Origin of the sequence: Streptomyces sp. NPDC047453 (assembly GCF_040643155.1) — a bacterium.
Taxonomy (GTDB): Bacteria; Actinomycetota; Actinomycetes; order Streptomycetales; family Streptomycetaceae; genus Streptomyces.
On sequence record NZ_JBEYTS010000048.1, the window covers coordinates 1 to 54,627 of the forward strand.

Below are 54,627 nucleotides of genomic sequence, written 5' to 3' on the forward strand. Positions count from 1 at the left end.
AGGGCCTCGCGGAGGACGGTCACGGAAGCCGCCCCGACCTCACCACCGGGGCCGGCTACTCGATCAATGTCGACTCGTTCGTGAACAGCGGCGTCGAGGCGGGCTGTTAGAGCGGCGACCAGGGATGACCACTGACGGCAGTGGTCAGCCGGCTATGGCAGCGACAGCTGTCGGGTTATAGCCATGCGCCCCGATCGCGCTCATCATGAGCGGCATGCAGAGTGTCCGGGTGGGAGCAAAAACCGGCAAGACACGGGATCGCTTGGTAGAAGCTCGGTCCTCTTGTTCGCGGCGGGGAGCCTTTACGCGGGGATCTACCTCGCCGAGTTGATCACGGATGGTGACCGCTGGGTCCAGATGCTCGAGTCCGCTTCTGCCCTGCTGTTCCTGAGCTGGATTGCTGGAGCCGTGCACTTTCTCCGGATCAGGAAGGCAGAGAGGCAGAACAGGACCGGGGAACGACGGGCGCTCACGGAGAGGATTTGAACCCGCGGTGACTCGCGCCACGACGGTTTTCAAGGTTGGGCGTGGCACGCGGCTCTGCGACGCAACCCCCACGCCCTGAACCGACCGCTCACGAAGATACCGACGCCGATGGACAGCGCGATCGGCACGATGTCGAGGGTCACGTGGCGGCCCCCGGCTGCCAACGACACCAGAAACGCGATCGCCGTGAGGGTCGCGGCGGCCGCGGTGAGGAAGACGGCTATCTCGGCCCACCATATCGCCCGCGTCGGTTGAGTCGTCATGCCGATGTTGTACCTCGCGCATCTGGCCGCTGTACAGCAGGGAAGTACAGCACCCCCCGTGGCCGACCGGCAGCCCCGGGTCACCGGATTTGATCTGCGACACTGGTACAGCCATGCCTAAGCCCGGAGAACTGGCAATGTTAGGGCAGCGACAAGCCCCCCACCAGCGCGTTCGGCGCGGATAGGGGGCCTGGTTCGGGTCACTGGGCCGTCTCTGGGCCGTCAGGCTCGCGCGGGGCCGGCAGGAGCACTCGATCCACGGCCTTCCTCGTACGCTCCTGGCTCGACGGCATGAGGTGCGCGTACACCCGCAGCGTCAACCCAGGGTCGGAGTGTCCCAAGTACTCACTCACGGCCTTGATGCTCTCGCCAGCGTCCAGCAGCACCGAGGCGTAGAAGTGCCTCAGGGCATGCATGCCGTGCTCACGAGCGGACTCGTACTTACCGTCCTCCCCGGCTTCCGCGATCAATCCAGCCGACGCGAGGGCGGGCTTCCAGTCCTGGATGTTGAAGTTGCTGCGCCAGACGAGTCCGCTCGCGGTGTTCGTGAACAGGAGGCGGGCCGACACCTTCGGGCCGTCCGGCTTACGCCACGGCAAGGTGATCTCAACCGGCTTGAAGGCGTCCATGTGGTCCCGCAGGGCCTCAGCGACCGAGGGCGGCAACGGTACGTCCCGCTCCTTGTTGCACTTCGGCGGAGCGAACACGGCCTTGCCCCGGATCAGCTTCACCTGCCGGACCACGCGAATGATGCCGCCATCGAAGTCGAGGGCATCTTCCGCCAGTCCCACGATCTCGCCCTGACGGAGCCCGCACCCAGCACCCACGTCCACCACGGGGCGGTAGCGCTGGGGGAGTGCTGCACGGACCGCATGAACCTGAGCAGGCAGCCACGGCACAACACGGCGCTGCTCGGCGGCCGGCGGGCGGACGGACTTTGCGGAGCACGGATTTCGGGGCAGTAGCCCGTCGTCAACCGCCGCGCTGAGCACGGCCCGTATGTCGCCGTAGATGTTCCGTGCATAGCCGCCACTCACGGCCGGGTCGTTCTCCAGCGCGCTCACCAGGCCCCGGATGTGCTCCGGACGGAATGAGTCCAACGGCCGAGAGCCGATCAGCCGGAACGCGTGCAGGCGTAACCGCTGCTCAACCACGACCTGACTGGCCGGGTCGATGCCGTGCGTCTTGAGCCACTTCTCGGCGTAGCTCTTGAAGGTGATCCGAGCTGCGCGCGGGTCGATGTACCGACCGCGCGACATGTCCGAGGCGATCTCGGTCAGCCACTGCTCAGCGAGGCGCTTTTGTCGGTCCGGGAAGCTCTTGGACTTCTCGGTGCCGTCGGGGCCGACGTACCGGGCCCGGTAGCGCATGCCCGAACCGTGGCGGTCGGTGTTGACCTTGCGGGTCTTGCCGTCCGGGCCGACCTCGGTCCGGCACCAGCGGTCTTGAATGTGGCCGGCCATCAGGCAGCCTCCCCGATCTGGGAGTCGACCCAGGCCCGCACGTCGTTCGGGTCGAAGCGAAGGTGCCGGCCGACGCGGAAGCCGCGGGGCCCGGTGCGCTTGCGGCGCCACTGGTAGACCGTCTCGACGCTGGGAAGCTCGAACATCTCGACCAGGTCCTCAGGGGTCAGGAAACGGTTCGGTAGCTCTGAGGCCATGGTCAGCAATCCCTTTCGTCGGCGAGTTGGTCGCGTAGGGCTTCGCGGGCGGTTTCGCGGTTGAGCTGGAGGTCGCGTGCGATGGTGGCGGCGAGGACGGATTCGCCGGGGGTGTGGCCGTGTCCGGCGTACTGCCAGTCGGCCAGGACCAGGACGGTGTCCGGCTCGCGGTCGTCGAGGCCGAGGGCGGCGTGTTCCTGGGCGGCGCGGTAGTCGGCACGGGCCTGGCGCAGTTCGCCGAGGGTGGTGGAGTAGCGGCGGGACTTGGAGGAGAAGTGGCCGCGGAAGCCGAGCATGTGCGCCCAGGCCCACAGCCGCCGGTCCGGATACAGCGGGTCGAGCCGCTTGCAGGCTTCGATCAGGCGGCGGGTGTGGTCCGGGACGCAGTGGCGGTCGAGTTCGGACAGCTCACCGATGCGCCGGTCCAGGGTGCCGGTGTTCTCGGCCGCCTTGGTCGCGTACTTGGCGACGTAGGAAGCGACGGCCTGTTCGGTGATGTCGGAGCCGTCGCCGAACGCCTTGACCGGCCGGACGTCGAGCTGGGTGCCCCACCGGAAGGCCCGGACCGGTTGGTCCTCGGCGGCCGGGACGGAGACCGAGGTGTAGGAGTGCGCGGCGGCGGCCCGGATCGCGTCGGCGAGCAGCTGCACGGTGGCCCAGGACGGCGAAGCGGTGTCCGGCCCGTCCGGTCCGTCAACGCGGATCACGGCATGGAAGTGCACGGCGCCGCGTTTTTGGAACTCTGCGACCTTGCCGTAGGAGAGCCGGGCGCACTCCTTCAGTTCCCGTTGGGTGAGGCCGGCGCGGGCGGCGATCTCGCGGCGGAGCCGGTTGGTGAAGCGCTGCCAGAGCTGCCCGGCGTGGTTGTTGAACAGCACGGCGCCCGCATAGTCGTAGGTGGCCGGGTCCAGGGCGGTGCCGAGGGCGGGGTCATCGGCAGCGTGGCGGGTGCCGCAGCGGCAGGTGCCATGGTCGGGCCGGTTGTGCACGCGGCCGAACGAGGGCGCGGTGAGGGTGGCGAACACGCGCGGGTGGTCGCGGACAGTGACGGGGATGTCCCGTCGGTCGTCCCCGGCCAAGCCCGCACGGATCAGGTGATACGTGTCGCCCGCGTAGGTCCAGGCGCAGGCGGGGCAGCGGGAGGCGCGGCGGTTGCCGCACGCGACGCGGAGCCGTCCGCCCGGCTCGCCGTCGGTGGTGTAGTGGTGCAGGGTCTGGCCGGTGGTCTTGTCCTTGGTCAGGGTCCAGCCGGTCAGGTGGATGGGGTCGGCGCAGCCGCCGGTGCGGCGGATCTGGTCTTGCCAGCGGTCGAAGCCGGGGGACCCGGCCACCCGCAGCAGATCGCCGAGGGTGACCGGGTCCAGGCCCGCCGGGGTGGCGGTGTCGCTCACGCTGTTACCTCCCGGCCCGCACGACGGCGGCGGTAGGGAGGGCGTGGCCAGTGCCCTGGCAGGTCGGGCAGGTGACACGGAGGGTGGCGCGGGTGCCGTCGGGGTGGCGGGTGCCGGTGGTGATGGCGACGGTGGCGAAGCCGTCGCAGGCGCGGCAGATCCGCGAGGTCGGGGTGTGCTGGGCCATGATGGGCGTTGCCTTTCGGGTCCGGTGGATCGGGAAGGTGGGAAGGCGCCCGGGGCGGCGGTTCTTTGGCGAGAGAGCCGCCCCGGGGGCCGTCAGCGACGCTTGGGGTCCGTGACGATCAGGGAGCGGATCACCAGGGCGCAGATGGCGAGCGAGGCGCCGGTGATGGCGACCGCGAGGAGCATGGAGACCAGGACTGCGCCGACGACCAGGACGACGGCGGTGCCGCCGCCGACGAGGGCGAGCGCGGTACCCGGGGTGAACTGCACGACCGGGCGGGACGGCGCCGGGGCTACCGTCGGCGGGGCGGGGGTCGGGGTGCCGGGGGTGATGGTGGTCGGCTCGACGACGGCGGGCGGGGTGACCAGGCCGGTGGGCTGGGGCATGATCGGGAGCTTGGGCCGGAACATGATCGGCTCTCCTTACTTGACGGCGGTGTCGATGACCGGGGATAGGAGGCTGTCGGCGAGGAGGTAGCCACCGAGCAGCAGCACCAGGACCAGCCACAGCGGCGGGCGGATGAGCTTGACGCCGAGCCAGCCGACGACGATCAGGGCGAACCAGAGCGGGACGTCCATGGCGTTGGCCTCCTAGCGGACCTTGCAGCGGTGGGTGCGGGCGGCAAGCTGAGCGGCGGACTGGGAGGAGTAGTCGGCGGACCAGCCGCAGCCGTCGGAGCTGCACACGGCGGCGTGCTTGGTGGTGCCGTGGCAGTCGCGGTGGGTGCCGATCTGCACCGGGCCGATCCGCATCACGGAGTGGAAGAAGTCGCGGGCGGGCATGTCAGTCGGTCTCCTCTCGGGTCGTGGCCGGGTCGGGGAAGGCGGCGCGGATACCGGCGGCGGTCGCGAGGTCGGCGGTGCGCTGGGCGGCTTCCTCGGCGAGCAGGTGGGCGAGGTAGGGCCGGTTGGCGGCGGTCATCTCGCGGGCGCCGTCGAGGTAGTCGGCAGCGGTCAGGTCGGCCGGGTCACGGGTCACGGGTGCTTCTCCTTCCTGGTCAGGCGAGTTGGGCGGCGATGGCGTCGGCCAGGTGAGGCGGGACGCCGAGGCGGGCGCGCAGGGTGTCGGTGTCGATGCGGGCGCCGGTGCGGGCGTGGTGGTCGTCGGCGACCTTGCGGGCGTGGTCGACCAGCGCGGCCGGGACCGGCACCGCCGGAGGCGGGGTGGGAGCCGGGTCGGCCGGAGCCGGTTCGGCGGTGGGCAGGGCCGGGGTTTCCTCGGGCGCCGGGACCGCGGCAGGTTCGGGCGCCGGGTCCGGCTCAGTGGTGGCGGCCGGTTCGCCTTCCACTTCGGGCACGGGGTCCGGGTCCAGGGCGGCGGGTGCCGGCCGATCCGAGGAGGGGCCCGCGGGTGAGTGGGCGAGGAGGGTGCCGCCCATGAAGGCCAGGGCGGGCCAGGCGGCGACGAGGATGCGCAGCCAGGCGGGGACGTCGTTCAGGTCGAGCAGTCCGGCGGTGGCGACGTTGGCGCCGAGCGAGGCGACCAAGGCGATGACGAACCAGCACCAGGCCAGCCGGGACGGCCCGTTGGTGCGCAGCCGACGCCAGGCGGCGACCAGGAGCAGGTCCACCGAGACCGGATAGGCCCAGGCCTTCCAGCCGTCCTGTCCAGCGGCGGCGGCCAGGTCGTGCAGGTGGGCGAAGGACAGGGCACCGGCGATGACGGCCTGAACAAGCACGGCATCCACACGGAGGGCGGGGCGGGCCATCACGGCTCCTTCCTGTGATCAGGCATGGCAGGGGTAGGGACCCGGCGCGAAGACGGTCGCGCCGGCCGTGGAGGGGAATGGGTCAGGCAGTGGCGGGGGCTGTCTTGGACAGCGGCACGCGGGCCGAGGGCAGCGGGGCGACCGCGGGCCGGTAAGCCGCCAGGGCGGACAGCTCGGGGGTGAGGTCGGCGTGCCGGTTGCAGGTGTTCACGGCTTGGCGCAGCGAGGTGTGCGGGGCGCGGATGCGGGCCCATCCGCCGGTGGAGTCACCGGTGACGGCGACGCCGGGGGTGTCGGTGGGGATCTGGATCGCGGCCAGCACAGCATCCGGGGCGATGTCGCCGAAGGCCATGTTCGCCGAGGCTTCGTCGTTGACCCGGTGTGCGGTGCGGCCGGTGAGCTGGGCGCGGAGCATGGTGATGCCCTTGCCGAGTTCGGAGCCGAAGCGCTGCCCGCAGACCTCCAGGTAGATGCCGGCGGCGCGGCCGAGCTGGGCGAGCCGGGCCAGGGCGGTGATGATCCGGTCCCGGCGCTTCTCCTCCTCCTTGGTGGCGAAGAGGGCGAGTTCGGCGACCTCGTCGACCAGGACCACGATCGGCACCGGCCGCACATCTTCGGGCAGGTCCCAGATGTCGGCGGCGATCTCCGCATCCGGCACATCCGCGGTGATCCGCTGCTCGGCCCGGATGAGCTGATACACCTCCTCCATGTGCGTGACGAGCGCTTCCAGCAGCTCCAGCGCGGTGTCCGGGTTGTCGGCCAGCGCGGAGAACCGGCGGGCCAGCGGGAACAGCTCCACCCCCTGCTTGCAGTCGATGCCCACCAGAGCCACCTTCTGCGGAGCGAGCGCGGCGACTAGGTTGCGCTGATAGACCGACTTGCCGGACTCCGTGGCGCCGAGGGTCAGGCCATGCGGGACGGCCCGGTAATCGCGGTAGTGCACCGAACCGTCCTCGCGCAGGGCGACCGGGACCCGCATCGGGCGGGCGTCGTCCCGGGCGGGCATCTGCACCCGCTTGAGCACGTCGTAGCCAGTCATCCGCAGCTCGACCACGCCGGAGCGCAGCTCACGGGAGGTGACGCCGTACAGGGCGAAGGAGTGCCGCAGCCGGTCACACGAGGCGGCCACGTCGAAGGCGTCCTGACCTGGCCGGAGCTTGAGCCGCAGCACCAGGCCGGTCCGGGTCACCTTCACGCGCAGGATGCGCGGGGCACGCGGAGCGGGAACTGGCCGGTTGGTCACCCGCGCCACGGTGAGGCGCCAGCGGGGGGCCGGGACCGTCAGGCCGCAGGCGTCCATGACCGTGCCGTAGCGGACCAGGACCCGCAGGGCGGCGAGGGTGGCCCCGAGGGTCAGCCAGTACCAGGCGGGGTGCCGCCACCGCAGGAGACCCGCAGCGGCGACGACCAGCACCAGGGCGACGATCAGCCAGGTCATGGCTCAGGCCGCCTTCGAGGCCGAGCCCGCAGCGGCCAGCGAGGTGACGGCGACCGCGCGGAAGGCGATGCCGTGCCGCTTCTGGCCGTTGAACTCGTTCTCCCACGCCGAGGCGACCAGGCCGGTCAGCGCGACGGGGGTGCCCATGGTCAGGTCCTCGGAGACGCCGGGCTGCGGGACGGTGAGCTTGAGGATCTCGACCTCGTCGGGCGTGGAGAACATGACCTCCACGACCATCAGGGTGACGCCGTCCTTGTCAAGGGCGATCTCACCGGTACGGCGGTCCTTCACCTTCGGCTGCGGGGCCTTGGCAACCATCACGGTGGCGTTGGAGGTGTCGACGGGAATCTGACGCATGATGGAACTCCCTTTCGGAGGGGTGGGAGCGGCGTACTTGCTTGGCGATGGGTCGCCGCTCCTGTGCGTTGGCGGAAGCCCGCAGCGCAGCCGCAGGCTTTGCGCGCTCTCATCTGGTGCGCACCAGTAGGTTGCATCTGGTGCGCACCAGATGTCAAGCGCTGTCGCAGCTCGGGCGCCTCAACTGCCCTTGCGGCGACAGTTCCAGGGAAGCGCCCACGCCAACGCTCCGGTAGCCAACAGGGGTTAACAGGAGTCTGGTTAACCCCTGACGACCTGCGTTGATGTGAGGCATGCTGCTGTTACGGCTCAACACCCATACGCAGGACGGCACTAGGCGATGAGCGGGCTCAAGTCAGCAAGGAACGCGCGTGAGTGGTCACAGGAGCGCCTAGTTCGAGAGATCGAACGCCATGCGCGCCAACACATGCTCACCGTGGCATCGACGGCGAGTCTGCGGGTGTACGTCTCGGAGTGGGAGAACGGCCGGCGCCCCATCTCCGCGCGGTACGCGAAGATCCTTCGTGTCCTGCTCGGTGTCACGGACGACGAGCTGACCGGCAAGCCGGAGGCGTCGCCTGCCGTCCCCGCGGCTGACGGTTACGACGAACTCATGAGCCGTATCGATGCGGCCCGCAGCGTCAGTCTGACGATGGTCGAGACGTTCATGGACCAAACGGAGCTACTCCGGACCATGGACCGGCAGCTGGGTGCCGCGAGTCTGGTCGACCAGATGACCGCGCATCTGTCGACCCTTGAAGACGCTCTCACGTTCGCCGTGCTTCCCGAGGCTCGACGCCCGGTCGCCCGAGCGTTGGCCGGGGCGGCGACCCTGGCCGCCTGGCAGGCGCTCGACGTCGGCGCGGTTGAACGAGCCTGGCGGCACTACGAGCTGGGCAAGCGAGCGGCTCAGGAAGCCGAAGAACCGATGTACCTGGCCCACGCCACGGCAGAGCAGGCGTACGTACTTTGCGACGCCGGACGCCCATCCATGGCGATCGGGCTGATACGGGACGCGCAGCGACTCGGCGGCAAGGCCATGTCCCCACGTCTCAGGGCCTGGCTGTATGCCGCCGAAGCCGAGATCTGTGCCCGGTCCGGGCTCCAGGACGAGTGCCGACGGGCGCTTGACAACGCAGTGCGGTGCCTGCCGCCGGGAGAAGAGGCCCGGGACCCAGACATGCTGAGCATTTTCCTGAACGCGGGGCACCTTGCCAGGTGGCGCGGTAACGCGCTGGCGCTGATAGGTGATGACGACGCGGTGAGCAACCTCTACTCCGCGCTGGAGACGGCCGACCCGACGTTCATACGGGCATCGGCCGGACTGCGCTGCGATCTCGCGCAGGCACACCTTGCCCGCGGCGAGTACGACCAGGCGCACGAGCATCTGCGGCAGGCCCGATTGGTGGCGAGCCGGACCGGGTCAGTGCGCCATCGACGGCGGATCGAGCAGCTCACCCAGCGGTTGTAGGCGAAGCGCCGGCGCCCCGGGAGGCGAGCACGTGCAGCAGGGCGACGAGGGTGCCCGAACCCATGAGTTCGCCGCGTGCCATCAGGCCGGGAATGTCGGCGAGGGGTACCCAAGCAATGTGCCCAGCTTCCTCAAGATCGGTCGGTTCGCCTACCAGCTTCGCGCCCTGGCCCACGTAGATCTCATGCGGTGAGTCGACCATGCCGACCATGGGCTGATAGGTGACCACGCGCTCCAGGGAGTTGGGCCGCCAGCCGGTCTCTTCCTCGAACTCACGCATGGCCGTCTGCAAGGGATCTTCTCCCTCGTCGACGATCCCCCCGGGGAGCTCCCAGCCGAAGGACTGCGGGACGAAGCGGTAGCGCCACATCATCAGGACGCGGTCCTGGTCGTCGATGACGGCGGCGATGGCCACGTGGTGCAGGCGTACGACGTGATGTTCGAAGCGCTTCACGCCGGGCGGCTCGACGTCGACGAGGGCGAGCTTCACCCAACGGTTGTCGTACAGCGTCCGCTCACCATGGATCTGCCAGGGCTCGACATCTGTCGGCGCCTCGGTCGTCACGGACCGATCAGGGACACGGTAGGAACTGCGGCCGTGCACCTCGACGACGTGCTCAGCCACGAGCTTGGCCAACACCTGGCGCAGTGCCGTACGGCCGATGCTCAACTCTTCTGACAGGGTCCGCTCGGACGGGAGCCTGGAACCTGGCGAGTACTTGCCCGTCGCGATCCACTCGCGAATCGTGCGGTACACCCGCTCCGACTTGGGTCCCATCCGCTGAGCACGCTCCCGTTGCCTAGTTGTCCTGGTCGATCCCAGCGTAGCCACCTACTCACGTGAGTAGGTAGTCCCGATGGAGACGGCCAACAGCCAGGAGCGCGGTAAGACTTTCTCTACTTCATCAAGGCCCGCGCACGGCGCGGGCGCGCGCCGCCTCTGCGGCGCGGCCTGCCTCCTGTCTTCGCCCCGGCTGGCCGCGCCCGGCGGCGCGCTCGGCGGCTGCGGGCATGAAGTGGGGAGATACCCTCTGTGGCTGGGGCGGTCGGCTCCACGGCTTTAGGCAGCCACTTTGGGGCGAGCCTCTAAGATCATGGCCCCAACGTCGTGCTTTAACGGGCAGGTCCACAGACCGCCCGACTCGCCATGAGCTTACGGGGCCATGATCACTCGCCCCAAAGCAGCTCCAGCCCAAAGCCGCTCCGCCAACCTCAGAATGGGTCCGTAAGGTCGTCAATGAGGGAATCGATAACGGCGTTAGCGTTCCGCGCACTGTTCATCGCGACGCGAAATAGCTCTGCGATACCATCGGCCACTAGACCACCGCCAGCGGAGCGAATTTCCTCGACTACCTGCCCTTGATCGCCGCGAATTTGCAGCATAAAAGGGAAGGTGCCATCGCCGTCCTGGCTCCAAATAATGACAGTCCCTCGCGTCAAGGACAGGGAATAGGTGTCCTCCGTGGGAGCAGACTGCGTGCTCGTACTGGTCCACTCGACCTTCTCAGCCTCTGTGGCGCTGATCAGCGAGTTAATGAGCGTCAGCAGTTTCTCCTGATCAACTGCCATTTCCGACCCCTCCTGCCTGCATCCCCAGCGCGGATGTCATTGCACCCAAGGCGCTGATTACCTTACCCACGGACTGCCGCGCGGTTTTAGTAATGGCCACAATATCTGGCGAATCGACCTCAATAAGCTTTGATTTCGCAGACGCCGCAGCAGAGATCGACGCTTGCAGCGAAATGATCATTTCCCTCTGGGAAGGATCAGCGTCATCGAGCAACCCTCTGACTTGACCAGCTTGCCAACGCCACGTCGAAAGCCAAGAAATCGTAAGGTCTAGCGATCGATCCCTCACAGATCGTTCCAGCTGCTCTTCCGCCCTATGGAGTTGCGGAAGAAGCACCAGGAGCGAAGCCTTGCTTATACTTTCGCGAACATTCTCGGCTGCTAACTGCGCAGACTCTGCGGCATTTTTCGCCTTGTAGGTTTGATAAATGGTAATGCCGAACCCGATGGATGCAAAAGGAATTGCAGTCCATGTGGACGCGGCGTCGACTACGGAGTAAAAAGACATGTCCTCGCGCCCTATTTGGTCACCCTCCCACAGCACGACGCGCTGATCGTACCGTCAGGACTGCGATCGCGCCCCTCTAGTGCAAGAGGGGGCCACGGGGACAGTGTCGGGGCCATCTGATAGCGCGGCAGCCGATACACGCTGCGGCGCCCATCGCGGGGGCCAGGTCGATGCCAGGACCGTTCATCGATCTCCGCATGCGCATGCTCACTGAAGCGCCCTCCCGGGCCGTCCCGGGGCTGTGGAAGGGCGCTCGTTGGTGACCAACGCCGACAGCAGTTCAGAGCGGTGATCGAGTGGGCGGCCGCAGGTCACGGCCGCACGTGATCAGTTGTGGCTGTTCTGAGGAACGAGTATCTGCGGCTGCGCCCTGGCCGGATCGCCCCCTTGTGCACCCTTCGTGTGCGTGTCACACAGTAGAGAGGCGCGGTGATCGGGCGGAGGGGGACGCTGCATGTCTGTGTCGGGTGACCAACCGGCAGTGCCGTCGGCCTGGGCAATCGAGCGGTTCGGGCAGCAGGCCGGCCCGCTTGCCGCGGCGGTTCCGGTGCAACTGGCCAAGGCGCACGCGAAGGCTCATGCCGCGCACCTCGCCGCTGGGCTGAAGAAACGGAGTCCGTACGGTGTCGCCCTCGCAGGGGTCGTACGCGAAAACCTGGCCGAGACGGCACGGGAGCTTGGGGAGTCCGTGCGAGACGTGCGTGGGTACGAGTATGCGGTGATCAATGATCACGCACTCTTTCCCTTTAGGTACGCAGACAAGCCGAGGCCCCCTGACCGCGCCCGGTTGCCCTCCAACGCGTCGCCCACTCGCCGTCGACTGTTCCGGGCCCACGGGCCGCAGTCTCCGGACGGGCTGTTCGAGATCGACGGCGGCCTGACCACGGAGGAGTACCTGGGGCTGCACGAAGCGTTCGAGGAACTGGGGGCCTCCACGAGGCTCGTCTGCGTGTTCTTCACGGCCGACGCCGAGAACGGCATCCACGTCATCCACTGGGGGGAGGCTCACCTCGAACCGGACCGCACCTTCACGTGGCCCTACAGGGAACAGCTCCCGGTCGCCCCCGTGCCGCTTGAGTGACGGGCAGCGTCGTCGCTGCCTGACGGACGCCGGAAACGAGTCGTCTGATTCCTGGGCCGTCCCTGGGCCGTCCGAGGCCTCCCGAGGTCGACCAACGGCGACCGACAGTGACAGACGAGCCACCGCCGCCAGCAGTGAAACCCCAGGTCAGCGCCCTCAGGCCTGACGGGTTTCCGCGTAGGGGTGGCGGTACGGCAAGATGGGGCGTTTCTTTCCGCGAAAGTGGGCGCCGCTCCGAGCCTGAGTTCACGCCTGGTCTCTTCACATGCCGCCTTCTGTGCGACGATCACGCTGCACGGGAAGGGAGCGGTGCATGTCTCAGGACCGGAAACAATCCCTGGTTGAACGCCCCGGTTACATGGTGCTGAGCCTCGTCTGGTTCGGGTGGACGGCCGCCAGTACAGCTAGTCCGCTGTGGGTCCGCCTTGGAGGGCTGGTGGGCTTCGTTGCCTGGGCTGCGCTCCTGCTGCGTCATGTTGTCAGACACCGCCAGACACGCAAGTCCCGCCCATCCTGACATCCACGGCTGACATCAACGCGGCCGGACGGTGGCATACGCCGGCGTTACTGCCCGGCCATCACACTGGGCGACGACGCCCCCAGGGGCAGGTGTGGATCGAACTCCTAAAGCGGGTGTCGTGCGGCTCATTGGCCGCGGTGGTGACGCCCGCAGCGCGCAGCCCCGTGCTATTCGGCCAGGTAGCCAAGTCCATGATCCGTCGGCCGGGTAGTCACAGATCCACCCCTCACCTGCCACTCGACCTGTTGAGCCACCTCGCTGCTGGCTACAAAGAGTCCGCGAACCCGGTCCCCGTCCTCGTCGGAAGCAGGGATCGCGGCTATGGACCGCAGTTGCTCCATGAACCAGTCCACAGCCGACTCACGAACATCGCCGCCGTAGAACACGTAGTAGGTCCAGTTGAAGTGGCGGGCCGGAAAGCCCCAGCCGCCGCTGTAGTGCCCGTCAGAATGCCCCGCGATCACTTGACGGACGGCGGCGAGCTGCTGCTCGTCGCACTCCAGCCAGCCCCTGATGGAGACGAAAACGCCCATCTTGTCGCCCTCCCATTGGACCAGCATCACCGTGCCTGCCAAGAGCCGATCTTCCGTGGGAATCGTAGGCGCACCCCCACGCGGGCCGGGCCGACAGCAACGCTGACGGCAACGAGGGCGAACGACGGCGGCTCCCACTAGCCCGCCGCGGCGGTGGCGCAAGCCTGTCGGCCTGAGGTACGAGGGGTCCGCCCGCATCTTCTAAGCACCGGTCCCAGGGCGTCATGATCTGCCGATGGATGAGTACGCCTGGCCCGCGGTCCCTGAAGTGCCGGCCGCGGACTTGGTGCGGGAGAGCTGGGAGGCAACCGTCGCGGCTCTGCCCGTCGAGGCCCGGATCACCGGGGAGGTCATCGGTCGCCAGCGCTTCGGGGTCTTCATACGTATAGACGGCGTGCCGTACGCCATAGCGCTGGCGGAGATCACGGCCATGCCGCTCGGGATGGACCTCCCAGCCCTCAGGGCCTTCGTCAGTGGGGAGGTCATCTGGCACGCCGCCCACAACCACCAGGTCAAGGTCCAGCTCGATGAGTGGCGGGCCGCCGACGAGTGATCTTCGCTGGGCCGTCTCTGGGCCGTCCGAGGCTGCTCAGGGGCGACCGGTGACGACCACTAACGACAGTCGTAGCGACCGGCAGCCGCAGGTCACCGGATTTGATCTGCGACACTGGTACAGCCATGCCTAAGCCCGGAGAACTCACTTTCGTCGCCCCGCGCGGTGCCAAGAAGCCGCCGCGGCACCTTGCCGATCTGTCGCCTGCCGAGCGCAAGGAGGCCGTCGCCGCGATCGGCGAGAAGCCGTTCCGTGCCAAGCAGCTCGCGCAGCACTACTTCGCGCGGTACGCGCACGACCCGGAGCAGTGGACCGACATCCCCGCCGGATCCCGCGCCAAGCTCCAGGAGGCGCTGCTTCCCGAGCTGATGACGGTCGTACGGCATCTGTCGACCGACCAGGGGACCACCCGCAAGACGCTGTGGCGCCTGTTCGACGGCACGCTCGTGGAGTCGGTGCTCATGCGCTACCCGGACCGGGTGACCATGTGCATCAGCTCGCAGGCGGGCTGCGGCATGAACTGCCCGTTCTGCGCCACGGGACAGGCCGGGCTCGACCGGAACCTGTCCACCGCCGAGATCGTGCACCAGATCGTGGACGGGATGCGCGCCCTGCGGGACGGAGAGGTCCCCGGTGGTCCCGCTCGCCTGTCGAACATCGTTTTCATGGGCATGGGCGAGCCGCTCGCCAACTACAACCGCGTCGTCGGCGCCATCCGCGCCCTGACCGACCCCGAGCCGGACGGGCTCGGCCTGTCCCAGCGCGGGATCACCGTCTCGACGGTGGGCCTGGTCCCGGCCATCCACCGGTTCTCCGACGAGGGCTTCAAGTGCCGGCTCGCCATCTCCCTGCACGCACCGGACGACGAACTGCGCGACACGCTCGTCCCGGTCAACACGCGGTGGAAGGTACGCGAGGTGCTCGACGCCGGATTCGAGTACACCGCCAGGTCCGGGCGCCGGCTGTCCATCGAGTACGCGCTGATCCGGGACATCAACGACCAGGCGTGGCGCGGCGACCGGCTCGGCCGGCTGCTCAAGGGCAGGCCGGTGCACGTCAACCTCATCCCGCTGAACCCGACGCCCGGCTCCAAGTGGACCGCGTCCCGCCCCGAGGACGAGAAGGCGTTCGTCGAGGCGATCGCCGCCCACGGTGTGCCGGTGACCATCCGGGACACCCGCGGTCAGGAGATCGACGGCGCCTGCGGTCAGCTGGCTGCCACCGAAAGGTAGCCGGACGGTAGGCTGATACCGCACACATCTTCATATTCCGACAGGGGAGCGCCACAGCGCTGAGAGTGCGGCACCGGCCGCAGACCCTCTGAACCTCGCCCAGGTCATTCTGGGTAGGAAGTTCGGTCATCACTCAAGCTGTTGTGCCCTGCCCGGGTGTCCCTCGCGGATCCCGGGCAGGGCCGCGTCTCTTCCTGGCCAACCCCCAGGAGGACTTCAGTGCACACCAAGACGTTCGCTGTCGTGGCGGTCGGGCTCGGCCTGGTCACGCTGTCGGCGTGCGGTTCGTCGCCGGGCGACAAGAGTTCGGCCGGCTCCAGGACGGTGACCCTGGTCAGCCACAACTCGTGGGCCGCCTCCAAGAGCGTCATCGCGGACTTCGAGAAGAGCTCCGGCTACAAGGTCAAGGTCCTCGAGGACGGCGACGCCGGCCAGGCGGTCAACAAGGCCATCCTCACCAAGGACAACCCGCAGGGTGACGTCTTCTTCGGCGTCGACAACACGCTGCTGTCGCGCGCCCTGGACAACGGGCTGTTCCAGTCGTACGAGCCGAAGGGTTCGGACCTGATCCTGCCGCAGTACCGCGTCGACGAGGCGAAGCACCGGGTCACGCCCATCGACACCGGCGACATCTGCGTCAACTACGACAAGAAGTACTTCGCCGACCACAAGCTGACCCCGCCCGCCTCGTTCGACGACCTGGTCAAGCCGGAGTACAAGAACTTCCTCGTCACCGAGAACGCCGCCACCTCCTCACCCGGCCTCGGCTTCCTGCTCGGCACCGCCGCCCAGTACGGGGACAAGGGCTGGCAGGACTACTGGAAGAAGCTCAAGGCCAACGGCGTCAAGGTCGTCGACGGCTGGGAGCAGGCCTACAACCAGGAGTTCTCCGGCTCCGCCGGCGGCCGGAAGGCCAAGGGCGACCGTCCCCTCGTCGTCTCCTACGCCTCCTCGCCGCCCGCCGAGGTCATCTACGCCGACCGGCGGCCGAAGACCGCGCCGACCGGCGTCGCGCAGGGCACCTGCTTCCGTCAGGTCGAGTACGCCGGACTGCTGAGCAACGCCCGGAACACCGAGGGCGGCAAGGCCTTCCTGGACTTTCTGGTCACCAAGAAGTTCCAGGACGACATGCCGCTGAACATGTTCGTCTACCCGGTGCGCGAAGGCGCCCAGGTGCCCCCGGAGTTCGTGCAGTACGGCCCCCAGGCCAAGGACCCCGAGACCATGGCCCCCGCCGAGATCGCCGCCAACCGTGACCAGTGGGTCAAGTCGTGGACCTCGCTCGTCCTCAGGTAGGCCGCGGACGCGGCCGCCGGACGGGGAACGCGGCGCGGCTCGGTCTCATGGCCGTGCCCGTCGCGTTCTTCGCGGTGTTCTTCGCCTACCCCGTGGCCGCGATCGTCCGGCGCGGCCTGGAGGCCGACGGGGCCTGGCAGTTGGGGCGGATCGCCGATGTGCTCGGACAGTCCGACATCCGGCACGTCCTGTGGTTCACCACTTGGCAGGCGCTCGCCTCCACCGTGCTCACCCTGCTCGTCGCCCTGCCCGGCGCCTATGTCTTCGCGCGCCTCGACTTCCCCGGCCGGCAGGTTCTGCGGGCCGTCGTGACCGTGCCGTTCGTGCTGCCCACGGTCGTGGTCGGCACCGCGTTCCTCGCGCTGGTCGGGCGCGGCGGCCTGCTCGACGAACTGTGGGGCGTACGGCTGGACACCACGGTCTGGGCGATCCTGCTCGCCCACGTCTTCTTCAACTACGCCGTCGTCGTACGGACCGTGGGCGGTCTGTGGGCGGGGCTCGACCCGCGCCAGGAGGAGGCGGCCGGGATGCTCGGCGCCTCGCCACTCGCAGCCTGGCGCAAGGTCACCCTGCCCGCGCTGGCGCCCGCGGTCGCCGCCGCCGCACTCATGGTCTTCCTGTTCACGTTCACCTCCTTCGGTGTGGTGCAGATCCTCGGCGGCCCCACCTTCTCCACCCTCGAGGTGGAGATCTACCGACAGACGTCCGAGATCTTCGACCTGGCCACCGCCGCGGTCCTGACGATCCTCCAGTTCGCCGCGGTGGGCGCGATCCTCGCCGTGCACGCCTGGACCGTACGGCGACGCGAGACCGCGCTGAAGCTGGTGGACGCCTCGCTGACCGCCCGCCGCCCGCGCGGCGCCGGGCAGTGGACGCTGCTGGCCGGGGTCCTCGCCACCATCGCCGTCCTCGTCGTGCTGCCGCTCGCCGTGCTGGTGCAGCGGTCGCTCACCGCGCCCGGGTTCGGCTACTACAGGGCGCTGACGAACGCGGACGGCGGCACCTTCCTGGTCGCGCCGATCGACGCCCTCGGCACCTCCCTGAGCTATGCCGCCGCGGCGACCGCCATCGCCGTGGTGATCGGCGCGCTCGCCGCCGCGGCCCTCACCCGCCTCCCCCATTCTCGCCTTCGCTCCCACGGGGGGACCCCCATCGCGGGCCGGCTCGTACGCGGCTTCGACGCGCTGCTGATGCTGCCGCTCGGGGTCTCCGCGGTGACCGTCGGCTTCGGCTTCCTGATCGCCCTCGACCGCCCGCCGCTGGACCTCAGGCAGTCCTGGATCCTGGTCCCGCTGGCACAGGCCCTGGTCGGCGTGCCCTTCGTCGTACGGACCATGCTGCCCGTGCTGCGCGCGGTGGACGTACGGCTGCGGGAGGCGGCGGCCGTGCTCGGGGCCTCGCCGTGGCGGGTGTGGCGTGAGGTCGACCTGCCCCTGGTACGGCGGGCACTGCTGATCGCCGCCGGGTTCGCCTTCGCGGTGTCACTGGGGGAGTTCGGGGCGACCGTGTTCATCGCGCGGCCCGACCGTCCGACGCTGCCGGTTGCCGTGGCGCGGTTGATCGGCCGGCCCGGCGACCTCAACTACGGCCAGGCGATGGCCCTTTCGACGATTCTGATGGTGGTGTGCGCGGTGGCGCTGCTGGTGCTGGAACGCCTGCGCACCGACCGGAGCGGGGAGTTCTGAGATGCTGCTGAGCCTTGAGGCCGCGACCGTGCGCTTCGGTGGGCGCGCCGCACTGGACGCGGTCGACCTGTCGGTCGCCGAGCACGAGATCGTGTGCGTGCTCGGACCCAGCGGCAGCGGCAAGTCGACCCTGCTGCGCGCGGTGGCCGGGCTTCAGCCGCTGGAGTCCGGGCGGGTACTGCTGGACGGGCGGGACCAGGCGGGGGTGCCGGTGCACCGGCGCGAGGTGGGGCTGATGTTCCAGGACCACCAGCTGTTCCCGCAGCGGGACGTGGCCGGCAACGTCGGCTTCGGGCTGCGGATGCACGGCGCGGCGAGGAGCGAACGGGACGCCCGAGTCGGGGAGTTGCTGGAGCTGGTCGGGCTGCCCGGTGCCGGGCGGCGGGCCGTGGCCGCGCTCTCCGGCGGGGAGCAGCAGCGGGTGGCCCTCGCCCGGGCGCTCGCCCCCCGGCCGCGGCTGCTGATGCTGGACGAGCCGCTCGGCCAGCTCGACCGCTCGCTGCGGGAGCGTCTCGTCGTCGAACTGCGGGAGCTCTTCGGGCGGTTGGGCACCACCGTGCTCGCCGTCACGCACGACCAGGGCGAGGCCTTCGCGCTCGCCGACCGGGTCGTGGTGATGCGGGACGGCCGGATCGCCCAGTGGGGCACGCCACTCGAGGTGTGGCAGCGGCCGGCCGACGCCTTCGTGGCCCGTTTCCTCGGCTTCGAGAACGTGGTGGAGGCGAACGTGGAGGGCGAGGTGGCGGTCACCCCGTGGGGCAAGGTGCCGGTCCCCGGCGGCTCGGCCCAGGGCACCCGCACCCTCCTCGTCCGGCCCGCCGGAGTCCGCCTCGTCCCCACCGCCGAGGGACTGCCCTGCGCGGTGACCGCCCGCACCTTCAAGGGCACCCACGTCACCGTCCACCTCCAGCCCGACAACGCCCCCCGCCTGGAAGCGGCCTGCGCCCTGCGCGCGGCACCGGAGGTCGGGGACGAGGTGGCCGTGGAGTTCGACACGACCGAAATCGTGGTGCTTGATCGACCGCAGGACACTTAGTAGTGCTTCGTTACGTTGGGTGATCTCGCCTGGTGGTGGGCACCTTCCCGGTATGAGGCTGGGGGAGGTGGAACGGCGCTGGAGGTGCTCGGCGAGCGGGAGCTGCTGGAGTTCTGGCTGGCGCGGGCGACCTTCGAGTGAACGACCGTGGCCCGCCCCCGAGTTCGGGGGCAGGCCACGGGTGGTGCGCTGGTGGGGCGTCAGCTGTTGCTGTTCGCTCCACGGCGGCGCATGCCGAAGAAGACCGCGCCACCGCCGACGACGACCAGGGCGGCCGCGATGCCGGCGATCATGCCGGTGTTGGAGTCGGCACCGGTCTCGGCCAGGTTGGAGTCACCGACGGCGGGCGACGGAGCGTTGTTCTCGGCGCCGGCGGGAGCGGTGGTGCTCTCCGAGGCGGACGCGGTCGGGGCCGCGGACTCCGACCCCGACTCCGACGGCGACTCCGACTCCGACTCCGTTGCCGACGGGGCCGGCGTCTCGGGGGCGGACGGCGTGGCCGGAGTGCTCGGGGTCTCCGTCTTGCAGGCCGTGGACGGAGTGGTCAGGTTCGGCTTGATGTCCTCGTTGACCAGCTTTCCGTCCTTGCCGGCCTTGACGTGGATGCGGTAGGTGGCGTTCGGCTGCCAGTCCTCGGCGAAGGCGATCGTGGTGCCCTCACGGGAACCCTTCACCGTGAGCTCACCGACCTCACGGGCGTCGGCGCCGTTGTTCTGGAGGAACACGGAGACGACGGCCTCGGTGCGAGAGGGGTCCTTGTCGGTGACGACGATGACGCCCTTCTCGCCGTCGCACTTGGCTTCGGCGGAGAACTCCTTGATGTTGCAGGCGAGCGCGTTGCCCGCGGCGCCGAGAGCGAGAGCGGCGGACGCGGAGGCGACACCGAGGATGCGCACGGTGCGTGCGGTACGACGGGATATGGACAAGATGGCCACTGTGCCCTTCACGGGATGCCCAATTGCGGGGGGTTTAAGGGGTGTTGGGGGCAACGACGAGGTTGAGCTCCCAGTAACCCCAGGAGGCTCAGATTTATAAGCGCTCCGACGGGAGTGTCAATCCGTCAGCCTCCCAACGGCGTTGACTTTACCTCATTATTAACTACGCAAATGTTTCAACGTGTTGGCATGAGTCTGGGCGGGTGCCCACGCACCCGCCCAGATCGCTCCTGGCCTCCCCCCGTGGGCTCAGCCCTGCACCGCCGCCGGGTCCATCCACATGACCTCCCAGGTGTGGCCGTCGAGGTCGTCGAAGGAGCGGCCGTACATGAAGCCCTGGTCCTGGGCCTCGTCGGTTGCGGTGCCGCCGGCCGCGACCGCCTTCCGCACCAGTTCGTCGACCTTCTCGCGGCTCTCCGCGCTCAGGCAGATCAGCACCTCGCTGGACTTCGTCGAGTCCGCGATCTCCTTCTTGGTGAAGGTGGCGTAGTGCTGCTTGCTGAGCAGCATCGCGATGATCGTGTCGCTGATGACGACGCAGGTGCATTCGTCGGTGGAGAACTGGGGGTTGATGGTGTAGCCGAGATCGGTGAAGAACTTCCTGGACGCGGCCACGTCGTTCGTCGCCAGGTTCACGAAGATCATCTGCTGGTACATGGCGGGGTCTCTCCCATCGCGGTTCGTTGCCGTTCACAGGGGTAGACCCGGGGTCCGCGCGGAACTCATCGGCGGCCCCGGGATTTCTTTGACACGTCTTCTGCGGGGTCGGCCGGCCGGTGGCTCAGGGGACCAGCGGCAGGGCGGCGAGATCGGCGACCACCAGGGTCAACGGGACGAACAGGGCCAGCAGGGCGCCGCAGCGCAGGAGGGCGGCGGAGCGCAGCATCGTGGCCGGCGCGCCGAGCCGCAGCAACGCGGCGATGGCGTCGGCACGGGACTGCCTCGCCTCGACGGCGGCGATCAACAGGGTGGCCACGGCGCAGCCGGCGACGAGCAGCGTGCCCAGTGTCGTCAGCGGGCCGAGCGCCCGGGCGGTGCCGTCGTAGGCCGCGATCATGGCGTACGTCCCCGACGCCACCGCGCAGACCACGCCCAGCGGGCGGCCGACGCGGCCCGCCTCCTCCATCAGGACGCGCCCGGCCAGGAGGCGCAGGGCGCCCGGGCGCGCGGACTGGAGCACACGGCCGCACAGGTGGGTGAGCCCGGGGCCGGCCAGGGCGAGGCCGAGGGCGGTCATCAGCCAGCCGATGAGGACCGGGGCGGAGCCGGCCGCAAGGCCGCCGGGGAGGGCCGGACCGGGGGCGGCGCCGGGTGTGGTGGACCGTCCGGCGTACGCCTCCACGGTCAGGCCGGCGGCGAGTACGGCGATGCCCCAGGGGAGCCCGGTGGGCGGTTGCCGCGGGGCCGGGGGCCGGTGGGGATCCGGGTCGTCGTGCGCGGGTTCGTGACCGGCGTCCTCCGGGTCGCCGGACAGGGCGTCCCCGGTCGGATCGGCGCCGGACAGGTCGGCCCTGGGCGGGTCGTCCCCGGTCAGGGCGTCCTCGGTCCGCGCCGTGCCGTCGGCCGTGTCCTGGGGCCGGACCGCGCATGCCGCAGCCGACCGGCCCCCTGCCGCCGATCGGCTCTGTCGCCCGGCGGTCCCGTCGCCGAGGCGTGCCCCGAACCGGCCGTACGCCCCGAACGTCTCCCGCGTACCGGTGCGCCGGTACGCCCCGAAGCGGCCGTACTTCCGGCCGGTGTTCCGGGCCGCCGTGGGCCGCGACTCCCGGGGGCACAGCACCAGCGCGACCGCCACCGAGGCGAGGACGGGGACGACGGCCAGCAGCGTCAGCACCGCCGGCACCGGCAGCGGCTCCCCGGCCGCCAGGAACGCGGGTGCCGCGCCGTCGAACGGCAGTTCCGTACCGTCGCCGCGCAGGTACATGAAGAGCAGCAGCGCGAGCAGCGAGCCGAGTCCGCAGGCCAGGGCGGTCGTGGCCGCCGAGACGGCCATCAGGCGGCCCGGACCGAGGCCGAGCGCCGACAGGCCCGGCCGGGGACGGGTCCCCGGGTCGGTGCGGGCCACCGCGACCGCCAGGTACACCGTCGCCGCCAGGGGCAGCACGCACCAGGACAGCCGCAGGGCCGCCGCGGCAGAGTGCTCCGGGTGGCCGAGCGCGTAGCCGAGGCTGGACAGCAGCAGGAAGCTCGTGCCCGCCGACGCGGCCGCGACTGTCACGCGGCGCAGCTGGACGCCCGGGCGGGCGACGCGGATCAGACGGAGAGCGAGCACGCGGCCCGGCCTTCCGCGGTGTCGCCGACCGGGGGCAGGTGCACGGTCTTCACGCACCGCCCGTCGAGCATCGCCACCGTCCGGTCCGCGAAGGCCGCGGTCCCCGGGTCGTGGGTGGCGAGCACGACCGTGATGCCGTGCGAGCGGGCGGCGGTGGTGAGCGTGCGCAGCACGTGGGCGCGGTCGGCGCGGTGCAGCGGGGCCGTCGGCTCGTCGGCGAACAGCACCGTGGGGGAGGGGGCGAGCGCGCGGGCGATGCAGACGCGCTGCCGCTCGGCCTGGCGCAGCCGGTGCGGGCGCATACGGGCCAGGTCGCCGATGTCGAGGCGCTCCAGCCACTCCAGGGCGGCCACCTTGGCCCGCCGCCGGCTCGTGCCGCGCAGCATCAGGGGCAGGGCCGTGTTCTCCCAGACGTTCAGCTCCGGTACGAGCGCGGGCGCGGGGTCGACCCAGCCGAACCGGTCGCGGCGCAGCCGCTCACGGGCCAGCGGGCCCAGGGTGTGCACCGGGACGCTGTTGAACCAGACCTCGCCGTGCCGCACCCGCGTCAAGCCGGACAGGCACCGCAGCAGGGTCGTCTTGCCGCTGCCGCTCGGCCCGCTCACGGCGAGGATCTCGCCCTGCGCGACACCGAGGGAGACACCGCCGAGGGCGGGCGAGCCGTCGTCGTGGGTGTAGTGCAGGGCCCGCGCCCAGAGCACCTCGTTGTCGGGTGGGACGTCCATGGGCGTACACCTCGGTTCTCATCGGGAATTCCGTGCCGTGTCCCCCGTACGGGCGAACGAGTGTGAAGACCTCGGGTCACGGAGCCGGTCCGACGCAGAGTGACGCGTCAAGGGCACGCTAGGCAGCCCCTGGGGAGAGCCCGGACAGCACACGGCCCCGGGCCGCCGTTTCTCACTCGAACGGACGGCACCGGGGCCGGTGTTGATCATCTGATCGCAGGTGTGCGCCTTTCGCGCGGCGGTCGGGCCGCCGCGGTCACAGCTTGGTCCACGCCTCCGACAGGGTCGCGCGCAGGATCTGCTCGATCTCGTCGAAGGTCTCCTGGTTGGAGATCAGCGGCGGGGCGAGCTGGACGACCGGGTCGCCGCGGTCGTCGGCACGGCAGTACAGGCCGTTGTCGTACAGCGCCTTGGACAGGAAGCCGTACAGGACCCGCTCGGTCTCCTCGTCGTTGAAGGACTCCTTGGTGTTCTTGTCCTTCACCAGCTCGATGCCGTAGAAGAAGCCGTTGCCGCGGACGTCGCCGACGATCGGCAGGTCGTGCAGCTTCTCCAGGGTGGAGAGGAAGGCGCCCTCGTTGTCCAGCACGTGCTGGGTGAGGTTCTCGCGCTCGAACAGGTCGAGGTTGGCCAGGCCCACCGCAGCCGAGACCGGGTGGCCGCCGAAGGTGTAGCCGTGCAGGAAGGTGTTGTCGCCCTTGTAGAACGGCTCGGCCAGGCGGTCGGAGATGATGCACGCGCCGATCGGGGAGTAGCCCGAGGTCATGCCCTTGGCGCAGGTGATCATGTCCGGCACGTAGCCGAACTTGTCACAGGCGAACATGGTGCCCAGGCGGCCGAAGGCGCAGATGACCTCGTCGGAGACGAGCAGCACGTCGTACTGGTCGCAGATCTCGCGCACCCGCTGGAAGTATCCGGGCGGCGGCGGGAAGCAGCCGCCGGCGTTCTGCACCGGCTCCAGGAAGACCGCGGCGACCGTGTCCGGGCCCTCGAAGAGGATCTGCTGCTCGATCTGGTCGGCGGCCCAGCGGCCGAAGGCCTCCGGGTCGTCGCCGAAGATCGGGGCGCGGTAGATGTTGGTGTTCGGGACCTTGTGCGCGCCCGGCACCAGCGGCTCGAACGGCGCCTTCAGACCCGGCAGGCCGGTGATGGACAGGGCGCCCTGCGGGGTGCCGTGGTAGGCGACCGCGCGGGATATGACCTTGTGCTTGGTGGGCTTGCCGGTCAGCTTGAAGTACTGCTTGGCGAGCTTCCAGGCGGTCTCGACGGCCTCGCCGCCGCCGGTGGTGAAGAAGACCTTGTTCAGGTCGCCCGGCGCGTAGTCCGCCAGGCGCTCGGCCAGCTCGACGGCCTTGGGGTGGGCGTAGGACCAGACGGGGAAGAACGCCAGCTCCTGCGCCTGCTTGAACGCGGTCTCGGCCAGCTCCGTGCGGCCGTGACCGGCCTGGACCACGAACAGACCCGCGAGACCGTCGAGGTAGCGCTTGCCCTTGTCGTCGTAGATGTAGGTGCCCTCGCCGCGCACGATCGTCGGCACGGGGGCGTTCTCGTACGAGGACATGCGGGTGAAGTGCATCCACAGGTGATCGTACGCGGTACGGCTGAGGTCCTTGCTCACGGTTATCGGGTTCCCCACATGTAGGTCTGCTTCTTGAGCTTGAGGTAGACGAAGCTCTCGGTGGAGCGCACGCCGGGCAGTGCCCGGATGCGTTTGTTGATGACGTCCAGCAGCTGGTCGTCGTCCTCGCAGACGATCTCGGCGAGGATGTCGAACGAGCCCGCGGTCATCACCACGTACTCGACTTCCGACATGCCGGTCAGCGCGTCGGCCACGGACTCCGTGTCGCCCTCGACGTTGATCCCGACCATCGCCTGCCGGCGGAAGCCCACGGTGAGCGGGTCGGTGACGGCGACGATCTGCATCACGCCCTGGTCGAGCAGCTTCTGGACGCGCTGGCGCACGGCTGCCTCGGACAGGCCGACGGCCTTGCCGATGGCGGCGTACGGACGGCGGCCGTCCTCCTGCAACTGCTCGATGATGGCGAGGGAGACGGCGTCCAGGTGCGGGCTGCTCCCGTTCCTGGACTCGCGGGAGTCCCTCTGTTCTGCGCTTCGACTGGGCACGACCTCACTGTGCACGACGTATCGACAGTTCCGCAAGGCCGGTGCAATGAAATTCGTTGTTTGCGAGACCGAGACGTGCGGATTTCGCAGAACTCGCCAGGGCGGGGGTGTTGAAAACGTGGCACCCCGGACTAGGGTGGGTGCCTCAGCGATGGGACATCTCGAACAGGACCAGGAGGGCCGGCAGTGAGCACCGAGCTGCGTCGTCTGCGCAACTACATCGACGGTGAGTTCCGGGACGCCGCCGACGGACGGACCACTGAGGTGGTCAACCCCGTGACGGGCGAGGCGTACGCGACCGCGCCGCTTTCCGGGCAGGCGGACGTGGACGCCGCCATGGCGGCCGCGGCCGCGGCCTTCCCGGGCTGGCGCGACACCACCCCGGCGGAGCGCCAGAAGGCCCTGCTGAAGATCGCGGACGCCTTCGAGGAGCGCGCCGAGGAACTGATCGCGGCGGAGGTGGAGAACACGGGCAAGCCGATCGGGCTGACCCGCTCCGAGGAGATCCCGCCGATGGTCGACCAGATCCGCTTCTTCGCGGGTGCGGCCCGGATGCTCGAAGGCCGCTCGGCCGGCGAGTACATGGAGGGGCTGACCTCGATCGTCCGCCGCGAGCCGATCGGCGTCTGCGCGCAGGTCGCGCCGTGGAACTACCCGATGATGATGGCGGTGTGGAAGTTCGCCCCGGCGCTCGCCGCGGGCAACACGGTCGTCCTGAAGCCGTCGGACACCACCCCCGCCTCCACGGTCCTGATCGCCGACATCATCGGCTCGGTCCTGCCCAAGGGCGTCTTCAACGTCATCTGCGGCGACCGCGACACCGGCCGTCTGATGGTGGAGCACTCGACCCCCGCGATGGCCTCCATCACCGGTTCCGTGCGCGCCGGCATGTCGGTCGCCGAGTCGGCCTCCAAGGACCTCAAGCGGGTCCACCTGGAACTGGGCGGCAAGGCCCCGGTCGTGGTCTTCGAGGACACCGACATCGACAAGGCCGTCGAGGACATCTCGGTCGCCGGCTTCTTCAACGCCGGCCAGGACTGCACGGCCGCCACCCGCGTCCTCGTCCACGAGTCCATCCACGACGCGTTCGTCTCCGCGCTCGCCAAGGCCGCGGCCGAGACCAAGACCGGGCAGCCGGACGACGAGGACGTCCTGTTCGGCCCGCTGAACAACCCCAACCAGCTCAAGCAGGTGGCCGGCTTCATCGAGCGGCTGCCCGCCCACGCCAAGGTCGAGGCCGGCGGCCACCAGGTTGGCGACAAGGGCTACTTCTATGCCCCGACCGTCGTCTCGGGCCTGAAGCAGGACGACGAGATCATCCAGAGGGAGGTCTTCGGCCCGGTCATCACCGTGCAGTCCTTCTCGGACGAGGACCAGGCCGTCGAGTGGGCCAACGGCGTCGAGTACGCGCTGGCCTCCTCGGTGTGGACCAAGGACCACTCCCGCGCCATGCGGATGTCCAAGAAGCTCGACTTCGGCTGCGTGTGGATCAACACCCACATCCCGCTGGTGGCCGAGATGCCGCACGGCGGCTTCAAGAAGTCCGGCTACGGCAAGGACCTGTCGGCGTACGGCTTCGAGGACTACACGCGGATCAAGCACGTCATGACGTCGCTCGACGCGTGACGCCGACCGCGTGTCACTGACCGCGTGTCACTGAGCACGTGGCACTGACCACGTGACGCGCTGAGCGCGTGGCTCGCCCGCTCGCGGCCCCGGACGGAGGACGGACCGTCCGGGGCCGCGGTGTGTCCGCGGCCGGGCAGTGGTCGACAAGGCGCGTCCGCGGCCGGGCAGTGGCTGACCTGGTGTGTCCGTGGCCGGGCAGTGATCGACAAGGTGTCGGCTCCCTCCCGGGGTGCTCGACGCTGCGTCCATTGTCCGGCCGTGGACACGCGCGGCATCCTGGGCCGGTGCCCAAGACTCCGAAGACGCCCCCGCTCTCCCGCCGCTCCCTGCTGCGCGCCCTGGGCGGCACGGCCGCGCTCGGTGCGCTCGCCGGCTGCGGGGTGCCTGCCGCCTACGTCCAACCCGGTGACCGCGCCATCCCGGACGCCTCCGCCACCGATCACCGGCTGACCTGGGCGAACTGGCCGCTCTACATCGACACCGACGACAAGAACCCGAACAAGCGGCCCACTCTCGAGGCCTTCGAGAAGCACACGGGCGTCGCCGTCGACTACGTCGAGGAGATCAACGACAACGACGAGTTCTTCGGCAAGATCAGCCCGTCCCTGATGAACCATCAGGATCCGGGCCGCGATCTCATCGTGATCAGCGACTGGTTGTGCGCGCGGTTCGTCCGGCTCGGCTGGGTGCAGGAGATGGACCGCGCCCGTCAGCCGCGGGTGGCCCATTACCTCGACCCGCTGCTGCGCGACCCCGCCTTCGACCCGGGGCGCAAGTTCACGATGCCGTACCAGTCGGGCATCACCGGCATCGCCTACAACCGCCGCAAGCTCGGCCGCGAGATACGCCAGATCTCCGACCTGTGGGCGAGCGACCTCAAGGGCCGGGTCACCCTGTTGTCCGGCCTGGACGAGGCGTTCGCACTGCTGATGCAGGCCAACGGCGTGGACATCACCAAGTGGAAGACCCGCGACTTCGACAAGGTCTGCGACCAGGTCGAGCGGCAGGTCCGCAAGGGCCACATCCGCCGCTTCACCGGAAACGACTACACCAAGGACCTGGTCAGCGGGGACGTCCTGGCCTGCCAGGCCTACTCGGGCGATGTGATCCAGCTCCAGGCGGACAACCCCGACATCCGCTTCGTCGTGCCCGAGGAGGGCGCCGAACTGTGGTCGGACTCCTGGATGATCCCCAACCGGGCCGGCCACAAGAGCAACGCGGAACGCCTGATCGACTACTACTACGACCCCGAGGTGGCCGCGGAGCTCGCCACCTGGGTCAACTACGTCTGCCCCGTCCCGGCGGCGCAGGCGGTGCTCGCCGACTCCAAGAACCAGGACACCGCCGAACTCGCCGACAACCCGCTGATCTTCCCCGACGCCACCATGCGCGAGCGCCTCGCCATCGCCCGGGACATGTCCTCCGAGGAGCGCGTGGAGTTCGCCAAGCGCTGGAACGCCATCGTGGGCCTTTAGCAGACTCACCGGCGTGACACACACCCCGAGCGACCAACAGGTAGGCAGCGCCGTCACGTTGGGGCTGCTGGCGGCCTGGGCCCTTCACGACGTGGAGGAGTTGGCCACCGTGCCGGGCTGGCAGCGGCGCAACGTGCCGGTACTGCGGGAGCGCTTTCCGGGGGTGCCGGAGGCGGTGTGGCGGCGCCTCGGATCCGTGGACGCGCGTGAATTCGCGGTTGCCGTGGGGATGATGGGCGCGATCGTCGCCGCCGCGTCCGCCGCGGGCCGGGCGACCGGCGGCCGTTCCGACTTCTACCAGACGGCGCTGAACGCCTTCGGGCTGCACGGCCTGGTCCACCTGGCCCAGGCCGTGGCGGTGCGCGGGTACACCCCCGGCTCCGCGAGCTCGCCCGTCCTGGTGGTCCCCTTCACCCTCTGGGCCCGCGCCCGTCTGCGCCGCGCCGGTGTCCTGCGCCCCACGCGTCCCCGTGACCTGGTCCTCGGCCTGGGCCTCGCGGGCGCGGCCACGGTGGCATCGCACGCGGCGGCCCGCCGGCTGCTGGGCGGGCGGTCCGCTACCTGAGTGCCGCCGGCGCGATGCGTTCGGCCACCGGGTTCATCGACTCGCCTTTTACGTCGGGGAGTTGACCGAGTGGACGAGGATGCGGCTCAGGCGGCGGTCGGAGGCGTGGCGCGTGCGTGCATCGGATGCTTCCGGAGGGTGCTCGGCGGGCTGGTGCCGAACATCCTTCAGGCGGGCGGCGTCCGGCGGATCGTTGCCGGGGAGGGCACCCGGCCCCGAGGCGCCCCGGAGCAAGTGCCAGACCGTACCGGGGCGTTGTCGGGGTGGTCCCCTACGGTGCCGCGGTCTGCGCGGTGCGCAGGGTGTGCAGCAGGTCGACGCGGTTGGTCGTGATGGAGTCGGCGCCGAGGTCGAGGAGGCGGCGCAGGGAGCGGCGGGTGTCGGGGGTCCAGACGGACAGCAGGTAGCCGCCGCGGTGGACGCGGGCGGCGAGGTCCCGGTCCACCAGGGTGAACCGGTAGTTCAGCCACCGGGGCCGCACCGCGTCCAGCAGCCCGGCCCGCGGGGGCGCCAGGCTCGTCCAGGTCAGCGCGATCTCGGCGGCCGGGTCGGCGGCGCGCACCGCGAGCATGGCCTCGGCGCCCGCGCAGTAGTACACGCGGTCCCGTGCCCCGCACGCGTCGACCACGTCGACGATCCGCCGCACGGCCCGCGGGTGGGCCGGGCCCGGCAGGTCGATCATCACCCGGCCGGTGTCCGTCGCGGTGAGCGCGTCCTCCAGCGTGGGCACCCGGCCGTCCGTCACGTCGCGCAGCTCTGCCGCGGACAGCGCGTGCAGCGGCCTGTCGTGGGCCCACAGCCGCTTCAGCGACTCGTCGTGCAGCAGCACCGGAACACCGTCCCGGGTCAGCCGTACGTCGATCTCGACCGCGTCCGCGCCTTGGCCGAACGCGGAGCGCAGTGAGTCGACGGTGTTCTCGCGGAAGCGGTAGGGGTCGCCGCGGTGCGCCACGGCGGTCACGGTCTGCATGGGCCCCATTGTGTCCCGCCGTGTCCCGCTCAGGGCGCGAGCCACCGCGCGGTGTAGGCGTCGATCTCCTCCACGACGCGCGCCTTGCCGGCCGCGTCAAGGAAGGAGGCGTCCACCGCGTTCTTGGCCAGCTCGGCCAGGCCCCGCTCGTCGAGGTCGAGCAGCCGGCCGGCCACGGCGTACTCGTTGTTGAGGTCGGTGCCGAACATGGGCGGGTCGTCGGAGTTGACCGTGACGAGGACCCCGGCGCGGACGAACTCCTTGATGGGGTGCTCATCCATGGTGCGCACGGCCCGGGTGGCGATGTTGGAGGTCGGGCAGACCTCCAGCGGGATGCGGTGCTCGGCGAGGTGGGCGAGCAGCTTCGGGTCCAGGGCGGAGCTGGTGCCGTGGCCGATGCGCTCGGCGCGCAGCTCGGTGAGCGCGTCCCACACCGTCTCGGGCCCGGTGGTCTCGCCCGCGTGCGGGACGGAGCGCAGCCCGGCGGCGATCGCCCGGTCGAAGTAGGGCTTGAACTGGTGCCGCGGTACGCCGATCTCGGGCCCGCCGAGCCCGAACGACACCAGGCCCTCGGGGCGCAGCCGGTCGTCGGTGGCGAGCCGGATCGTCTCCTCTGCCGACTCGAGACCCGCCTCACCGGGGATGTCGAAGCACCAGCGCAGTACGGTCCCGAACTCGGCCTGGGCCGCCTTGCGGGCGTCCTCGATCGCGTCCGTGAAGGCGCGCTCGTCGATGCCCCGCCGGGTGGAGGAGAACGGCGTGATGGTGAGCTCCGCGTAGCGCACCTGCTGCCGGGCCAGGTCGCGGGCCACCTCGTAGGTCAGCAGCCGGACGTCCTCCGGGGTGCGGATCAGGTCCACGACGGACAGGTACACCTCGATGAAGTGGGCGAAGTCCGTGAAGGTGAAGTAGTCGGCCAGGGCCTCGGGGTCGGTGGGCACCTTGGAGTCGGGGTGGCGGGCGGCCAGCTCGGAGACGATCCGGGGGGAGGCGGAGCCGACGTGGTGCACGTGCAGTTCGGCCTTGGGCAGGCCGGCGATGAAGGCGTGCCGGTCACGCGGCGCGTGCGGGTCGAGCAGTGCGTGCGGGTCACGGGGTGCGTGCTGGTCGGTCAACGGGTCCCTCCCCGGGAAGGGCGCCGCGGGCCCTGCGGGCGCGGCGCGGGTGATCGGCTGATCGGTGAGCACGGTCATCGTAGGCGCATGCCTCGACGTGACCGCGGGCCGCGTTCCTGACCGGGGGCGGGGCTGCCCGGTGCCCGGCGGTCCGCCCGCGCCGACGAGGCCTTAGCATGGCGGGGCGATCGATCGAGGGGGAGACGGCCAGATGACGGACGGAACGCAGGCCGGCGGGGGCGCGGGAGCCGAGGATCCATGGGCGCCGCCCGGCAGCAGGCCTTCTCTGGAGAAGGACACGTCCGCTCCGGCGCCGTCCCCCGGGCCCGAGCAGCCGCCCGGCTTCACCCCGCCGTCCGTGCATGACCAGGCGACGATGGCCTCGATGCCGGCGGCCGGCTTCCCGCCGCCCGCCTTCGGCGCCCCCACCGCGGACTCCGCCGTGCCGCCGCCGCCCGTCGCTCCCACCGGTCCGGGCATACCCACCAGTCCCGTACCCGGCGGGTACGGCTACCCCGGCTATCCGGGAGCGGGCCAGGGCTGGCCCGGCATGCCGATGCCCCCGGAGAACGGGATGGGCACCGCCGCGATGGTGCTCGGGATCCTGTCCTGCAGCATGTTCTGCTTCTACGGCGTCTTCGGGGTGGTGCTCGGCGTCCTCGCCGTCATCTTCGGCATCAAGGGCCGCCGGAAGGCCGAACGCGGCGAGGCCAACAACCGCGGCCAGGCCCAGGCCGGCCTGATCACGGGAATCATCGGCATCGTCCTCGGTCTCGCTGTGATGGCCCTACTGATCGTCGGCTTGTTCTACGCCAGCACCGTCGAGGGTTCCTCGACGTCCTACGACGAGGGCCTCGGCCGCACCCCCCTGCCGGCCGTGGCGGTCCTGGCCGAGCGCTGACCCCTGAGCGGCCGTGGCCTTCCTGGCCGAACGCTGCCCCCGGCCCCGGGCCGGCCGTGACCGTCCTGGCCGACCTCTGACCCTGACCGGCCCGCCCTCCGCGCGGGCCGGTCGCAGCAACTAGCGCACCCGCGTACCGGCCCGCAGCCGCTCGCGCGCCTCCATCAGCGCGAAGCCCAGCAGGTTCGGCCCCCGCCAGCGCTCCGGATCGGCCGCCGCCTCGTCGCCGGCGGCCAGTCCGATGCCCCATATGCGGTCCACCGGGCTGGCCTCCACCAGCACACGCTCGCCCGTGGCCAGCAGGAACTCCCGCAGCGCGGGGTGGGCGGCGAACTTGTGGACGCCGCCCTCCACCACGATCCGGAACCGCTCCCGCTCCCACACGTCCTCGTCGAAGCCGCGCACGAGCCGCCCCGCGTTCTTGGCCTCCGCCGGATGCCGCGCGGCCAGCACCCGCCGCTCCGCCTCCGCGTCCCCGAACAGCCGCGCCTTGCCGGCCATCATCCAGTGCTCCGCGGTCGCGTACGGCACCGCGTCCACCGTGAACGGCGACGGCCACCACTGACTCAGACAGCTCGGGCCGACCCGGCCGTCCGGGCGCGGCCGATGCCCCCAGAAGTAGAGGTACCGCACTCGGGTCCCCGCGCGGACCTCCCTGGTCAGAGCCTGCCAGGAGTCGATGTTCCCCATGCACGCGAGTGTGGCACGCACCACTGACACACCGTCCTGCCTTTTCCGTGCCCACTCGACACCTGGTCGACAGATTCCGTCGCGTAACCAAAAGGCAACAACGGAATCACTTGTTGGAGTCCCAGGGCTCTGTCAGGATCGGCACTCAAATCGAGCTGGAGCTACGCCACCCGCCCTCGGTGACCGAGGGACTACGGCGGAGGAGAGCGACATGCACAACCCGGGCACCGTCACCCCGGACCGATTCCCGGCGCAGGACCGTTTCGCCGAGGGCGCGCAGTACATCGCCGGAAGGCTGACCAAGGGCACGTCGGGCCGCAGTCACGCGGTCGTCGACCCCGCCACCGGCGAGGAGGTCTACACGTACGAACTGGCCGGCCCCGAGGACGTCGACGCCGCGGTGGCCGCCGCGCGTGAGGCGTTCCCCGGCTGGGCGGGCGCCACTCCCGGCGACCGTTCGGACGCGCTGCACCGCTTCGCGGCCGTGCTCGCCGACCGGGCGGAGGACTTCGCCCGCGCCGAGTCCCTCCAGTGCGGCAAGCCGCTGAAGCTGACCCGAGAGTTCGACGTGCCGGGCACGATCGACAACGCGGCCTTCTTCGCGGGCGCCGCCCGGCATCTCCAGGGCCAGTCGGCCGGCGAGTTCTCAGGTGACCACACGTCCTACGTCCGCCGCGAGCCCATCGGGGTCGTCGGCTCCATCGCGCCCTGGAACTACCCCCTCCAGATGGCCGCCTGGAAGATCCTCCCGGCCGTCGCGGCGGGCAACACCATCGTGCTCAAGCCGGCCGAGCTGACCCCGCTGACCTCGCTGATGTTCGCCCAGGCCGCCACCGACGCGGGCATCCCGGACGGCGTGATCAACATCGTCACCGGCACCGGCAAGGTGGCCGGCGAGCACCTGATCGGTCACCCGGACGTGGTCATGACGTCCTTCACCGGTTCCACCGCCGTCGGCAAGCGTGTCGCCGAGATCGCCACCGCGACCGTCAAGCGCCTGCACCTGGAGCTCGGCGGCAAGGCGCCCTTCGTGGTCTTCGACGACGCCGATCTGGAAGCCGCCGTCAACGGCGCGGTCGCGGGCGCGCTCATCAACACCGGCCAGGACTGCACGGCCGCCACGCGCGCGTACGTGCAGCGCCCCCTGTACGAGGAGTTCGTCGCCCGGACGGCCGCCCTGATGGAGACCGTCCGGCTGGGCGACCCGTTCTCCCCCGGCACCGACCTCGGCCCGCTGATCTCGCACGTCCACCGCGACCGCGTCGCCGGTTTCGTCGACCGGGCGCGTGCCTACGCGCGCGTGGTCACCGGCGGTGAGGCTCCCCAGGGCGAACTGAAGAACGGGGCGTACTATCGCCCCACCCTCGTCGCGGACGCGGCGCAGGACAGCGAGATCGTCCAGTCGGAGATCTTCGGTCCGGTGCTGGTCGTTCTGCCGTTCGACAGTGATGATGAGGGGATTCGGCTGGCCAACGACACTCCGTACGGTCTGGCGGCCTCGGCGTGGAGCCGGGACGTCTACCGGGCCAACCGCGCGACGCGGGAGATCAAGGCGGGGTGCGTGTGGGTCAACGACCACATTCCGATCATCAGCGAGATGCCGCACGGCGGTTATAAGCAGTCCGGCTTCGGCAAAGACATGTCCTCGTACTCGTTCGAGGAATACACGCAGATCAAGCACGTCATGTTCGACAACACGGCGGTGGCCCGCAAGGACTGGCACCGCACGATCTTCGGGGACCGATAGCAACGACCAGGCCTTGAACCAGGCCTTCCCGAAAGGGCACCACGCGCATGGAGCAGTACGAGCCCGACCGCCTCACCCCGGCCCAGCTGGCCGCCGTGCGGCGCAGCTTCCGCAACGGCAGGGCCTCTTTCAGCCGCCGCTCGATGCTGCGCGCCTCGGCGGGCGGCGCGCTCGCGGTCGGGGGACTCGGGGCGCTGAGCGCCTGCGGGATCCCCCCGGCCGGCCAGGCACAGGGTGGCACCTCCGCGGAGGACCACTCGGCCAAGGAGAAGATCCTGAACTTCTCCAACTGGCCCGTGTACATCGATGTCGACGACAGCGGAAAGAAGCACCCCACGCTCGACACGTTCACCCAGCAGACCGGCATCAAGGTCAAGTACAACGAGGACATCAACGACAACAACGAGTTCTTCGGCAAGGTCAAGCCGGAACTCGCCGCCGGCCAGGACACCGGCCGGGACCTCATCGTCCTCACCGACTGGCTGGCCGCGCGGATGATCCGGCTGGGCTGGGTGGAGAAGCTGGACCCGGCGAACCTGCCGCACGCCTTCGCCAACCTGTCCGAGCAGTTCCGCAGCCCGGACTGGGACCCGGGGCGCGCCTACTCCTATCCGTGGCAGGGTGTCTCGAACGTCATCGCCTACAACAAGAAGGCGCTCGACGGCATCGAGGTGAAGTCGATCTCCGACATGCTGGACAACCCCAAACTCAAAGGCCGGGTCGCCTTCCTGTCGGAGATGCGCGACACCATGGGCATGATGCTCCTCGACATGGGCAAGGACCCGGCGAAGTTCACCGACGACGACTACGACGCCGCGATCGCCCGCCTGCAGAAAGCCGTCGACAAGGGGCAGATACGCCGCTTCACCGGCAACGACTACACGTCCGACCTGACCAAGGGGGACGTCGCCGTGTGCCTCGCCTGGGGTGGTGACATCGTCCAGCTCCAGTCGGACAGCGCCAACGTCGACTACATCATGCCGGAAGCCGGATTCACGACGGCCACCGACAACCTGCTCGTCCCCCGCGGGGCCCGCCACAAGGCGAACGCCGAGCGGTTGATCGACTTCTACTTCCGGCCCCTGCACGCGGCGCAGCTCTGTGCCTACACCGCCTTCATCAGTCCCGTCGACGGCGCGCAAGCGGAGCTGGCCAAGATCGACAAGTCTGCGGCGGAGAACCCGCTGATCATCCCTACCAAGGACATGGTGGCCAGGTCCCATTCCTTCCGCGCCCTGAGCGACAAGGAAGAGGCGGCCTACGAAGCGAAGTTCGCGAAGCTCACAGGGGCGTGACGACAATGATGACGAAAGACAACAGCGGCGACGTCCGCCTCTCCCAGATCGGCAAGCGCTACGGCGCCTTCACCGCCGTGCACCCGCTGGACCTGACCGTCCCGCAGGGGTCCTTCTTCGCCCTGCTCGGCGCCTCCGGCTGCGGCAAGACCACCACCCTGCGCATGATCGCCGGCCTGGAGGAGCCCACGCAGGGCTCCGTCCACCTCGGTGACCAGGACGTGACGCACCTGCCGCCGTACAAGCGCCCGGTGAACACGGTCTTCCAGTCCTACGCCCTCTTCCCGCACCTCGACATCTTCGAGAACGTCGCCTTCGGTCTGCGCCGGCGCGGCATCAAGTCGGTGAAGAAGCAGGTCGAGGAGATGCTCGACCTGGTGCAGCTCGGCGAGCAGGCGCGCAAGAAGCCGCACCAGCTCTCCGGCGGCCAACAGCAGCGCGTCGCGGTCGCCCGCGCGCTGATCAACCACCCCAAGGTGCTCCTGCTTGACGAGCCGCTCGGCGCCCTGGACCTGAAGCTGCGCCGCCAGATGCAGTTGGAGCTCAAGCGCATCCAGACCGAGGTCGGCATCACCTTCATCCACGTCACGCACGACCAGGAGGAGGCCATGACCATGGCCGACACGGTCGCCGTGATGAACGGCGGCCGGGTGGAGCAGCTCGGCTCGCCCACCGACCTCTACGAGAACCCGCAGACCACGTTCGTCGCGAACTTCCTCGGCACCTCCAACCTGATAGAGGCCGAGGTCGACGCCAGGAGCGGCGAGGAGATCGTCCTGAAGGCGGGCGGCGGCAAGCTCACCCTGCCCCAGGCGCGCTGCTCCGCCCCGGCCACGACCGGCGGCAAGGTGCTCGTCGGCGTCCGCCCGGAGAAGATCTCCCTCACTCACGCCGACGACGCGGGTGAGATCCCCGACGGCCGCAACCGCATCACCGGCCGGATCTCCCAGTCGAGTTTCATCGGCGTCTCCACGCAGTACGTGATCGACAGCCCCGTCTGCCCCGAGTTCGAGGTCTACGCGCAGAACATCGACCGCGACGCCCGCCTGGTGTCCGGCGCCGAGGTCGTCCTGCACTGGAACCCGGCCCACACCTTCGGCCTGGACGCGGCGCAGGATATCGACGCGGGCGTCGAGAGCCTCGGGACCGAAGAAGGGGACGCAGCCTGATGGCCGCCGTCACCGAGGCGCCCGCGCCGCCCACCGCCCAGCAGACGAGACCGCCGCGCAGGCGGGGCCGCTTCACGCCGTACTGGCTGCTGCTGCCCGGCATCCTCTGGCTCGTCGTCTTCTTCGCGCTGCCGATGATCTACCAGGCGTCCACGTCCGTGCAGACGGGCTCCCTGGAACAGGGATACAAGGTCACCTGGCACTTCGCGACCTACTGGGACGCGCTGTCCGAGTACTGGCCGCAGTTCGTCCGCTCGGTCCTGTACGCGGCCTCCGCGACGATCATGTGCCTGCTGCTCGGCTACCCCCTGGCGTATCTCATCGCCTTCCGCGCGGGCCGCTGGCGCAACCTGATCATGATCCTGGTGATCGCGCCGTTCTTCACCAGCTTCCTGATCCGCACCCTCGCCTGGAAGACGATCCTCGCCGACGGCGGCCCGGTCGTGGGCGCCCTCAACACACTGCACGTCCTGGACGTCACCAACTGGCTCGGCTGGACCGCGGGCGACCGGGTGCTCGCCACCCCGTTGGCGGTGGTGTGCGGTCTGACGTACAACTTCCTGCCGTTCATGATCCTGCCGCTGTACACCTCGCTGGAGCGCATCGACCCTCGGCTGCACGAGGCGGCGGGCGACCTGTACGCCAGGCCGTTCACCACCTTCCGCAAGGTCACCTTCCCGCTGTCGATGCCGGGCGTGGTCTCCGGCACGCTGCTGACCTTCATCCCGGCGGCCGGCGACTACGTCAACGCGGACCTGCTCGGCTCGACCGACACCCGCATGGTCGGCAACGTCATCCAGACGCAGTTCCTGCGGATCCTGGACTATCCGACGGCGGCGGCCCTGTCCTTCATCCTCATGGCCGCGATCCTCGCCATGATCACCATCTACATCCGCAAGTCCGGCACGGAGGATCTGGTTTAAATGGCCTTCGTCAACTGGCTCAAGCGCCACCTCGTCGTCATCGCCGGACTGCTGACGCTCGGATACCTGCTCCTGCCGAACATCGTCGTCACGGTCTTCTCCTTCAACAAGCCGAAGGGCCGCTTCAACTACCAGTGGCAGGCGTTCTCCACGGACGCCTGGAAGGACCCGTGCGGTGTCGCCGACATGTGCGGATCGCTGTCGCTCAGCCTCCAGATCGCCGTCTGGGCCACGATCGGCGCCACCGCCCTCGGCACGATGATCGCCTTCGCGCTGGTCCGCTACCGCTTCCGCGCGCGGGGCACCGTGAGCTCGCTGATCTTCCTGCCGATGGCGATGCCCGAGGTGGTCATGGCGGCCTCGCTGCTCACCCTGTTCCTCAACATGGGTGCGCAGCTCGGCTTCTGGACCATCCTGATCGCGCACATCATGTTCTGCCTCAGCTTCGTCGTCGTCGCCGTCAAGGCGCGCGTGATGTCGATGGACCCGAGGCTGGAGCAGGCCGCGCAGGACCTGTACGCCGGACCGGTGCAGACCTTCGTCCGGGTCACCCTGCCCATCGCGGCCCCCGGAATCGCCGCGGGCGCGATGCTCGCCTTCGCGCTGTCGTTCGACGACTTCATCATCACGAACTTCAACGCGGGCTCGACCGTGACCTTCCCGATGTTCGTCTGGGGCTCGGCACAGCGCGGCACACCCGTCCAGATCAACGTCATCGGTACGGCCATGTTCGTCATCGCCGTACTGCTCGTCCTGGTCTCCATGGCCATCGGCCGCCGCCGTACCAGGCAGAAGGCATAGCACCCGCCTCACCGCACCAACGAAATTGACTCTGTAGGGAGTTGAAATCATGGCCCCTGGCGCCATGAGCCGTGAGCACGACTGGACCACATCCCTCTCCGAGGCCCAGCCGGTCCCGTACTGGCTGGACGACCCCGGCAGGCCCCGCCCGGAGCCGGCGCTGACCGGAGCCGAGACCTGCGACCTGCTGGTGGTCGGAGGTGGTTACAGCGGACTGTGGACCGCGCTGATCGCCAAGGAGCGCGACCCCGCCACGGACGTGGTGCTGGTGGAGGGCCGCGAGGTGGGCTGGGCCGCCTCCGGCCGCAACGGCGGCTTCTGCGCCGCCTCCCTCACACACGGCCTGGCCAACGGCCTCGCCCGCTGGCCGGAGGAGATCCACAAGCTGGAGGAACTGGGCGCCCGCAACCTCGACGCCATCGAGGAGACGGTCGCCCGCCACTCCATCGACTGCGAGTTCGAGCGCACCGGCGAACTCGACGTCGCCACCGAGCCGTACCAGGCCCGGGAACTGGAGGACTGGTACGCGGAGATGCAGGAGCACGGCCTGGCCGAGGGCTTCGAGTTCCTCGACCGGGACGCGGTGCGCGAGCAGGTCGCCTCACCGACCTTCGAGGCCGGCCTGTGGGACCGCCGGGGCGTCGCCATGGTCCACCCGGCCAAGCTCGCCTGGGGCCTGAAGCAGGCGTGCGTGCGCCTCGGCGTGCGCGTCTACGAGCGCACGCCCGCCCTGACGCTGAGGCCGTACGGCGCCGGAATGTCCGTACGCACGCCCTACGGCCGGATCAGGGCCCGCCGGGTCGCGCTCGGCACCAACGTCTTCCCCAACCTGGTCAAGCGGGTGCGCTCGTACACCGTCCCGGTCTACGACTACGCCCTGATGACCGAGCCGCTCAGCGCCGAGCAGCTGGCGTCGATCGGCTGGAAGAACCGGCAGGGCCTCGGGGACTCGGCGAACCAGTTCCACTACTTCCGGCTGTCGGCCGACAACCGCGTCCTGTGGGGCGGTTACGACGCGATCTACCCGTACGGCGGCCGGGTACGCGCGGAGTACGACGACCGCCCCGAGACCTACGCCAAGCTGGCCGGGCACTTCTTCACCTGCTTCCCGCAGTTGGAGGGCGTCCGCTTCACCCACGCCTGGGGCGGGGCGATCGACACCTGCTCGCGCTTCTCGGCGTTCTTCGGCACCGCCCACCAGGGGAAGGTCGCCTACGCGGCCGGCTACACGGGGCTCGGCGTGGGCGCGACCCGCTTCGGCGCCGAGGTGATGCTCGACCTGCTGGCCGGCCGGCGCACCGAGCGCACCGAGCTGGAGATGGTCCGCAAGAAGCCGCTGCCCTTCCCGCCGGAGCCGTTCGCCTGGACCGGCATCGCGCTCACCAAGTGGTCACTGGCCCGCGCCGACGAGCACGGCGGCCGGCGCAACCTGTGGCTGCGGACGATGGACCGCCTGGGCCTGGGCTTCGACAGCTGACACCCGCGAGGAGACCTCCCTCCCTCACGACGCGCCCCCGCGCGTCCACGGGGGAGGGAGGTCTTCGCATGCCCACGCGAGGACGGCGGCGGCCAGGGCCCGGGACATGCCGCTGATGCCACAGGTCTTGACAACCGAATTGGTCTGGACCAAATTGGGCGCGCTCCACCCTCCCCAATCCCCCCATGACCGGAGGCAGTTGTGGACCGCGACGTACGGAGACCAGCCAGACCAGCCGGACCGGCCAGGCGCCGGCTGCTCGCCGCGCTGACGGCCACGTTCCTCGCCCTGCCGGGCGTCAGCGCGCTCACGACGACCGCGCGAGCGGCCGACGCGGACATCCTGCGCAACGGCGGCTTCGAGGCGGGCCTCGACGGCTGGGCCTGCTCGGGATCCGGTACGACGGTGAAGTCCCCGGTTCGCAGCGGCAGTTCGGCGTTGCATGCGACCCCGGCCGGCAGCGACAACGCCCAGTGCACGCAGACGGTGTCGGTCCAGCCGAACTCCCAGTACACGCTGAGCGGTTACGTCCGCGGCTCCTACGTCTACCTGGGCGCGAGCGGCACCGGCACCACCGACGTCTCCACCTGGACCCAGTCCGCCCCCGACTGGCAGCAGCTCACCACCACCTTCCGCACCGGCTCGCAGACCACCAGGGTCACGGTCTACACCCACGGCTGGTACGGCACGGGCGCCTACAACGCCGACGACCTCTCGCTCGTCGGCCCGGGCGGGAACACCGGCCAGCAGCCGCCCGCCGCGCCGACCGCTCTGAAGACCGGCACCGTCACCTCGACCAGCGCGGCCCTGTCCTGGTCCCCGGTGGCCGACGCCACGAGCTACACGGTCTACCGCGACGGCACGAAGGCCCAGACGGTGACCGGCACGTCCGCCACGATCACCGGCCTGTCGCCCTCGACCGCGTACGGCTTCCAGGTCGCGGCGGTGAACGCCGCGGGCGAGTCCGCGAAGTCGGCGACGGTGACGGCGAAGACGGCCGCGGACTCGGGCGGGCCCGGCGGCGGCACCGCGGACCTTCCGCCGCACGCCCTGGTCGGCTATCTGCACGCGAGCTTCGCCAACGGCTCCGGTTACACGCGCATGGCCGACGTCCCCGGCAGTTGGGACGTCATCGACCTGGCCTTCGGCGAGCCGACGTCGGTCACCTCGGGCGACATCCGCTTCAACCGCTGCCCGGTCACCGAGTGCCCGAACGTCGAGAGCGACGCCGAGTTCAAGGCGGCCATCAAGGCCAAGCGGGCGGCCGGCAAGAAGGTCCTGATCTCCATCGGCGGCCAGAACGGCCAGGTGCAGCTGACCACGACGGCGGCCAGGGACACGTTCGTCTCGTCCGTTTCGCGGATCATCGACGAATACGGCCTCGACGGCCTCGACATCGACTTCGAGGGCCACTCCCTGTCCCTCAACGCGAACGACACGGACTTCCGGAACCCGACCACGCCCGTGGTCGTCAATCTGATCTCGGCCCTGAAGACCCTGAAGGCGAAGTACGGCGCCAAGTTCGTCCTGACCATGGCCCCGGAGACCTTCTTCGTGCAGATGGGCTACCAGTACTACGGCACGGGCAAGTGGGGCGGCCAGGACCCGCGCTGCGGCGCCTACCTCCCGGTGATCCACGCTCTCCGCGACGACCTGACCCTGCTCCACGTCCAGGACTACAACTCGGGCCCGATCATGGGCCTGGACAACCAGTACCACTCCATGGGCGGCGCGGACTTCCACATCGCCATGACCGACATGCTCCTGACGGGCTTCCCGGTGGCCGGCGACGCGGCGAACGTCTTCCCGCCGCTGCGCCCCGACCAGGTCGCCATCGGCATGCCAGCGTCCACCAACGCGGGCAACGGCCACGTCGCCCCGTCGGAGGTGACCAAGGCCCTGGACTGCCTGACCAAGAAGACGAACTGCGGCTCCTCCACCACCCACGGCACCTGGCCGGCCCTGCGCGGCCTGATGACGTGGTCGGTCAACTGGGACCGGTTCGGGAACTGGCAGTTCCAGAACACCTTCGACGCCTACTTCGGGCGCGGCCGCTGAACCGTGAGCCGGTTCACTCCAACGAGGGGCCACAATCCGCGTAATGGCTGATGGGATACCTCCCTCTCTCTTGTGACGCGGCCCGCGTCCACGAACGATGAGGGAGGTCTTCCCATGGGGCGAAGACGGAGGTCGCCTGGCCGGCATCGGTCGCGCCGGACCCCGAGGCCTGCCGCCGGGAGTGGGAACGCAACCCCCAGGGGGTCGCCCTGCTGCCCGCGGGCAAGGCCTGGGACGTCCTGATCCTGCCCGGCGTGCTCGGCTGTCCGACGCTCGACGTCCTGACCCGAGTCCTCGACCGACCAGGGCCGGTGCCGGCCGACTTCGGGGACGAGCGCACGGGCTTCTTCGTGCCGCCGGGCACCGCGGCCCCCCGGCTCGGCACCGGTATCCGCACCGCGGGGCTCGGCACCTGGACCGTCGTGCCGTATCCGGGGCGGAGCACCGGCAGGGTGCGCCGGCTGGTCACCCCGGACGGCTCGGGCACCCTCACCGACCCGGCACTGCTGGAACTGGCGATGCACGAGGCGGCCGCGGCCCTGGCCCTCAAGGAGGAGGGCTGATGTGCGGGAGCCGACTCGAACACGCAGATGGGATACCGGTTCTAGGGTGCGGCGTCAGTGGTCACGGCGGCGCCGATCAGCAGCCACAGCGCGGACAGCAGCACGGAAGCCAGGCACCAACCGGCCACGACATCCAGTGGCCAGTGGTAGCCGCGCCGCACCAGCCCGAAGGAGGCGCCGGACACGAGAGCGGCGAACGCCGCGACGACGGTCCGGCGGGCGGCGGCCGTGCGCAGCCAGGGCAGCAGCACGAGCGCCGCGGCACCGTAGGCGACGGCCCCGGTGGCCGCGTGCCCCGACGGGAAGTACCCGGTACCGGGAGGCATGACCGCGGTACCGGGACGGGCCGTCCAGGCCTTCAACGGCACGACGAGCGCCGGGAGCAGGACCATCGGCACGGCTGCCGCGAGGGGCGCGAGCCACCAGCGCTCCGCGCCGGCGGCGCGTCCCCGCCAGGCCGTGTGGATCAGGACGGACAGGAGCACGGGTACCGCGATCTGCACCTGGCCCAGATCGGACAGCAGTTCGGAGAGGCGGTCCGGGTGCAGCAGCGCGTGGCTGACCTCCCGGTCCGCGTCCAGCAGCGGGCCGCCCGCCGTCACCTGCCAGGTGATCAGTGCGAGCAGGAGGGCCGGGACGGCGAGCAGGAACACCACGAACACCACGGTGCACAGCTTCGCAGGCAGGGCGAGTGAGCCCGGACCCGGGCCGGTCGGTCCCGAGCCGTGCCGCTCCCGAGCCGTGCCGGCCGGTCCCGGACACACCGAAGGGCCGGCACAAGGGGGGGTGTGCGCCGGCCCGACGGGGACGGCCGTCCCATCTCTCTGCGACCGTCCGGATCGGAAGGCCGCGCGCCCCGGGGGGTCTGGGGCGGGCGACTGTCCGATCATTGAGGAGAACCGGAACCCGTGGGTTCCGGGTGTGTGCGCGAGGCACGACCAGGTCGAAGCTGGGGAGGCTACGGCCTGAGGCCGCCCACAGTCCCCTGTGGGCGGGTGTATCTCTCATCCGGGAAGAACCTACGGCAGCCGGTGGGCGGAGGACAGCGGGAACGGCGTCCTGCCATCCACCTCGCACACCTTCTTCACACGCTCTGCCGCCGGCTGCGCCAGGCGCGCATATCCGCCGCTCAGATGCGCGCGAACGCCTGCTCGATGATGTCGAGGCCCTCGCTCAGCAGGTCCTCGCCGATGACGAGCGGGGGCAGGAACCGCAGCACGTTGCCGTAGGTGCCGCAGCTCAGGACGAGCAGGCCCTCGGCGTGGCAGGCCTTGAGGAGCGCGGCCGTCGCCTCCGGGTTCGGCTCCTTTGTGGCACGGTCCTTGACCAGCTCGATGGCGATCATCGCGCCGCGGCCGCGGACGTCGCCGATGATGTCGAACTTGTCCTGCATCGCGGTGAGGCGGGCCTTCATGATCTCCTCGATCCGCTTCGCCTTGGCGTTGAGGTCGAGTTCCTTCATGGTCTCGATCGCGCCGAGCGCGCCCGCGCAGGCCACCGGGTTGCCGCCGTAGGTGCCGCCGAGGCCGCCCGCGTGCGCGGCGTCCATGATCTCGGCACGGCCGGTGACGGCGGCCAGCGGCAGGCCGCCGGCGATGCCCTTGGCGGTGGTGATCAGGTCCGGGACGATGCCCTCGTCCTCGCAGGCGAACCACTGGCCGGTGCGGCAGAAACCGGCCTGGATCTCGTCGGCGACGAACACGATGCCGTTGTCGGCGGCGAACTGGCGGATAGCGGGCAGGAAGCCCTTGGCCGGCTCGATGAAGCCTCCCTCGCCGAGCACCGGCTCGATGATGATCGCGGCCACGTTGTCCGCGCCGACCTGCTTGGTGATCTGGTCGATGGCCTGCTTGGCGGCCTCGGGGCCGGCGTTCTCCGGGCCCGTCGGCCAGCGGTAGCCGTAGGCCACCGGCACCCGGTAGACCTCGGGCGCGAACGGACCGAAGCCGTGCTTGTACGGCATGTTCTTCGCCGTCAGCGCCATGGTGAGGTTGGTGCGGCCGTGGTAGCCGTGGTCGAAGACGACGACGGCCTGGCGCTTGGTGTGGGCGCGGGCGATCTTGACGGCGTTCTCGACGGCCTCGGCGCCCGAGTTGAACAGCGCGGACTTCTTGGCGTGGTCACCCGGCGTGAGCTCGGCCAGCGCCTCGGCGACGGCCACGTAGCCCTCGTACGGCGTGACCATGAAACACGTGTGGGTGAAGTCGGCGAGCTGCGCGGAGGCGCGGCGTACGACGGCCTCGGCGGACGCGCCGACCGAGGTCACCGCGATGCCGGAGCCGAAGTCGATGAGGCGGTTGCCGTCGACGTCCTCGATGATGCCGCCGCCGGCACGCGTGACGAAGACCGGCAGCGTGGAGCCCACGCCCTGCGCGACCACAGCGGTCCGGCGGGCCTGCAGCTCCTGCGACTTCGGGCCGGGGATGGCGGTGACGACGCGGCGCTCCTGCTCAAGTGCGGTCATGGGGGCTCCCTGATGAGATCTTGCGTACGGCGGCGTTTTTCGGACGCTTTTCCTTCTTTTCTCGCAGGTTAGGGCGGCGGGGAGGACGTGGGCATGCTCCATGTGGGCGTTGTCGCCGACCGCGGTTGTCCGCGGTGGACATAGGAGGGGCGCGGGCCGGACAACGCGGGTGCCGGCGCCGTGACCTGCGGTGTGCCGCGCAATCGGTGAACTCCCCTTGCGCGGGCGTTAGATTGACTCGCTGATGGTGGACGGAACGGCTGGTCAGGGGGCAAGGGCGATGGACGACGGGACGCAGGACGCCCGGGGTACGCACGCGAACCCCGTGCCACGCCCGGCGGTGCCGAGGGACGCTCCCACGGCGCCACCCCGGCCGAGCATCCCCCCGGCCGCGCCCGGTGCCTACGAGCAGTATCCGCAAGAGGGGCCGGGGCAGCACGGGCAGCTCCCCGAGCGGCGGCCCGGCGTCGCCGAGTGGCTCGACACCCCCCGCCCGGCCGCCGCGCCCGGCATCTGGCGCTTCGGGCACCGCCCGCCCAAGGCCGCGAGGACGCCGGACCGGCTGCCGTCGATCACGATCGTCGGGCTGCTGATCCCGCTGGTCGTGGCCCTGCTGGTGTGGTCGCTGTGGCGGCAGGGCGCGCTGCCGTACCAGGGGACGCCGCTGAAACTGTTCACCCCGGACGACTGGTGGTGGGGCGGCACCGTGTCCCCCAAGGGGATGCAGGGCCGCGAGGCCATGGTGGTCTACGACGGCGTGTTCTTCGCCGTGCTCGTCTACGCCGTCGGACGGCTGGGCAGCTGGCCCGACGTCGTACGGCACTTCGTGGGCCGCCGCCCGCAGCCCGCGCGGGCCCTGTTCGCCGCCGCCGGCGCCCTGATCGCGCTCAGCCTGGTCTTCCCCGGCGCCTTCCCGGGCGTCGGCTGGGACCCCCTGCCGGTCGTCGACCCCGTCTTCTCCCTGATCGTCCTCGTCTCGGGCGGCTACGGCCTGTTCGCCTCCCAGCTGTTCACCGACGCGCTGTACGCGCTCATCACCCTGCTGGTCGTCTGGCCGTTCGCCCGGGTCGGCGGCTGGTGGGCGTACGCCCGGGAGCTCGCCGCGCGCCGCCGGGCGGCCGCGGACCCCGTCACCCCGCCCGCGGCGGACCTGCCGCGCTCGCAGTGGCCCGGACCGCGCAACGCCGGGCAGTACGAGGCAGCCGACCTGCTGGCCGCCGAGGTCGCCGCGGGCCGGATGAACGACGTGGACTGCGTCCGGGTCGAGCGGGCATGGGAGGCGGCCCGGCGGGAGGCACGCCCGGCCACCTTCACCGAGACCGTGCTGCGGCAGGGCGCCGCCGCCTGGACGCACCCCTCCGGGGCGCGCGATCTGCCGGGCCGCACCGCGCGCCACGACCTGCTGGAAGGGCAGGTGCGCATCGGACGCTGGGCGGGGGAGCGGACCCCGCGCGACTACGAGGGGGCGGCGGCCGCCCTCGGCCCCGAGACGCTCGGCACCTCGCTGCTGCTGGTGGGGCCGTCCGGGTCCGGGAAGACCCGGAACGTCACCGGGCCGGTCACCGAGGCACTCACCCTCCAGGCCCTCACCGGAGCGTGCGCGGTGGTCGCCGTCGGCGCCGCCGGGACTCCGCTCGGCCCGGACTCCGCGTACGACGTGGTGGTCCGGATCGGTGACCCCGCCTCCGTCCACGACCTCGACCCGTACGCCGGGTCCGACGACCCCGACGAGGCCGCCGCCTTCCTGGCCGAGGCTCTGGTCGGCGACTTGGAGACCGTCGGCGGGCAGAGCGCCGCCACCGCGCTCGCCCAGTTGCTCGGCCCCTACCGGGCGGCGCACGGGCACTTCCCGCCGCTGCCGGCGCTGCGCGAACTGCTGGAGGGCGATCCGGGCGCGGTGGCGTCCCTGCGGGCGGCGCTGTCGGCGGACGAACACGCCGTGATGCGGCGCGAACTCGACGCCCGGACGCGGCAGGCCGGCTCCGCGGCAGACGCCGGACCGGCCCTCGCGGACCGGCTCGCGCTCCTGGACCGGCCGGCCTTCGGCGACTTCTTCGCCGCGGCGGGGCCCGGCGGCCGGCCCTTCTCGCTGCGCGCGGTGGCCCACCATCCGCTGCGGGTCCGCGTCGACCTGCCCGAACGCGGACACGAGGAGGCGTCCCGGCTGATCACCCGGCTGGTCCTGGCCCAGTTCCACACCGTCGTACGGGACACCCGGCGCCCCCACTTCGCCTGCCTGGTCCTCGACGACGCCACCGGGGCCGTCACCGCGGAGTCGGTGCGCCGCGTCCAGGGGCTGCGCTCCCAGAACGCCGGCGTCGTCCTCGCGCTCCGGTCGGTCGCCGACGTGCCCGAGGCGCTGCACGGCCCGCTGCTGGGGGCCGTCGGCTGCCGTATGGCGCTCGCCGGCGTCACCACCTGGGACGGCGGCCGGTTCGCGCAGGCCTGGGGGACCGAGTGGGTGGAGACCAAGGAGGTGGCCAAGCACACCGTCTTCGCCCACCAGCCGATGACCCGCGCCATCCACGCCCTGCGCAAGCTGGTGACCGGACGGGCCGTGACCACGGACGCCGTGACGACCCGGCAGGTGGAGCGGGAGCGCTGGTCCGCCTCCCAGCTGGCCCACGAGGTCCCGCCCGGGCACGCGGTGCTGTCGCTGACCGGCGTGCGGGGCGAGCACACGCCGCCGCTGCTGGTGGACCTGCGGGGCTGAACGGGGCGGGAGGCGAACGCGGCGGGTATGCGCACGGCCGTAACACGTTGACCGTACGGTGAGGCAGAATCGGCATAGGTTGTTCATACGTGACGTCCAAAAGATCACAATGATCATCCGATCTCCATAGAGCCTCCGCGCAAGAACCCGTAGAAGAAACCCGCACAAGAACCCCGCAGACCAGAAGGCCTCATGCCCCCGACGCTCGCCTCGCTCGTCCACCACTCCGCGCTCAAGCTGACCGTGCGCGCGGGCGGGGACCGCCTGGACGTACCCGTCCGCTGGGCCCACGTCAGCGAGCTCGCCGACCCCGTGCCGTACATGGAGGGCGGGGAACTGCTGCTGATCACCGCGCTCAAGCTGGACGCGGAGAATCCCGACGCCATGCGCCGCTATGTGAAGCGGCTGGCCAAGGCCGGGGTCGTCGGGCTCGGCTTCGCCGTCGGGGTCAACTACGAGGACATCCCCGCGGCGCTCGTCGACGCCGCCGAGGAGGAGGGGCTGCCGCTGCTCGAGGTGCCCCGCCGCACCCCGTTCCTCGCCATCAGCAAGGCGGTGTCGGCGGCCATCGCGGCCGACCAGTACCGGGCGGTCACGGCCGGCTTCGCCGCCCAGCGGGAACTGACCAAGCAGGCCCTGAACGCCGGACCCGAGGGACTGCTCGCCGCGCTCGCGGCCCAGGTGGACGGCTGGACGGCGCTCTACGACGCCTCGGGGGCCGTCGTCGGCGCGGCACCCGAGTGGGCCACACGCCGCGCCGAACGGCTCACGGCCGACATCGACCGGCTGCGCGACCGGCCGGCCCCCGCGTCCGCCGTGGTCGGCGGACCCGAGACCGAGGACCGCGTCGAACTGCACTCCATCGGCACCGGGCGCCGCCCGCGCGCCGCGCTCGCCGTCGGCACGGCCGCCACCCTCGGCACCGCCGAGCGGTACGCCGTCCACTCCGCAGTGGCCCTGCTGACGCTCACCACGGAACGCTCACGCTCGCTGCACGCCGCCGAGCAGCGGATCGGCGCCGCCGTGCTGCGCATGCTGCTCGCCGGGCAGCCCGACCATGCCCGCGCGGTGGCCGGAGACCTGTACGGCGGCCTGCTGGACGCCCCCTTCCGCATGATCGTCGCCGAGTCCGCCTCGGCGTCCGCCGCGCGGGCGCACGCAAGTCACGCGCGCGTGCAGTCCGCCGCACCCTCCCCGGCCGCGGTACTGGCCGCCGCCGGCACCGGCGCCGACCCGCTCGCCGTGCTGGCCGAGATAGTGGAGGCGGCCGCCGCCCGGTCGGGGGAGGCGGTGCTGGTGGTGCCCGACGGGGAGCGCCTGGTGGTGCTCGCCGCCGACGGGGGCGCGGCCGTGGCGGTGTGCGGCCAGTACGCCGCGGCGCTGGAGGCGGCGCGGGCCGAGGCCGTGCGCGAGCAGTCGGGCGGGGAGGAGGGCGAACTGGTCGTCGGGCTGTCCGGGCCGGCCGGGCCCATCGCGGCCGCCGCCGCGTACAAGCAGGCCGACCAGGCGCTGTCGGTGGCGCGGCGGCGCGGACGGGTGCTCGTCGAGCACGACCAGCTCGCCTCCGGATCGGTGCTGCCGCTGCTGGCGGACGACGCGGTCAGGGCGTTCGCGGACGGGCTGCTGCGTGCGCTGTACGAGCACGACGCGACGGGCCGCGGTGATCTGGTGGCCTCGTTGCGGGCCTGGCTGTCCCGGCACGGCCAGTGGGACGCGGCCGCCGCCGACCTCGGCGTCCACCGGCACACCCTGCGGTACCGGATGCGGCGGGTCGAGGAGATCCTCGGCCGCTCCCTGGACGATCCGGACGTGCGGATGGAGCTGTGGCTGGCGCTGAAGGCCACGTCCACGGAGTAGGGGGCCTGCCGGATATCGCGCCGGCCACCGCGCCGGACAGGCCTCGTACGCCAATCCGGCGCACCCCCGCCCCGCACTGCTACGACTCGGACAAGCGACCCCGGGCCGCCCCCGCCCTACCGTGGACGACGAAAGCCAAGTACATCTCCTACGCGGAAGGGCCGGGACTCCTTGATGACTTCCACCCACGCCTTCTGGCTCGCCGGCCGCCAGGTCACCGGCGAGGACACCTTCGACGTCACCAACCCGTGGGACGGGCGGCTGGTCGGCAAGGTCGGCGTGCCGACCGACGCCCAGGTCGAGGAGGCCGTGGCCGCCGCGTACGCCGTGCGGGACGAGTTCGCCGCCACCCCGGCGCACGTGCGGGCCGCCGCCCTCGACCACGTCAGCAAGCGGCTGGTCGAGCGCACCGAGGAGATCGCGCAGCTCATCTCCGCCGAGAACGGCAAGCCGATCAAGTGGGCGCGCGGCGAGGTCGGCCGTGCCGTGTCCGTGTTCCGGTTCGCCGCGGAGGAGGCCCGCCGGTTCAACGGCGGCGACGCCCAGCGCCTGGACACCGACGCCGGCGGCCAGGGCCGCCTCGCCTTCACCCGCCGCTTCCCCAAGGGCGTCGTCCTCGGCATCGCGCCGTTCAACTTCCCGCTGAACCTGTGCGCCCACAAGGTCGCCCCGGCCATCGCCGCCGGTGTGCCGATCATTCTCAAGCCCGCCCCGGCCACCCCGCTGTCCGGGCTGATCCTCGGCGAGCTGCTGGCCGAGACCGACCTGCCGGCCGGTTCCTGGTCGATCCTCCCGGTCGCCAACGACAAGATGCCGGCCCTCGTCCAGGACGAGCGCCTGCCGGTCATCTCCTTCACCGGTTCCGAGAAGGTCGGCTACGCGATCATGGACTCGGTGCCGCGCAAGCACTGCACCCTGGAGCTCGGCGGCAACGGTGCGGCCGTCGTCCTCGCCGACTACGCGAGCGACGAGGACCTGGACTGGGCCGCGGGCCGCATCGCGACCTTCTCCAACTACCAGGGCGGCCAGTCCTGCATCTCCGTGCAGCGCGTGATCGCCGACGCCTCGGTCTACGAGCGCCTGCTGCCGCGCATCGTCGCCGCCGTCGAGGCCCAGGTCACCGGTGACCCCTCAGACCCGAAGACCGATGTCGGCCCGCTGGTCAGCGAGGACGCCGCCAAGCGCGTGGAGTCCTGGGTGCAGGAGGCCGTCGAGGCCGGAGCCACCCTGCACGCCGGCGGCAAGCGCGACGGAGCCTCGTACGCCCCGACCGTCCTCACCGACGTGCCCTCCGAGGTGACGATCTCCTGCGAGGAGGTCTTCGGCCCCGTCCTGACCGTGCAGAAGGTGAACGGCGAGGCCGAGGCCTTCGCCGCCGTCAACGACTCCAAGTACGGCCTCCAGGCAGGCGTGTTCACCCATGACCTGCAGACCGCCTTCCGCGCCCACCGCGCCCTGGAGGTCGGCGGCGTGGTCGTCGGCGACGTCCCGTCCTACCGCGCCGACCAGATGCCGTACGGCGGCGTCAAGCAGTCCGGCGTGGGCCGCGAGGGCGTCAAGTTCGCGATGGACGACTACACCTACGAGCGCGTCCTGGTCCTGACCGGCCTCGCCCTGTAGGCCTGACGGTCCGCCGACCGACGACGGCCGGAGCCCGCTGTGCGGGGGCTCCGGCCGTCGTCGTACATGTGCCCACTGACCTGCTGGAACAGTCGAATCTTGGCTGATTCCCGTGGACTTGTGGGAACAGCGTGGGAACACGGGGCTAGCCTCCGGGCCATGGCGAGCGTTGTGCGGCGCAAGAACAGGCGCGGGGAGATCACCAGCTTCCAGGTGAAGTGGCGTGACGGTGGCTCAGCGACCGGTGACTGGCAGACCGAGCGTTTCGACGACGAGGACTCGGCCGAGGTCTTCAAGAAGGCCGTCGACGAGGCCGGGCAGAACTGGCCCCCGGGCTGGGTGAAGGGCAAGGGGTTCATCGACGAGGCGTCTGCCGACGAACTGCGCTACCGCTTCGACCGCTTCGCGCGGGAGTCCATCGAGAACCGGACGGCGAGCAAGCGCTACAAGCAGCAGCGCATCAGGGCTCTGGAGATGTACGTCTTCCCGACGTTCGGCCTCTGCGATGTGCGCTCTGCCGAGCACTTCAGCAAGGCCACGATCGGCGCGTGGGTCAACAAGATGATTCAGACGAAGGTCAGGCGCGGGTCCAAGATCAAGGACATGTCGCCGGAGACGCTGCGGGGCCTGCACGGGGTCCTGTCGTCGGTGCTGAAAGAGGCCGTGATCGCAGAGCCGCCGCTCCGGGACCGCAACCCGTGCGACCTGACGAGGATCCCGAGCGCTGACGACTGGGGCATCGAGGACGACGAGAGCTCCGACGACATGGAGTTCATGACTCCTCAGGAGGTCGCCGGCCTCGTCGACTGCTTCCCTCGGGCCAGCGACCGGATGCTCGTGCGCACGGCCTACGGGACCGGCATGCGGTGGGGCGAGATCAGCGCACTACCTGGAGGTGACCCCGCAGCGCGTGTCCGACATCGCCATCGTCGGCCACCACAGCGAGGCCCGCGCCCGCCGGGACGCCTGGGCCGCACGCCCGACTGGGACAAGTGGCTGCGCCCCAAGGCGTACTGCACGAACTGCTCGGGCTCCAGGTCCGCGTTCTCCTCCGCCCGCCGACGCCGCCTCGATCACCTTCGACGCCCCGGACGGGCGTTGGTGTCAGGCCGGGCAGGTGGCTGGCGAGCGCCTGGGCCTGCTCCGACTGGCCCTGGGCGTAGGTGAGCGTGGTCTTGTCGACTCGGCTTGGGGCGTTGCCGGTGGCGGTTATCTGGAAGCCGAGGGCCCGCAGTTGGTCGGCAACCTTCAGCGCCTGGCCCTTGGTGCCGGTGCCGTTGAGGACGGTGACGTACACCGTGTTCGCGGGTGCCGGTAGGTGGGCGGTGGCCTTTTTCAGGTCGGCCTTGGTCATTTCCTGGTCGTGGTTGAGGGCGGTGAACAGTTGCCGTGCGGCGGGCTGTTGCCAGGTGATGTTGGCCTTGTCCGTGGGCACGTCCCTTTCCCGCGGGTAGTTGGGGACGGTCAGGAACGAGATCCGGTTCGTGGGGATGCCCTTCACGCTGGAGGCCAGGCTGGAGAGAGGTTTGATGCCCGCGAGGCCGGGGTCGGTGGTCAGCGAGTCGGTGGCGGAGGTCAGGAAGCCGTACAAGGCGGTGGGGTCGTACAGCTTGGATTTGGCGCGGTCGGCGAGGGACTGCATGAATTCCTGCTGGCGTCCGATGCGGCCGATGTCGGAGCCGTCGCCGATGCTGTAGCGGGCGCGGACGTAGCCGAGGGCTTTTTCGTCCTTGACGATCTGGCAGCCGGGCTCGAGGTCGAGGTGTGCCTTTTTGTCGTGGATGGCCTGCTCGGGGCAGACCTGGACGCCGCCGACGGCGTTGACCATGCCGCTGAAGCCGCGGAAGTCGACGATCAGGAAGTGGTCGATGCGGATCTGGGTGTTGGCTTCGATGGTCTTGATGGTGCAGGCGGCGGCTTTGGCGGTGTCTCCGGTGGAGCCGCCGATCGCGAACGCCTCGTTGATCTTGAAGTGGTGGGGTGGGGACGGGGTGCCGTTGCCGCGGTCGCAGGCGGGGATCTGTACCCAGGAGTCGCGGGGGAAGGAGACGACGGTGGCCCATTTCCCGTTGCCGCCGGTGTGCAGCAGCATCAGAGTGTCGGACTGCATGGTGGTCAGGTTCTTGCCGTAGGCGTCGCCGAGGCCTTTGCGGCTGTCGGAGCCAATGACCAGGATGTTCTGGCCCCCGAGTGCGGCCTTGGGCCGGTTGTCGCCCAGCGCGTCGCCGACATCTGCGCCCTTGATGTTGCCGTTGAGGTGGGTGTAGATCCAGCCGCCCACACCGGCCGTGCCCAGCACGAGGACCGAAGCGGCGAGCGCCACCCAGCGGCCGATCCGCCGTTTGGAACGCCTGCGTCGGCGCCGCCCGGTCGGCTCGTGACTCTGCGAAGGTATTGCGGGTCTGCGTGCGTGTCCTGCCATGACGGCTCAGGTCCCTTGTGCCGTGCGCTGCTCGCGCTATCGATGAAGAAGCGGCCCGGCTGCCGCGCAGGAGATCTCCTGCGTGGCAGCCCAGGGTGGGATCGCTCAGCTGAGGATGGGGATCAGGCCGAGCGCGAACAGCAGGTAGAAGCCGGCCGCGACGGCCAGGCGTGCCGGGGTCAGCTTGTGGGCGCGCATGGTGAGCAGCAGGTAGATGATCGCGGCCATGGTGATCAGTCCGGACCACAGCAGGGCGGTGTCGAAGTGCCAGCTGGTGAAGAGGAGGCCCAGGCCGGAGGGGACGGTGGCCTGGATCATCATGGCGCCGGAGATGTTCGCCAGCGCCAGTTTGGTCTTGCCCTGGCGTACCCAGATCACCGCGTTCATGATCTCCGGCAGCTCGGTCGCGATGGGGGATAGCAGCAGCGCGGTCACGGAAGCGGACAGGCCGAGCATCGGGCCGATGGCGTCCAGCTGCTTCACGAACAACTGCGAGGCGAAGAAGATCACCACCAGGGTGACCAGTGTCTGCGCGACCACGGCCCAGGTGGCCGGGGAGGCGGCCTTCGGCTGGAACTTCAGCGGCTCCAGTTCCTCCTCCTCGCCGTCCTCGTCGCGGATCTCCCGCCAGAAGTAGACCGCGTAGGCGGCGAAGAACAGCAGGCCCAGGACCGGCTTGAAGGCGAAGGCGACCAGGCCGAGCGCCACCTTCACGATGAAGATCGGCAGGAACCACTTCTGGTCCTTGGCCAGCCGCTTCATGTCCGCCGCACTGCCCAGCGCCTGCTCCTTGTCCGCAGGGGGCGGGCCGAAGCCGTCCGGGCCGGCAGCGCCCGCATCGACGAGTACGGGGATGCGCTGCTTGCCGGCGTCGAGCGCGGCTGCGCGGTCTTTGCGGCGCTTGAGCAGCAGCATGGTGCCGGTGACGCCGTAGGCGACGGTGGCCAGCGCCAGCGGGCCGCCCATCGCGGCACCCACGCCGATGTTCTTGGCCTCAGCGGTCGCGCCGGTGGTCACCGCGACGAGCGTGACCACGGACTCCGGCAGGGCGGTGCCGAAGGCGGCCAGGATCGTGCCGACCGCCATCTTGCCCACGTTGAGGCGCTCGCCGAGCCACTCGACGGCGTTGACGAACCACTCACA

Annotated in this window: 51 protein-coding genes, 1 pseudogene and 1 riboswitch; of the genes and pseudogenes, 22 read left to right on the forward strand and 30 right to left on the reverse strand. The window is 70.3% G+C overall.

From position 1 onward, the window contains the following. Positions 1 to 515 precede the first annotated feature (515 nt). The 12 genes from ABZ818_RS30190 to ABZ818_RS30245 all read right to left on the reverse strand — a co-directional run bounded on the left by ABZ818_RS30190 (position 516) and on the right by ABZ818_RS30245 (position 7,490). Positions 516 to 749, reverse strand: coding sequence for a hypothetical protein (locus tag ABZ818_RS30190; RefSeq protein ID WP_361421444.1), 234 nt, complete (start codon positions 747 to 749; stop codon positions 516 to 518). A 200-nt stretch (positions 750 to 949) separates the two neighbouring features. Continuing rightward, complete coding sequence (locus tag ABZ818_RS30195; protein ID WP_361421447.1) at positions 950 to 2,212, reverse strand: site-specific integrase; 1,263 nt, start codon at positions 2,210 to 2,212, stop codon at positions 950 to 952. Beyond that, the gene (locus ABZ818_RS30200) at positions 2,212 to 2,409 is read right to left on the reverse strand and encodes a helix-turn-helix domain-containing protein (protein WP_280869734.1); all 198 of its coding nucleotides are present in this window, start codon (positions 2,407 to 2,409) and stop codon (positions 2,212 to 2,214) included. The genes ABZ818_RS30195 and ABZ818_RS30200 overlap by 1 nt, the downstream gene beginning before the upstream one ends. Positions 2,410 to 2,411: 2 nt before the next feature. After that, positions 2,412 to 3,800 (reverse strand): replication initiator protein RepSA, encoded by a 1,389-nt coding sequence (gene repSA / locus ABZ818_RS30205; RefSeq protein WP_361421451.1) that lies wholly within the window; start codon positions 3,798 to 3,800, stop codon positions 2,412 to 2,414. A 4-nt stretch (positions 3,801 to 3,804) separates the two neighbouring features. Further along, a complete protein-coding gene (locus tag ABZ818_RS30210; RefSeq protein WP_361421454.1) occupies positions 3,805 to 3,987 on the reverse strand; it encodes a hypothetical protein in 183 nt (60 codons plus the stop codon). Positions 3,988 to 4,079: 92 nt separating this feature from the next. Then, the gene (locus ABZ818_RS30215; protein WP_361421457.1) at positions 4,080 to 4,397 is read right to left on the reverse strand and encodes a SpdD-like protein; all 318 of its coding nucleotides are present in this window, start codon (positions 4,395 to 4,397) and stop codon (positions 4,080 to 4,082) included. Positions 4,398 to 4,409: 12 nt separating this feature from the next. Continuing rightward, positions 4,410 to 4,565, reverse strand: a complete 156-nt coding sequence (locus ABZ818_RS30220) for a hypothetical protein (protein ID WP_107080639.1) — start codon at positions 4,563 to 4,565, stop codon at positions 4,410 to 4,412. Between the two features lie 12 nt (positions 4,566 to 4,577). After that, a complete protein-coding gene (locus ABZ818_RS30225; protein ID WP_361421460.1) occupies positions 4,578 to 4,769 on the reverse strand; it encodes a mobile element transfer protein in 192 nt (63 codons plus the stop codon). A gap of 1 nt (position 4,770) precedes the next feature. Next, positions 4,771 to 4,965 carry a hypothetical protein gene (locus ABZ818_RS30230; protein ID WP_361421463.1) on the reverse strand — a complete coding sequence of 65 codons (195 nt, stop codon included), beginning with the start codon at positions 4,963 to 4,965 and terminating at the stop codon, positions 4,771 to 4,773. A 19-nt stretch (positions 4,966 to 4,984) separates the two neighbouring features. Further along, positions 4,985 to 5,695, reverse strand: a complete 711-nt coding sequence (locus ABZ818_RS30235; RefSeq protein ID WP_361421466.1) for a DUF2637 domain-containing protein — start codon at positions 5,693 to 5,695, stop codon at positions 4,985 to 4,987. Between the two features lie 82 nt (positions 5,696 to 5,777). Next, positions 5,778 to 7,133 (reverse strand): FtsK/SpoIIIE domain-containing protein, encoded by a 1,356-nt coding sequence (locus ABZ818_RS30240; RefSeq protein WP_361421469.1) that lies wholly within the window; start codon positions 7,131 to 7,133, stop codon positions 5,778 to 5,780. A 3-nt stretch (positions 7,134 to 7,136) separates the two neighbouring features. After that, positions 7,137 to 7,490 carry a hypothetical protein gene (locus ABZ818_RS30245; protein WP_361421472.1) on the reverse strand — a complete coding sequence of 118 codons (354 nt, stop codon included), beginning with the start codon at positions 7,488 to 7,490 and terminating at the stop codon, positions 7,137 to 7,139. 427 nt (positions 7,491 to 7,917) lie between these two features. Between ABZ818_RS30245 and ABZ818_RS30250 the strand changes: the two genes are divergently transcribed. Next, entirely contained in the window at positions 7,918 to 8,961 is a 1,044-nt protein-coding gene (locus tag ABZ818_RS30250) for an XRE family transcriptional regulator (protein WP_361421578.1), read from the forward strand. Here ABZ818_RS30250 and ABZ818_RS30255 read toward each other — a convergent pair. The 3 genes from ABZ818_RS30255 to ABZ818_RS30265 form a co-directional block, all read right to left on the reverse strand. Further along, complete coding sequence (locus ABZ818_RS30255) at positions 8,945 to 9,739, reverse strand: NUDIX domain-containing protein (RefSeq protein ID WP_361421475.1); 795 nt, start codon at positions 9,737 to 9,739, stop codon at positions 8,945 to 8,947. The two genes, ABZ818_RS30250 and ABZ818_RS30255, sit on opposite strands and share 17 nt — an antisense overlap. A 434-nt stretch (positions 9,740 to 10,173) precedes the next feature. Next, positions 10,174 to 10,530 carry a hypothetical protein gene (locus tag ABZ818_RS30260; RefSeq protein WP_361421478.1) on the reverse strand — a complete coding sequence of 119 codons (357 nt, stop codon included), beginning with the start codon at positions 10,528 to 10,530 and terminating at the stop codon, positions 10,174 to 10,176. After that, a complete protein-coding gene (locus ABZ818_RS30265) occupies positions 10,520 to 11,074 on the reverse strand; it encodes a hypothetical protein (RefSeq protein WP_361421481.1) in 555 nt (184 codons plus the stop codon). The genes ABZ818_RS30260 and ABZ818_RS30265 overlap by 11 nt, the downstream gene beginning before the upstream one ends. 418 nt (positions 11,075 to 11,492) lie before the next feature. On the opposite strand from ABZ818_RS30265, the gene ABZ818_RS30270 reads away from it, so the two are divergent. Beyond that, positions 11,493 to 12,119: a hypothetical protein gene (locus tag ABZ818_RS30270; RefSeq protein ID WP_361421484.1), complete on the forward strand. Its 627-nt coding sequence runs from the start codon at positions 11,493 to 11,495 to the stop codon at positions 12,117 to 12,119. Between the two features lie 687 nt (positions 12,120 to 12,806). On the opposite strand, the gene ABZ818_RS30275 is transcribed toward ABZ818_RS30270, so the two are convergent. Next, entirely contained in the window at positions 12,807 to 13,214 is a 408-nt protein-coding gene (locus ABZ818_RS30275; RefSeq protein ID WP_324838952.1) for a hypothetical protein, read from the reverse strand. 193 nt (positions 13,215 to 13,407) lie between these two features. Between ABZ818_RS30275 and ABZ818_RS30280 the strand changes: the two genes are divergently transcribed. The 5 genes from ABZ818_RS30280 (at position 13,408) to ABZ818_RS30300 (ending at position 18,974) form a co-directional block, all read left to right on the forward strand. Beyond that, entirely contained in the window at positions 13,408 to 13,725 is a 318-nt protein-coding gene (locus ABZ818_RS30280) for a hypothetical protein (protein WP_361421488.1), read from the forward strand. A gap of 125 nt (positions 13,726 to 13,850) precedes the next feature. After that, the gene (gene rlmN, locus ABZ818_RS30285) at positions 13,851 to 14,957 is read left to right on the forward strand and encodes a 23S rRNA (adenine(2503)-C(2))-methyltransferase RlmN (RefSeq protein ID WP_361421491.1); all 1,107 of its coding nucleotides are present in this window, start codon (positions 13,851 to 13,853) and stop codon (positions 14,955 to 14,957) included. Positions 14,958 to 14,989: 32 nt separating this feature from the next. Continuing rightward, positions 14,990 to 15,095, forward strand: a riboswitch (TPP riboswitch). A gap of 81 nt (positions 15,096 to 15,176) precedes the next feature. Continuing rightward, on the forward strand, positions 15,177 to 16,253 hold the full coding sequence (locus tag ABZ818_RS30290) for a thiamine ABC transporter substrate-binding protein (RefSeq protein ID WP_361421494.1): 1,077 nt from the start codon (positions 15,177 to 15,179) through the stop codon (positions 16,251 to 16,253). A gap of 47 nt (positions 16,254 to 16,300) precedes the next feature. Continuing rightward, positions 16,301 to 17,938 carry an iron ABC transporter permease gene (locus ABZ818_RS30295; RefSeq protein ID WP_361421497.1) on the forward strand — a complete coding sequence of 546 codons (1,638 nt, stop codon included), beginning with the start codon at positions 16,301 to 16,303 and terminating at the stop codon, positions 17,936 to 17,938. Position 17,939: 1 nt separating this feature from the next. Further along, on the forward strand, positions 17,940 to 18,974 hold the full coding sequence (locus tag ABZ818_RS30300; protein WP_361421499.1) for an ABC transporter ATP-binding protein: 1,035 nt from the start codon (positions 17,940 to 17,942) through the stop codon (positions 18,972 to 18,974). 200 nt (positions 18,975 to 19,174) lie between these two features. Here the strand turns inward: ABZ818_RS30300 and ABZ818_RS30305 are convergent, their stop codons facing one another. The 6 genes from ABZ818_RS30305 to ABZ818_RS30330 form a co-directional block, all read right to left on the reverse strand. Continuing rightward, positions 19,175 to 19,909 (reverse strand): LAETG motif-containing sortase-dependent surface protein, encoded by a 735-nt coding sequence (locus ABZ818_RS30305; RefSeq protein WP_361421502.1) that lies wholly within the window; start codon positions 19,907 to 19,909, stop codon positions 19,175 to 19,177. Between the two features lie 249 nt (positions 19,910 to 20,158). After that, positions 20,159 to 20,566 (reverse strand): VOC family protein, encoded by a 408-nt coding sequence (locus ABZ818_RS30310; protein WP_361421505.1) that lies wholly within the window; start codon positions 20,564 to 20,566, stop codon positions 20,159 to 20,161. Positions 20,567 to 20,690: 124 nt separating this feature from the next. Then, positions 20,691 to 22,181: a hypothetical protein gene (locus ABZ818_RS30315; protein ID WP_361421507.1), complete on the reverse strand. Its 1,491-nt coding sequence runs from the start codon at positions 22,179 to 22,181 to the stop codon at positions 20,691 to 20,693. Then, positions 22,163 to 22,906 carry an ATP-binding cassette domain-containing protein gene (locus ABZ818_RS30320; protein ID WP_361421510.1) on the reverse strand — a complete coding sequence of 248 codons (744 nt, stop codon included), beginning with the start codon at positions 22,904 to 22,906 and terminating at the stop codon, positions 22,163 to 22,165. Before ABZ818_RS30320 ends, ABZ818_RS30315 begins: the two co-directional genes overlap by 19 nt. Positions 22,907 to 23,162: 256 nt before the next feature. Continuing rightward, entirely contained in the window at positions 23,163 to 24,542 is a 1,380-nt protein-coding gene (locus ABZ818_RS30325; RefSeq protein WP_225079348.1) for an aspartate aminotransferase family protein, read from the reverse strand. Further along, positions 24,527 to 25,045 (reverse strand): Lrp/AsnC family transcriptional regulator, encoded by a 519-nt coding sequence (locus ABZ818_RS30330; protein WP_141357882.1) that lies wholly within the window; start codon positions 25,043 to 25,045, stop codon positions 24,527 to 24,529. The genes ABZ818_RS30325 and ABZ818_RS30330 overlap by 16 nt, the downstream gene beginning before the upstream one ends. Positions 25,046 to 25,216: 171 nt before the next feature. Between ABZ818_RS30330 and ABZ818_RS30335 the strand changes: the two genes are divergently transcribed. From ABZ818_RS30335 to ABZ818_RS30345, 3 genes are all read left to right on the forward strand, one after another. Further along, positions 25,217 to 26,656, forward strand: coding sequence for a gamma-aminobutyraldehyde dehydrogenase (locus ABZ818_RS30335; RefSeq protein ID WP_361421514.1), 1,440 nt, complete (start codon positions 25,217 to 25,219; stop codon positions 26,654 to 26,656). 287 nt (positions 26,657 to 26,943) lie between these two features. After that, entirely contained in the window at positions 26,944 to 28,134 is a 1,191-nt protein-coding gene (locus ABZ818_RS30340) for an extracellular solute-binding protein (RefSeq protein ID WP_361421517.1), read from the forward strand. A 13-nt stretch (positions 28,135 to 28,147) separates the two neighbouring features. Then, on the forward strand, positions 28,148 to 28,699 hold the full coding sequence (locus tag ABZ818_RS30345) for an HXXEE domain-containing protein (RefSeq protein WP_361421520.1): 552 nt from the start codon (positions 28,148 to 28,150) through the stop codon (positions 28,697 to 28,699). Positions 28,700 to 28,970: 271 nt separating this feature from the next. Here the strand turns inward: ABZ818_RS30345 and ABZ818_RS30350 are convergent, their stop codons facing one another. Together ABZ818_RS30350 and ABZ818_RS30355 are read right to left on the reverse strand one after the other, a co-directional pair. Continuing rightward, positions 28,971 to 29,669: a glycerophosphodiester phosphodiesterase gene (locus tag ABZ818_RS30350; protein ID WP_361421523.1), complete on the reverse strand. Its 699-nt coding sequence runs from the start codon at positions 29,667 to 29,669 to the stop codon at positions 28,971 to 28,973. A 29-nt stretch (positions 29,670 to 29,698) separates the two neighbouring features. Continuing rightward, positions 29,699 to 30,862 (reverse strand): adenosine deaminase, encoded by a 1,164-nt coding sequence (locus ABZ818_RS30355; RefSeq protein WP_361421526.1) that lies wholly within the window; start codon positions 30,860 to 30,862, stop codon positions 29,699 to 29,701. 133 nt (positions 30,863 to 30,995) lie between these two features. On the opposite strand from ABZ818_RS30355, the gene ABZ818_RS30360 reads away from it, so the two are divergent. Then, positions 30,996 to 31,685 carry a DUF4190 domain-containing protein gene (locus ABZ818_RS30360; RefSeq protein WP_361421529.1) on the forward strand — a complete coding sequence of 230 codons (690 nt, stop codon included), beginning with the start codon at positions 30,996 to 30,998 and terminating at the stop codon, positions 31,683 to 31,685. Between the two features lie 120 nt (positions 31,686 to 31,805). Here the strand turns inward: ABZ818_RS30360 and ABZ818_RS30365 are convergent, their stop codons facing one another. Then, positions 31,806 to 32,375: an NADAR family protein gene (locus ABZ818_RS30365; RefSeq protein ID WP_361421532.1), complete on the reverse strand. Its 570-nt coding sequence runs from the start codon at positions 32,373 to 32,375 to the stop codon at positions 31,806 to 31,808. Positions 32,376 to 32,586: 211 nt separating this feature from the next. Here ABZ818_RS30365 and ABZ818_RS30370 point away from each other — a divergent pair, with 211 nt between their 5' ends. The 8 genes and pseudogenes from ABZ818_RS30370 to ABZ818_RS30405 form a co-directional block, all read left to right on the forward strand. Further along, a complete protein-coding gene (locus ABZ818_RS30370; RefSeq protein WP_361421535.1) occupies positions 32,587 to 34,122 on the forward strand; it encodes a gamma-aminobutyraldehyde dehydrogenase in 1,536 nt (511 codons plus the stop codon). Positions 34,123 to 34,169: 47 nt separating this feature from the next. After that, entirely contained in the window at positions 34,170 to 35,417 is a 1,248-nt protein-coding gene (locus ABZ818_RS30375) for a spermidine/putrescine ABC transporter substrate-binding protein (protein ID WP_361421538.1), read from the forward strand. Beyond that, positions 35,414 to 36,586 (forward strand): ABC transporter ATP-binding protein, encoded by a 1,173-nt coding sequence (locus ABZ818_RS30380; protein WP_361421540.1) that lies wholly within the window; start codon positions 35,414 to 35,416, stop codon positions 36,584 to 36,586. The genes ABZ818_RS30375 and ABZ818_RS30380 overlap by 4 nt, the downstream gene beginning before the upstream one ends. Next, positions 36,586 to 37,509, forward strand: coding sequence for an ABC transporter permease (locus tag ABZ818_RS30385; RefSeq protein WP_361421543.1), 924 nt, complete (start codon positions 36,586 to 36,588; stop codon positions 37,507 to 37,509). The genes ABZ818_RS30380 and ABZ818_RS30385 overlap by 1 nt, the downstream gene beginning before the upstream one ends. After that, positions 37,510 to 38,310, forward strand: coding sequence for an ABC transporter permease (locus ABZ818_RS30390; RefSeq protein ID WP_361421546.1), 801 nt, complete (start codon positions 37,510 to 37,512; stop codon positions 38,308 to 38,310). A gap of 49 nt (positions 38,311 to 38,359) precedes the next feature. After that, positions 38,360 to 39,787, forward strand: a complete 1,428-nt coding sequence (locus ABZ818_RS30395) for an FAD-dependent oxidoreductase (protein WP_361421549.1) — start codon at positions 38,360 to 38,362, stop codon at positions 39,785 to 39,787. A 201-nt stretch (positions 39,788 to 39,988) separates the two neighbouring features. Further along, positions 39,989 to 41,845: a glycoside hydrolase family 18 protein gene (locus tag ABZ818_RS30400; RefSeq protein ID WP_361421552.1), complete on the forward strand. Its 1,857-nt coding sequence runs from the start codon at positions 39,989 to 39,991 to the stop codon at positions 41,843 to 41,845. Between the two features lie 116 nt (positions 41,846 to 41,961). Then, positions 41,962 to 42,408 (forward strand): annotated as a pseudogene (locus ABZ818_RS30405) (hypothetical protein); the annotation flags it as partial. Between the two features lie 41 nt (positions 42,409 to 42,449). Here ABZ818_RS30405 and ABZ818_RS30410 read toward each other — a convergent pair. Further along, positions 42,450 to 43,073, reverse strand: a complete 624-nt coding sequence (locus ABZ818_RS30410; RefSeq protein WP_361421554.1) for a phosphatase PAP2 family protein — start codon at positions 43,071 to 43,073, stop codon at positions 42,450 to 42,452. Between the two features lie 464 nt (positions 43,074 to 43,537). Continuing rightward, complete coding sequence (gene gabT / locus ABZ818_RS30415; RefSeq protein WP_361421557.1) at positions 43,538 to 44,872, reverse strand: 4-aminobutyrate--2-oxoglutarate transaminase; 1,335 nt, start codon at positions 44,870 to 44,872, stop codon at positions 43,538 to 43,540. Positions 44,873 to 45,152: 280 nt separating this feature from the next. Here gabT and ABZ818_RS30420 point away from each other — a divergent pair, with 280 nt between their 5' ends. From ABZ818_RS30420 to ABZ818_RS30430, 3 genes are all read left to right on the forward strand, one after another. After that, a complete protein-coding gene (locus ABZ818_RS30420; RefSeq protein WP_361421560.1) occupies positions 45,153 to 47,585 on the forward strand; it encodes an ATP/GTP-binding protein in 2,433 nt (810 codons plus the stop codon). A gap of 192 nt (positions 47,586 to 47,777) precedes the next feature. Beyond that, positions 47,778 to 49,442, forward strand: a complete 1,665-nt coding sequence (locus ABZ818_RS30425) for a PucR family transcriptional regulator (protein WP_361421563.1) — start codon at positions 47,778 to 47,780, stop codon at positions 49,440 to 49,442. Between the two features lie 174 nt (positions 49,443 to 49,616). Beyond that, complete coding sequence (locus tag ABZ818_RS30430; RefSeq protein ID WP_361421566.1) at positions 49,617 to 51,062, forward strand: aldehyde dehydrogenase family protein; 1,446 nt, start codon at positions 49,617 to 49,619, stop codon at positions 51,060 to 51,062. 234 nt (positions 51,063 to 51,296) lie between these two features. Here the strand turns inward: ABZ818_RS30430 and ABZ818_RS30435 are convergent, their stop codons facing one another. The 3 genes from ABZ818_RS30435 to ABZ818_RS30445 form a co-directional block, all read right to left on the reverse strand. Continuing rightward, entirely contained in the window at positions 51,297 to 51,587 is a 291-nt protein-coding gene (locus ABZ818_RS30435) for a hypothetical protein (RefSeq protein WP_361421569.1), read from the reverse strand. Between the two features lie 352 nt (positions 51,588 to 51,939). Further along, positions 51,940 to 53,385, reverse strand: a complete 1,446-nt coding sequence (locus ABZ818_RS30440) for an LCP family protein (protein ID WP_361421572.1) — start codon at positions 53,383 to 53,385, stop codon at positions 51,940 to 51,942. Between the two features lie 204 nt (positions 53,386 to 53,589). Next, positions 53,590 to 54,627: sodium:calcium antiporter (locus ABZ818_RS30445; protein ID WP_361421575.1), on the reverse strand; the 1,038-nt coding region annotated here is incomplete at its 5' end.

What these genes read in the sequence shown, in the direction of transcription:
- ABZ818_RS30190 (WP_361421444.1), bottom strand. Translation starts at nt 749, where the DNA reads ATGACGACTCAACCGACGCGGGCGATATGGTGGGCCGAGATAGCCGTC.
- ABZ818_RS30195 (WP_361421447.1), bottom strand. Translation starts at nt 2,212, where the DNA reads ATGGCCGGCCACATTCAAGACCGCTGGTGCCGGACCGAGGTCGGCCCG.
- ABZ818_RS30200 (WP_280869734.1), bottom strand. Translation starts at nt 2,409, where the DNA reads ATGGCCTCAGAGCTACCGAACCGTTTCCTGACCCCTGAGGACCTGGTC.
- ABZ818_RS30210 (WP_361421454.1), bottom strand. Translation starts at nt 3,987, where the DNA reads ATGGCCCAGCACACCCCGACCTCGCGGATCTGCCGCGCCTGCGACGGC.
- ABZ818_RS30215 (WP_361421457.1), bottom strand. Translation starts at nt 4,397, where the DNA reads ATGTTCCGGCCCAAGCTCCCGATCATGCCCCAGCCCACCGGCCTGGTC.
- ABZ818_RS30220 (WP_107080639.1), bottom strand. Translation starts at nt 4,565, where the DNA reads ATGGACGTCCCGCTCTGGTTCGCCCTGATCGTCGTCGGCTGGCTCGGC.
- ABZ818_RS30225 (WP_361421460.1), bottom strand. Translation starts at nt 4,769, where the DNA reads ATGCCCGCCCGCGACTTCTTCCACTCCGTGATGCGGATCGGCCCGGTG.
- ABZ818_RS30235 (WP_361421466.1), bottom strand. Translation starts at nt 5,695, where the DNA reads ATGGCCCGCCCCGCCCTCCGTGTGGATGCCGTGCTTGTTCAGGCCGTC.
- ABZ818_RS30240 (WP_361421469.1), bottom strand. Translation starts at nt 7,133, where the DNA reads ATGACCTGGCTGATCGTCGCCCTGGTGCTGGTCGTCGCCGCTGCGGGT.
- ABZ818_RS30245 (WP_361421472.1), bottom strand. Translation starts at nt 7,490, where the DNA reads ATGCGTCAGATTCCCGTCGACACCTCCAACGCCACCGTGATGGTTGCC.
- ABZ818_RS30250 (WP_361421578.1), top strand. Translation starts at nt 7,918, where the DNA reads ATGCTCACCGTGGCATCGACGGCGAGTCTGCGGGTGTACGTCTCGGAG.
- ABZ818_RS30255 (WP_361421475.1), bottom strand. Translation starts at nt 9,739, where the DNA reads ATGGGACCCAAGTCGGAGCGGGTGTACCGCACGATTCGCGAGTGGATC.
- ABZ818_RS30260 (WP_361421478.1), bottom strand. Translation starts at nt 10,530, where the DNA reads ATGGCAGTTGATCAGGAGAAACTGCTGACGCTCATTAACTCGCTGATC.
- ABZ818_RS30270 (WP_361421484.1), top strand. Translation starts at nt 11,493, where the DNA reads ATGTCTGTGTCGGGTGACCAACCGGCAGTGCCGTCGGCCTGGGCAATC.
- ABZ818_RS30280 (WP_361421488.1), top strand. Translation starts at nt 13,408, where the DNA reads ATGGATGAGTACGCCTGGCCCGCGGTCCCTGAAGTGCCGGCCGCGGAC.
- rlmN (WP_361421491.1), top strand. Translation starts at nt 13,851, where the DNA reads ATGCCTAAGCCCGGAGAACTCACTTTCGTCGCCCCGCGCGGTGCCAAG.
- ABZ818_RS30295 (WP_361421497.1), top strand. Translation starts at nt 16,301, where the DNA reads ATGGCCGTGCCCGTCGCGTTCTTCGCGGTGTTCTTCGCCTACCCCGTG.
- ABZ818_RS30300 (WP_361421499.1), top strand. Translation starts at nt 17,940, where the DNA reads ATGCTGCTGAGCCTTGAGGCCGCGACCGTGCGCTTCGGTGGGCGCGCC.
- ABZ818_RS30310 (WP_361421505.1), bottom strand. Translation starts at nt 20,566, where the DNA reads ATGTACCAGCAGATGATCTTCGTGAACCTGGCGACGAACGACGTGGCC.
- ABZ818_RS30320 (WP_361421510.1), bottom strand. Translation starts at nt 22,906, where the DNA reads ATGGACGTCCCACCCGACAACGAGGTGCTCTGGGCGCGGGCCCTGCAC.
- ABZ818_RS30350 (WP_361421523.1), bottom strand. Translation starts at nt 29,669, where the DNA reads ATGCAGACCGTGACCGCCGTGGCGCACCGCGGCGACCCCTACCGCTTC.
- ABZ818_RS30355 (WP_361421526.1), bottom strand. Translation starts at nt 30,862, where the DNA reads ATGACCGTGCTCACCGATCAGCCGATCACCCGCGCCGCGCCCGCAGGG.
- ABZ818_RS30360 (WP_361421529.1), top strand. Translation starts at nt 30,996, where the DNA reads ATGACGGACGGAACGCAGGCCGGCGGGGGCGCGGGAGCCGAGGATCCA.
- ABZ818_RS30365 (WP_361421532.1), bottom strand. Translation starts at nt 32,375, where the DNA reads ATGGGGAACATCGACTCCTGGCAGGCTCTGACCAGGGAGGTCCGCGCG.
- ABZ818_RS30370 (WP_361421535.1), top strand. Translation starts at nt 32,587, where the DNA reads ATGCACAACCCGGGCACCGTCACCCCGGACCGATTCCCGGCGCAGGAC.
- ABZ818_RS30375 (WP_361421538.1), top strand. Translation starts at nt 34,170, where the DNA reads ATGGAGCAGTACGAGCCCGACCGCCTCACCCCGGCCCAGCTGGCCGCC.
- ABZ818_RS30385 (WP_361421543.1), top strand. Translation starts at nt 36,586, where the DNA reads ATGGCCGCCGTCACCGAGGCGCCCGCGCCGCCCACCGCCCAGCAGACG.
- ABZ818_RS30390 (WP_361421546.1), top strand. Translation starts at nt 37,510, where the DNA reads ATGGCCTTCGTCAACTGGCTCAAGCGCCACCTCGTCGTCATCGCCGGA.
- ABZ818_RS30395 (WP_361421549.1), top strand. Translation starts at nt 38,360, where the DNA reads ATGGCCCCTGGCGCCATGAGCCGTGAGCACGACTGGACCACATCCCTC.
- gabT (WP_361421557.1), bottom strand. Translation starts at nt 44,872, where the DNA reads ATGACCGCACTTGAGCAGGAGCGCCGCGTCGTCACCGCCATCCCCGGC.
- ABZ818_RS30420 (WP_361421560.1), top strand. Translation starts at nt 45,153, where the DNA reads ATGGACGACGGGACGCAGGACGCCCGGGGTACGCACGCGAACCCCGTG.
- ABZ818_RS30425 (WP_361421563.1), top strand. Translation starts at nt 47,778, where the DNA reads ATGCCCCCGACGCTCGCCTCGCTCGTCCACCACTCCGCGCTCAAGCTG.
- ABZ818_RS30430 (WP_361421566.1), top strand. Translation starts at nt 49,617, where the DNA reads ATGACTTCCACCCACGCCTTCTGGCTCGCCGGCCGCCAGGTCACCGGC.